This is a genomic window from Rhodanobacter ginsengiterrae, assembly GCF_050026815.1.
In the GTDB taxonomy this organism is placed as follows: Bacteria; Pseudomonadota; Gammaproteobacteria; order Xanthomonadales; family Rhodanobacteraceae; genus Rhodanobacter; species Rhodanobacter ginsengiterrae.
Map to the genome: position 1 here is coordinate 54,320 of NZ_JALBWO010000047.1, position 55,102 is coordinate 109,421.

Sequence of the window (55,102 nt, forward strand, 5' to 3'; positions counted from 1 at the left end):
CGCGTTGTTCGGCTACGGCGCCAAGGGCATGACGCTGTCGATGGTGGAGACCGCCATCGCGATCAGCGATGGCCGCATCAGCGCGGCGGACATTCACCGGATTGTCGAGCTGGGCAAGAGTGTGCTGCAGCATCCGGTGGAACTGCTGCCGGGCATCCGCGAGGCAGTCGAGGCGGTGGCCACGCACTACGAAGTGGTGCTGATCACCAAGGGCGACCTGTTCCACCAGGAAAAGAAGGTGGCGCAGTCCGGCCTGGCCGAGCTGTTTCGCCGCATCGAGATCGTCTCGGAGAAGAATGCCGCCACCTACCATCGCGTGCTGGGCGAGTTCGACCTGCAGCCGGCGCAGTTCGCGATGGTCGGCAACTCGCTGCGTTCGGACATCGAGCCGGTGGTGCGTCTGGGTGGCTGGGGCGTGCACCTGCCGTATCACGTGACCTGGGCGCACGAGCTGGAGCACGGCCTTGGCGCTGACGAACCGCGCGTGGTCACGGTGGATGCGGCCGCCGCGATCCCGGCGGCGGTGGCACGGTTGCATGAACTGGCGGCGGGTTGATCGCTCGCGGGGCGTCATGCCTTGCGTTTGCTCCTCCCCTGCAGGCCGGGGAGGGAGAACGGCCTGATCATTCGTCGTCGAAGCCGGTATAGCCGTCGGGGAAGATCGGCGTGCCGTCGGCTTCCAGTCCGCTCATGTCGGCCAGCGCCTTGGCCGCCGCGGTCTCGGCGAGGGTCTTGTCGCGGAAGCTGCGGTTCTCGCAGATCGCGTAATACGCGGGAAAGCCGTGTCCGCGCGGCGTGATCGCCAGCCACGCCGAGTAGCGCGAACCTTCCAGGGTGGCGCCGGAGCGGGCCAGGTAATTGTCGAACTCGCGCTCGGCCATGGATGTCGCCTTCGGTCGGAAAGCATGAATTGTATAGGGTGATCCGCTTGCCTCGCGTGCCTGGGCGGGCAGCGCAGTGCACTGCCGGCGGCGGACGCGCATCAACGGTTGCGTGCGCTGTCCGCGGCGCGGATCTGGTCGATGCTCAACGCGTCACTCTCGCCCGGCGCTGGCAGGCCGGTCTTCTGGCAGAACGCGATCAGGCGCGGATCGTCGCGCAAGCGCAGCAGCAGCGGGTCGGCCAGCATGAAAAGCAGGTCGTGGGCCGGAGCGCGCTCCAGCCACGCCAGGGTCTTGTCCGCGTCGCCGCGCAACGCGTAGGCCTGCGCGAAGGCGTAGGGGCTGGTTTTCGCCTCGACCTTGTCAGCGAGGATCTTCGCCAGCGCGGCGTCCGCCGCCGCGCGATCCGGGGAAATCTGCATTGCAATCGCCAGGTTCATTTCCCGCCACGGCGAAGGCTGATGCCGGGCGACCTCCTGCGCGGTCTTCAGGTCGCCGCGCGCGATGGCGATAGCCATGCGCTGGTTCCATGGGGCTGATTCCGGCTGCGGCAGGCCTTCGGCGATGCGGAGGTACTTCGTCGCCTTGTCCAGCTGACCGGTCGCCGCCAGCAATTTCGCGTACTGGTAATAGTTGACGGTGTACAGCGGCTCGATCGAAAGGAGTTGCTCGCGCAGCCGGATCGCCTCGCCCAGTTTTCCGATGCCGCCAAGCACGTAGCCGCAGCCATTGAGGACGGTGCCGTCGGCCGGTGCCAGCTGCACGGCCCGGCGGCACTCGGCCAGGGCGCCCCGGTGATCGAAGCTGTAGAACTGCAGGTAGGCGCGGGCGGCGTGCGCCGGGCCCAGCCCGGGCGCCAGTTGCAGGGCCTTGTCCGCAGCGATGCGCGACTGCCGCATGTGTTCGCGGGCCACCGCGGGCGCTTCGTTGGAGAACGCGGCGACGGTACTCCACGCTCCCGACAGGTGCGCCCATGCCACCGCATAGCCCGGGTCGAGTTGCACGGCCTGGCTCATGTGCTCGGCTGCCTTGGGGAAATCCTGGTCGTGCCAGTACCTCAGGCCCTGCAGATAGGCGCTGTAGGCCTCGATGCTGGCGCTGGGTGGCCGGTCGTTCGGCTTCGCGGCTGCCGCGGGCGACAGCAGTTTCACCTGCAAGGCAGCGGCAACGGCCTGGGTGATCTCATCCTGCAGCGCGAACAGGTTCTTGTACGGGCGGTCGTAGTGCTCGGCCCACAGCGTGCGGCCATCGGCGGCCCGGGTCAGTGAGGCGTTGATGCGCACGACATCGCCGGCGTGCTGCACGCTGCCGGTGAGCAGGTGCGACACGCCCAGCTTGCGGCCGATGGTCGCGCTGTCGTCCTTGCTGTCGCGGAACTGGAAGGCCGAGGTGCGACCGATCACCTTCAGTCCCTGGAACCGGGACAACGCGTCGATCAGGTTCTCCGACAGTCCATCGGAGAAGTACAGCTGCTGCGGGTCGTTGCCGGCATTGACCAGGGGCAGCACGGCGATGCTGTGCTCCATCACCGGCGCCAGCGCAGGCGGCGTACGCGGCCACCATGTCCAGCCGGCGAAAGCGAGCAGCGCCAGCAGCGGCAGCAACCACGGCATGCCGCGCGGAAGGGCGCGGCGGTCGCTGGCGCGCCGCCGCATGGCGGGGGCCGGCGCCGGCACCGGTGCCGGTGCCGGTGCCGTCGCTTCCGGGTCGGGTGCCTGGATGGCTTGCCGCGGTGCGCCTGGCGCGGGTTCGGGAAGGTCGAAGCGGTAACCCACGCCGTGCACGGTGTGCAGGTAGCGTGCCGCTTGCGCGTCTTCGCCGAGCGCATGCCGCAGCAGGGTCATCACCCGGTTCAGCACCCCCGGGGTGATGTTGCGGTGACCCCAGACCGCATCGAGGATCTCGTCGCGGGTGAAGACACGGCCGGGCGCGCCGGCGAGCAGCGCCAGCACGGCGAAGGCCTTCGGCTCCAGCGGTTGCTCGATGCCGTCGCGCAGCAGTCGTCGACCCGCGAAGTCGATCGCGGATTCGTCGAAGGCGAGCGGGCCGGGCGTTGACGGGTCCATGGCGTCCTGTGGCGGGCGGCGCACGTGAGTGAACGAAAACCAGCGCTGCGGGGGCGACCCCAATGTTTTCCCAAGGAATCCAAGCAAAGTCCAGTGCTTTCCCAACAGCGGCCTCAAGACCTGCGACGGCGCGTCCCCGAACCTGAGCGTACCGGCATGTGCCGGCATGCCGTCGAGGAGATCGCCATGAACCGCTGCATCCGCTTCGCCGCCGCCCTGTTCGCGGCCTGCACCATACCGGCCTTCGCCCAGAACGGCGCGACCACGCTGCCGTCGATCCGGGCCACCCGGTTCGTTGCCGAGTGCACGTCCCCCCGCTTGCCGACCCAGCGCCAGGTCGGGGAGTGGACCGGCCTGCACAACCTCGGTCAGGTCTATGCCGCACGCGAGCGACTGATGGCCGGGATCGGTCGCGCCTGCCAGCGACACGGCGTCGGTCGCGTGCAGGTCGTGATGCAGCCACTTGCGCCAGGCGAGCTGCGCATCGTCGCCATGGCGCAGCGGGCCCGCTGAGAAGGGGTCTTCTCCGCTGTCATCCATGCCACACCCAAGGAGATACGCATGAACCGCACGTACCAACAATGCGCACTGGCCATCGCCGTCATCCTGTCCGCCAATGTCTGTGCCAGCAACTACGGCGAGAACTACGGCCCGTGGGACAACGCGGTGCCCGCAGCCGGGATCAACACCGCGGCTGCCGAAGGCTGCCCGATCGAGTCGCCGAACGGGCGGAACCTGTACTTCATGTCCACCCGCAATGGTGGCCTGGACATCTGGCGCGCTACCTGGAATGGCCTGATGCGCAGCTGGGACGACGTCACCAACCTCGGTGCGCCGGTGAACTCTCCCACCGCCGCCGACTATTGCCCCACGCCGTTGCCCGGCGGCTGGCTGCTGTTCGTCAGCTCGCGGCAGAACGCCGAGGATTGCATCGGCTGCAAGGCGATGCCGCCACCACCGCCCGGCAGCCCGCCGGCCGGTGACCTGTTCCTGACCAGGGAAAGCCCCGCGCACGGGTGGGCGCCGTGGTGGCGCCGACAGCCTCGTTGGGCGACGCCGGTGAACTTGGGCGGCTATGCGGACGGCGGCCCGAATACCAGCGGTTCGGAATATAGCCCGTCGGTCGTGGAAACCCGCGAAGGTACCTTCCTGTACTTCTCCAGCGATGGCTATCCGGACAGCAAGAGCCATGACATCTATGTCAGTCGCCTGCGTGCCGACGGCAGCTTCGGGCCCGGCGTGCGCGTGGCCGAGTTGAGTACCGACGCCGCCGACCTGATGCCCAACGTGCGTCGGGACGGGCTGGAAATCGTCTTCAGCAGCAACCGTGGCAGCGCCGATCCGCGCAACCAGGACATCTGGTATGCGACGCGCCCGAATACCGCCGCGCCGTGGACGGTGCGCGGTCCGATCGACAACCCCGCCGTCAACACGGCGGACGGAGCGGAAACCCGCGCCACCCTGTCTGCCGACGGCACCCGCCTGTATTTCGGACGCAAGCACTTTGCCCAGGTGCCGGCCGATCCGGGTGACGTCTACGTCAGCAGGCGCGTCAGGTTGCACGGGGGCAGCGGGCGCTGAACCCATGCGGCATGCCCTCGCCAAGGCCGAGAGGTTGAACAGTCACAACCTCTCGGCCTTGGTCGTCGGTCCCGGTGGGGAAGCGTGCCGTGCATCGCGCGGCCCGCTTGCCTCATCATGGCGCGATGACTGTCTGCCCATCGCCACCGCCGCGCATCGTGCTGGACACCAACGTGTGCCTGGACATCTTCCTGTTCCACGATGCGCAATCCGCCGCCTTGCACGTGGCGATGCGCGAGGGCCGGGTGCAGGCGGTGACGCGGGCGGACTGCCGCGCCGAATGGCTGCGCGTGCTGGACTACCCGCAGGTACCGGTGAACGCGGCGGATCGTCCGGGCATCGAGGCCGCCTTCGATGCGCTGGTGCAGTGCCTGCCCGATGCACTGGCCACCCCGGCGCCCGAGGTGCGGCTGCCGCGCTGCGCCGATCCGGATGACCAGATGTTCCTCGAACTGGCGCAGGCCGCGGGCGCGCGCTGGCTGGTCAGCAAGGACAACGAACTGCTGAAGCTGGCGCCGCGCTGCGCCCGCGACGGGCTGTTCTGGATCGGCCTGCCGCAGGCCTGGTCGCCGCGCAAGGGATGAAGGCCGGCTTTTCGTACAGCCGCACTGTGCTGTACTTGGCCACCCACTGGCCGAGGCATCGCCATGCTCACCCCCTGCACCATCGACTGCCCGTATTGCGGCGAAGCCATCGATATCCTGCTCGATGCCTCGATTCCCAGCCAGCAATACATCGAGGACTGCCAGGTCTGCTGCCGCCCGATCACGCTGAGCGTGGAAGTCGACGACGACGGCGAGCCGCAGGTGCGCGCCAGCGGCGAAAACGACGCCTGAGCAGCGTCAGCGTCGTGGTTGGGCGTGGATCAGCGGAAGATCAGCTCGCCTGATTCGACGATGGCGATGCCTGACGCCTGCAGCATCCCGCGCGTGGCCGCGTCGCTGTCGGGTGTGACCGGGCGGGTCAGATCCCACAGCACGCTGGCGCGAAAACCCAGCTCCAGCGCGTCCTGCGCGGTCCACGACACGCATACGTCGCGCGCCAGGCCGCAGACGAACACCTCATCCACGCCGCGCTCGCGCAGCCAGCCGGCCAGTCCGGTGCTGGGCCGTGTACCGCGCGGGCCGTGGTTCTCGCGAAAGCCGCTGTAGGAATCCACCGCGCTGTCGCTGCCCTTGCGGATCAGCGCGTCCAGCGTCGACCAGTCGATGTCCGGATGCAGTTGTGCCCCGGCCGTGCCCTGCACGCAATGATCCGGCCACAGTGTCTGCGGCTGGTCGTACAGCGCGATCTGTTCGAACGCGGCGCGCCCGGGATGGCTGCTGGCGAACGAGATGTGCCCGGCCGGATGCCAGTCCTGGGTTGCCACCACATGCCGGAAACACCGGGCGCGCAGCATGGCGTCGATGCCCGGCACGATCGCGTCGCCCTGATGGCAGGCCAGCGTGCCGCCGGGCATGAAGTCCGGCTGCACGTCGACCAGGATCAGCGCGGCATGGGGAGAGACGTTCGCTTTCATCGGCTGGCGCGTGCGGGTGAGCGATGGTGAATCATCGGGGCAGTCTAATCCCTGCCGCCCGCGCCTTGCCGATGACCCATAATGGCGGAACGCAGCAGGATCAGTCAGGGGCGCGCCGTGCAGTACGACCAGTCGTGGATGGGTTACGGAATCATGGGTGGTGTGCAGGCTGGGCTGCTTTCCGCGGTGGCGGGGTTCGTGCTGTTTCTGCTGTTCCACTGGCTGGGCAAGCGCAACGGCTGGAGCTACGGTCCGCAGATCGGCTGGTCGTTCCTGCTGGCCACCGCGCTCACCGCCAGCGGTGACCTGTGGAACCTGTTCTATTTCAACTACGGCAGGATGCAGTCGCTGCAACTGCTCAAGGTGAAGCTGGCCGAGGTGCACGATCCGGGCAGCATCGGCCTGCGCGCCCTGTGCGAATTGCTCGGCGTGGCCCTGGGCATCTACGTTGCCTGGGCCCTCTGCAGCGGCGACTGGAAACGTCGACTGCGCCGTGGTCCCTGATCAGCGTGTGGGCAGCCGGTGCGCGAACAGCCACGGCCACAATGCATCGGTGGCATGGGCGGCCTGCCAGGAAGCGCGGCTGAGCCGGGCGAAGTCGGTGCAGCGGACGTCGCCGGCGCGTGCCTTGAGGGCCGGCGCATCGACGCACTCCGGGTGCGGGGGAGCTAGAGCAGCGGGTCGAACAAACGTGCCACATGCATGGCGACTTTGCGCAGATAGGGGGCATCGCGATACTCGCGTGTGTCGACTTCGCGGGCATGCTTGAAATCGTCGATCAGCATGGCGGTGACGTCGGCGGCGAAGCCGTGGTCGACGGCCAGCGCGGCGACTTCGAAATTCAGCCGGAACGAGCGGCTGTCCAGGTTCATGCTGCCGATCGCCGCGGCCTCGCGGTCGATCAGCAAGGCCTTCTGATGCAGAAAGCCGGGTTGGTAGCGGAACACCTTGATGCCCGCAGCCACGGCCTGGCAGGCGTGCAGGGTCGAGGCGAGGAACACGGTGTGGTGGTCGGGGCGCGACGGAATCAGGATGCGCACATCCACGCCACGCAATACCGCCAGCTGCAGTGCGGCGCGCACCGCATGGTCGGGGATGAAATAGGGCGTGCTCAGCCATACGCGCTGGCGCGCCGCGTTGATCGCCGCGGTGAAGAACAGCGAGCCGGTTTCCTGCGGATCGGCGGGGCCGCTGGCCACGATCAGCGCGCTGCTGTCGCCCTCGCCGGGGGGCGCCGGCAGCAGCGGCGGCATGCTGCCGGTGATCCATTGCCAGTCTTCGGCAAACAGCTGCTGCAGGTCGGTGACCACCGGTCCGCGCAGCTCCAGCATGGTGTCGCGCCATGGCGCCAGCGGTGGCTTCAGGCCGAGGTACTCGTCACCCACGTTGAGCCCGCCGACGAAACCGAGCGCGCCATCGATGACCACGATCTTGCGGTGGTTGCGGAAGTTCAGCTGGAAGCGGTTGCGCCAGCGGTGCGTGGCAAAGCGGTTGATCTGCACGCCGCCCTCGCGCAGCGTCGCCACGTAGCTGCGCGGCAGGGCGTGGCTGCCGATACCGTCGAACAGCATGCAAACGCGAACGCCGGCTGCCGCCCGCTGCAGCAGCACCTGCTGCAGGCGTCGGCCCAGGCGGTCGTCGTGGATGATGAAGAACTGCACCAGCAGGCAGTGCCGTGCGTCGGCCATCGCTGTCAGCATGGCATCGAAGCCGGCTTCGCCGTCGAGCAGCAGGCGCAGCCGGTTGCCGCCGCGAAAGGGTCGTCCCTGCAAGGTGCTGATCGCCGCAAAGCGGACACAGGCCGGATCGATCACGGAGGCATCCGGCGGGGTGGCCGGCGCATGGCGCAGCCGGGAGGCGTGCTGGCCGATGTGGTAGCCAAGGAAGCGGCTGGAACCCAGGTACGCATAGGGCAGCAGGGTCACGTACGGCAGCAACAGCAGGCCCAGCGCCCAGCCGATGGCGCCTTGCGGCGTGCGCGCGTGCATCACCGCATGCATCGCGGTGAGCATGCCGAGCACATGCAGCAGGATGATGCAGGAAGTGAGCGCGCTGGCCGTCATCGCGAGCGGAGCGCCATGCTCAGCCTGCCAGCAGCTGGTCGGCCAGGTGGCGCGCCTGCTGGCGGATCTCCGGCATCGCGGTGGATTCCCACAAGGTTCCGCGCAACAGGCTGCCGATGGCGAACAGGTTCGGCCAATGCCGCTCTCCGCATTGCAGGTGGCCGTCGCGATCGGCGCCCACGCCGAGGCCCAGCGGGTCGGCGCTGATGTGGGCGTTGGTCAGCAGCTGGCGAATCAGTCGATGGTCGCTGCGGCGCACGTCGGTGTCCAGGCCTACTGTCTGGACCACCAGGTCGGCATCGACGGCGTCGATGGCACCGGCATGGTCCACTTCGAGTCGCAGCGAGGCACCGGCGACATCCACCGCGTGCAGTCGTCCGCGCTGACGATGCAGCCGTCCGCTGCGTTCCAGCGCGGTGATCGCCGTGCCGACGGCCGGCGGCATGCGGTGGCGCGCGCGCTCCCATACCCAGCGCGCGTGCCGCATGAAGCGCGCGCGCTGCTCCAGTGGGAGTTCAGCCCACAGATCGGGCAGGTGCGGGCGCAGGCTGTCCACCACGGCGCGCCACTCCACGCCGGGCTGGCTGGCCGCTTCGCGCAGCAGGCGCATCCAGCGGCCCACCTCCGGCGCATCGCGCATCGCTTCGGCCAGCTCCGTGCCGTCGTCGGCAGGCATCGCGGCGGCGTGCAGGTGCGGCTCGGGAAAGCGACCATGGCGGGATATCCCGGTGAATTCCGCATCCGGCCAGCGGGCGGAGAGCTCCAGCACCACGTCCGCGGCGGTGAGCCCCAGCCCGATCAGCACCACCTTGCGTGGCGGCCGCTGCGATGCGTCCGTGTCGGCCAGCAACTTCCACGGGTCCACCACGTAACGGCCGCTGGCCAGCACCTCGGCACCGACCGCTGCCAGCGGTTGCGGTGGCAACGCGCCGATCGCCAGCACGGCGGCATCGGCGCGATGATTTTCCTCGCCGTGGATCACGGTGACGCCGTCGCCTTCGGGGACCAGCGCGTCCACCGCGAACGGGATCAGGTTGACGTGGTGACCGCGTGCCCGGCCTTGTTCCAGCGCGCGCGCCACCTCCGCTTCGAGATAGTCGCCGTAGCGCCAGCGTGGCAGGAAGTCGGTGCCGGCAATGGCGGGATCGCTGCGCTGGACGAAGTCGAGAAAGCTGCGCGGCTTGCTGGCGAACATGCTCATCGAGGCTGCGCGCACGTTCAGCAGGTGGCGTTCCGAGCGGGTGCCGTAGGCCACCCCACGCGCGGGCTGGCCACCGCCGGTGAACCAGTCCAGCTGCAGCGGTGGCGTCGCGGTTCGCTCCAGCAGTTCGCCGAGCAAGGTGGCGGCCGCAGCACCTCCGCCGATGATGGCAAGGCGTCGAAACATGGCAATCTCGTCGGGTTGGGGGATCAGCCGTGCAGGCGGCCGGCGATGCTGCTGCGTGGTGGCGCGGCCATCCGCTGTCCGGCAGCTTGCCGCGGTTCGTGAGCGGCGTGATCCGCCAGCGCATTGCCGTAGACGTGCAGCGACAAGGCGGCTTCCTGCCGCGAGAGGTTGCGGCAACGACGAAGCAGGTTGGGATCGCCCTCGAACCAGGTGCCGTCGCCCGGGCCCAGCCAATGGCGGTCCGCCAGCACCAGCTCGCCGGATTCGCGATCACGCTGGCCGGACTGCACTTCCAGTGCGCCGACCAGAGCCATCTCCAGCCCCCACGCACCAGCCAGTCCATGCAGGGGCGAAGCATGGTTCGGTGGCCAGGCCATTACCCACACACTGATCGGCGGCTTGCTGCGTCGACCCAGCAGGAAGCGCTCGAAGCCACGCTGTCGCTTGCGCAGGGATTCCAGTCGCGTCGCCATGGTCGACGCGTCCTGGTGCACCACGCGGCCCAGTTCGCGGGCCATCGAGGCGAGGTCGGGGTGGTCGGAACGGGCATGTTCCAGCGCGATGGCGCGCAGGGTTTTGAGAAGGTGTCGTTGCGTGCCCATGCGTGCAACCTGGCCGGGTGATTGGGCGCCAGTGGATCACGCGCATCGTTAACAGGTTGTTGAAAAGCGCCCTGCCGGGAACGGCACCCCGGCCGGCTCGGGAGCCGGCCGGGATGCCGTTCCCGGGGCTGTCCTATTCGCGCAGATCGAAGGTCACCGGCACCCGCGCCCAGGCGCTGGTCGCCTGGCCATCGACCATCGCCGGCTGGAAACGCCAGCCGGCCAGCACCTGCTCGGCGGCGCTGCGATCGAGCAGCAGATAACCGCTGCCGTGCTCGATGCTGACCCGCACCGGCTTGCCGGTCTCGTCGACCAGCACGCGCAGTATCACGGTGCCATGCATGCGTTGCTGCAGGGCGCGGGTGGGGAAGCGCAGCGGGGCTGCACGATAGGCCAGGCTGGCCTCGACCGGCGCGGGGGCCACCGCCGGTCCGGGTGTCGCGCCGGCAGGCAGCAAGGTCGGCGCGGTGACCGGCGGTACGGCCGTGTTTCCCACCGCGCTGGGCGTCACCAGCGGTGGACTGGTCGGCGGTGCCTGGTGGTGAACGGTCGGTGGTGCGACGGGCGGGTGCGGCAATGGCAGCAAATCGACCGGCGGCGGCTGTTTCACCGGTGCTGGAGGCGTGGTGAAGACGATCGTCGGGATCGGACTGAGTCGTTCGATCGCCTGGAACAGCGCCGGGGCGGAGGGCCTCGACGCGATCATGATCACGGCGAGGTTGAGCGCGATGGCGGCGCTGATGGCCGCGATGCGGGCGGGGTCGGGATGGGTACGGTGAGCAACAGCCAGGCTTGCGGGCGACATGGGCAACCTCCTGACATCGGTGGGGATGTTGCGGAAGTCACGCTGCGTGAGCAGGGGGATCGTGCTGCCGCGACCTGAGCCTATGCCTCCAAACCGCACTTGCGCAACAGGACGTCTGGATGGCCAAATGCGGGTTTGATGCGTCGCGCAGCCGTTTCGGGAAATTTTCGGGCCTCGTTACGCCTTGCAGATCGCGCGCCTGGGGCAGCAAGGGTGAAGGCGGGGACCTTGGCGCGGCCTGCGGCGCCTTCATCATCGAATCGTGTGACGGCTTCCCGGTGCGACCATGCGCCACGGATAGGCACGGACGGGTACGCGCAGTTAAGGTAGCCATGCGCGCCCCGTCCCCGGAGAACCCCATGACCACCCTATCCGGCACTGCCATGCCGAGCTACAGCTTCGGCGACGAGCTTGCCAGCAGCATCATCCATGGCCTGGGCATCGTGCTCAGCATCGCCGGGCTGGCGACGCTGGTGGCTTTCGCAGCGCTGCACGGCAATGCCTTGACGGTGGTCGCCTGCGCCGTATTCGGCACCTCGCTGGTGCTGCTCTACACCGCTTCCACGCTGTATCACTCGATTCCGCTGGTCGCCGCGAAGCCGACCTTGCGCGCGCTAGATCACATCGCCATCTATGTGCTGATCGCCGGCACCTATACCCCATTCACCCTGATTGCCCTGCCGGGCGTGTGGGGCTGGAGCCTGTTCGCCGCGGTATGGACGCTGGCGCTGGCCGGCAGTGCGCTGGAGCTTGGCCTGCTCAAGCGCTATCACAAGCTGGCCGTGCTGCTGTACGTGGGCATGGGCTGGATCGGCATGGTGGCGTTCGAGCCGCTCAGCAGGCATCTGCAAACCGGCGGCACCGCGCTGCTGCTGGCTGGCGGCCTGGCCTACACCCTGGGTGTGCCGTTCTACCTGTGGCGACGGCTGCCGTATCACCACGCGTTGTGGCATGTCTTCGTGCTGACGGGCAGCGTGCTGCATTTCCTGGCCGTGCTGCTGTATGTGATTCCCGACGCGCGGGCATGAGCTTGCCCCCGGCACTCGAGGTCATGCGTGGCCAGCTCGAGGACGCTGCCGCGCATCTGGGCAAGCGGCACGACCTGCGCTTCAAGCCGATGTTCGGCGGGCTGATGGGCTGGCTCGACGAAAAGCCCTGTGCGTGGCTGACGCCGGGCGGCCTGGCGTTGAGACTGGCGCCCGCCGATCAGCCGGCGCTGCTGCAACTTGCCGGTGCGTCACGATTGATCGCCAAGCCCGGCGCGGCACCGAGCCGTCACTACATCGTGCTGCCCGCTGCGCTCGGTCGCGATACCGGGCAACTCGCCAGCTGGCTGGCGAAGAGTGCGCAGGATGCGGTGAGCCGACAGTCCGCCGCGGTGCCGCCGCGGCGTCGTCGCTGACATCAAGCGCGACGGCCGCGAGGCCATCGGCGCGTGGGCGATCAGCGCTTCCGGCGGGCCGGCACGAATTGCGTGCGCACCGCCTCGGCAAGTTGTTCCGGTGGCAGCAGTCCCTGGTCGATCACGAAATCGTTGAATGCCATCCGGTCGAACTTCGACCCCAGCGTCAGTTCGGTTTCCAGCCGCAATTGTTGCAGCCGCAGGTAGCCGTAGAAATACGCGGTGGCCTGGCCGGGGGAGTCGAACGTATAGCGATTGATCTCCTGGCGCGCCAATGCCTCAGACAGGCCGACGTCGTGGACAAGGATGTCGTGGGCGCGTTCCGGCGTGATCAGGCCGAGGTTGAGCATCGGGTCGAGAAACGCGCGGGCGGCGCGCATCAGCCGGTGTTGCAGGGCGATGAACTGACCGGCCGGTGGCTCGTACGGCAGCATCTCGGCTTCCGAGTAGAGCGCCCAGCCTTCCACGTTGACGCTGTTGAACGCGAACAGGCTGCGCGCCAGTGACACGCCACGCTCGACCATCGCCGCGAACTGCAGCTCATGGCCGGGTCGGCCTTCGTGCGCGGTGAGCGTCCACGCGGCGGCCTTGAAGGTGAAGTCGTCGTAGGCGTCGGCGTGGCCTGCGGCCTTTCCATCCGCGCTGGCCGAGGGGTTGCCCATGGTCAGTACGAACGTACCCCGCTCGCCGTGGTTGTTGATGAACGGCGGCGGGTCCATGTGCGGCGCCGGGACCTGTGCTGCCTCGGCTTCCGAGGCCAGGCGCATCTGCATCTTTCGCTGCGGCAGGGTAACGATGTGCTCACGCCGGATGATCTCCTCGATCCGGCCGATCACCTCGTGGTACCACGGCACCACTTGATCCTTGCCGAGCTGCTGTTTCTTCAGCGCCTTCAGCACGTCGCGGTAATCGGTGGCGTCGATGCCTTCGGCTTTCGCCACCACCGGGGCCATCATCTGCATCATGCCGCGCAGCTCGACGAATTCCAGCTGCGCCTGCTTCATCAGCTCCTGCGGCGGGATGTCGATGCCGACCTGCTGGAGGTTGTACGCATACAGCGGTTCGGGCAGGCGGAAATCGGTGCGCGCGCGCGGCAGCACGGTGCTGCGTACCCAGTCGTCGTAGGCCTTCAATTGTGCATCGAGCGCGTCAAGCGCGGCCTTGCCATCGGCATTGTCCAGCTGGTACTTGGCGAACAGCTTGCGGATGCCGTCGGCGTAACGCCGGGTGTTCGCCAGCTTCTGCTCCACTTCGCCCCTGTAGGGACCGAGCAGCGCCTTGTCGCCGAGTTTGGCGGTGGTCTGCGCCTTCGCCAGTTCGGTGATCGGCGTGCAGCCGGGGGTCTTGCCGACATAGCACTGCAGCCGCTTCAGCGCGGATGGACGGCGCGTGGCGGCGACGTCGTCCTTCAGCAGTCCGAACTCACCGCTGAAGATCAGTTGGCCGACGTCGTTGTACGGCAGCATGTATTTGTCGTTGAGGTCGATGCCCTCGATCTGTTCGTCGGCGGCCTTGATCAGGATCTGCAGATCCTGCCGCACGTTGACGTCCCTCTCCGTGGTCAGCAGCGCCTGCAACTTCGTTTTCGCCGCGACCAGCGCGGCGCGCGAACGTTCGTCGACGCCGGGCTTGAGGTCGGCGACCTTGTCGTCGTAACCGGCCACGCCGAGCTGCGAGGCCGATTCCGGACTGAAGCGGGCGATCTCGTCGAGCAGGATCTGCGAATCGGCATTGCTGCGTGCGATCCAGGCCGGCGGTGCGGTCTGCGCATGCAGCGAAGCGGTTGAGGTCAAGGTGACGGCGAAGGCAAAGGCAAGGCGTCGGTACATGCGGTTTCTCCCCGGGATGGCCCAGACTAGGTGCGCCTGCCTCGCGCTGCCATGTGCCAAAGGTCGGCCTTAGCCGAACAGCATCGCCAGGCCGAACAGGCCGACCATCAGGAACGACAGCACCAGCTTGAACAGGGTGCCGAGCAGCAGGCCGATCCAGGTGGCCGCGCCCACATGCGCCGAGCGCAGCACGCTGGTACCCGACGCCAGTTCGCCGACCAGGGCGCCGACGAACGGACCGAGCAGCAGGCCGGGGATGCCGAAGAACATGCCGACGAAGGTGCCGATGGTGGCGCCCCACAGCGCGCGCTGGCTGGCGCCGACCCGCTTGGCGCCGAGTGTGCCGGCGACGAAATCGACGATGACGCCGAGCGTGCCCAGCGCGCCGATGATCAGCAGCCACCACAGGCCGAGGTGGCGGTAATCGTCCAGCACCGCGACCAGCCAGATGCCGCCGAACACCATCGGGATGCCCGGCAGGGCCGGCAGTACCGAGCCGGCCAGTCCGCCGATGATCAGCGCGGCGGCGAGGATGTACAGCGCGATCTCGAGCATGGGCGCTCCGACAGGAAGAGAGGCAGCAGCCCACGCCACGGGCCGGGCGGTGCAGTTGCTCCGATGTACCAGCCAAGACTAGAGCAAATGCATCGTCCGCGAGCGGGCTGCTACTTTTCCACGAAGGCGCGTTCGATCACGTAATCGCCCGCGGCGCGCGTGCGCGGCGAGGCCTGGAAGCCACGGCCATCCAGCAACGCGGCGAGGTCGTCCAGCATGGCCGGGCTGCCGCACAGCATCACCCGGTCGGTTGCCGGGTTGAGCGGTGGCAGCCCGGTGGCGTTGCTCATCACGCCGTCGACGATGGCGTCGGTGATGCGGCCGCGGTGGCGGAACGGCTCACGGGTGACGGTGGGGTAGTAGATCAGCTTGTCGCGCACCAGCTCGCCCAGGTATTCGTGCTGCGGCAGCTGGTTCTCCAGGTAGTCGGCGTACGCCAGGTCCTCGATCCGGCGCACGCCATGCGCCAGCGCGATCTTGTCGAAACGCTCGTAGGTATCCGGATCGCGGATGATGCTCATGAACGGCGCCAGGCCGGTGCCGGTGCCGAGCAGGTAGAGGTGCTTGCCGGGCTTGAGGTCGGTCAGTACCAGGGTGCCGGTGGGCTTGCGCGTGACGATCAGCGGGTCGCCCGGCTTGAGGTGTTGCAGGCGCGAGGTGAGCGGGCCGTCGGGCACCTTGATCGAGAAGAACTCCAGGTGTTCCTCCCAACTGGCGCTGGCGATCGAGTAGGCGCGCATCAGCGGGCGACCTTCCGTTTCCAGTCCGATCATCACGAACTGACCGCTGTCGAAGCGGAAGCCCGGGTCCCGCGTGGTGCGGAAAGAGAACAGGTTGTCGTTCCAGTGCCGCACGTCGATCACGTGCTCGGTTGCCATTGCCACCATGTCGATCGTCTCGCGTTGTTGCCATATCGGAAGGAGTTGGCCGCCCCTGCATCCGGCAGACCAGAGTGGGGACTCGCGGGGGAGCGCGGCCGCGGCCGCCATGCCTTGCGAGCGCCGGAATGAACGCGGCGACTGTGCCCCATAGGATACGCGAGTAGGCGCGATCGCGCCTGTCTCCACGGCACCTGCGCGTGGTCCGGGCGTTCATCTGCGGCGTCATGTCGCGCCCTTGGCAATGACCGGAAAGCACGCGGTTTCGCAAGCTCGCTGCATCCGGCATGCCAGCGCAGACATGGCGCGCTGGATTTTGTGACCGGGAGCCCGTCCTGGCATCGCCAAGGCGATGTACTACATCCACAACCACCCGGGAACTACACCGACGCCAGCCAGGGATTACGGCAAGATCATCGTTTGGACGGTAGCGCCAAAACTGCGCATAATCCAACGTCACCGATGATCCGGTGCGCCACGGCCGGATCACAAGGGTACCAGGGGGAGTTCCGCAGCACGCCAGGACTGGCGTGTCAGGTTTCTTGTTGGTTACTCGGGGGGGTGGACATGCCGATCATGCTCGGCCAATCCAGGGCGATCCAGGCAACACGGGCGCAGTTGCGGCGCTATGCCGGTTGCGACGTGCAGGTATTGATCGAGGGCGAGACCGGCACCGGCAAGGAGCTGGCCGCCCGGGAGATCCACTACGACAGCGCTCGTCGCGACCATCCGTTCGTGCCGGTCAACTGCGGTGCGATCCCCGACAGCCTGATCGAGAACGAACTGTTCGGCCATGGCCGTGGCGCCTTCACCGACGCCAAGGCGGCCCAGCCCGGTCTGATCGACCATGCGCGCGGCGGCACGCTGTTCCTCGACGAGGTCGACGCGCTGTCAGACAAGGGTCAGGTCACCCTGCTGCGTTTCCTGCAAGACAGCGAATACCGACCGGTCGGCGGCGGTGCGACGCGAGTCTCGGATGCACGCATCATCGCTGCCACCAATGCCAGCCTGGAACGGCAGGTGGCCGCCGGGCGTTTCCGGCGCGATCTGCACTATCGGCTCAACGCGTTGTACCTGCGGCTGCCGCCTTTGCGTGAGCGCGAAAACGATGTGGCCCTGCTGGCCAGGCATTTCATCCAGGCGGTGGCGCAGCGGCTGCATGGTCCGCCCAAGCACTGGGGCAGCGACGCCATCGAGGCGCTTGCCGCCTACGCCTGGCCCGGCAACGTACGCGAGCTGGACAATATCGTGTTGCGCGCCTATATGGCCAGCGAGGGTACGGAGATCAGCCTCGCCGACCTGATCGCCGCCGAGCCCGCATTTACGGGCACCGCGTCGCTGCCGCGGCGTCGCGCGAATGAGCCCGATCTCGGTTTCAGCGCGGCCAAGTTCAATGCCATCCGGAAGTTCGAGCACGACTACCTCACGCAGCTGATGCGGCAGGCCTGCGGCAATATCAGCGCGGCTGCGCGCCTGTCCGGAACCGAGCGTCGCCAGCTTGGCAAGTTGCTGCTGAAGCACGGCATCGATACGAAACCGTTCCGGCCGCAGTGATTCGTCTTCGCCTGCGCATTCGCTGGCAGATGGCGCATGGGTGTGATTGTCCCCATCGCGCCGCCGAAACGGGTCACGACTGACCCGACCACTCGTCCTCCCTGGACGATGCGCCGCCCCGCCAACCCATCCGTCAGCCTGGCTGCCATTGGCATGGTCGATGCCTCTTCACTCGCATATGCCGAGTGGGTGCCCGAACAAGGCACGAGCTCGGATGCAGTCCGGGTCGCATCGCCATCGCCAGAGGTTCGCCATGAATTCCGAGAAATCCGTTCGCCTGCAAATCAAGGTTCGTTTCAGTGACCACGGCGAGACACCGCCGATCGACGCCTACGCCTTCACCGCGCGCGGCCGGCTGCTCGGCCGCTCAGGTTTGAAGGACGGCGTCGCCACGGTGGAGGTGCCATCCGAATTGGACGGCCAAATCCTTGAAGTGATCCTTGGCCCGTCCACGGAAGCGGACCAGCCGGCGCCGACGGCGGCCTCACTCAAGCGCATCGGCGGCTATGCGCGGTCGCTGCGGCTGCTGCTCGAAAAGCCCGTGCTGGAGTTGAACATTCCGGCGATCATCTTTCCGAAGTGGTGCCGCTGTTTCGTGCGCGGCCGGCTGGTGAAGCGGTTCACCTTGCCGGATGGCAGCCTCAGTGAGCTGCCTGTCTGCCACGCCCGTGTACACATTTGCGAGATCGACCGCATCCGCCTGGTGATCGAGAAGCTTCCCGATCGCGACATCCTGCGTTTGCGTGACGACTTGCTGGACAAACTGCACCTGGTGCCCGGGCCGGTACCGCCAGGCCCGGACCCGGGGCCGCTGGCCGGAACAAAGACGCCATCTATCGGCAATCGCATGGTGCTCTCGGCGACGGTCAGCGCCCCGCCGCAGCTGGCGTCGGCGCTGTCGAGCAAAGATTCCATGGCATTTCGGACCGCAGCGCTGACCACCGCCAATTCAGCCGCGCAGGCTCGTCATCAACTGGCCGAACTGTCCAGCTTGATCGCCATCCATCTATGCGATCTGGCTTACCTGTGGATCTACTTTCGCAAAGATTGCCTCACCACCGTGGACAGCGACTGCGACGGGCGCTTCGGTGCGCTGATCTTCCACGCCTGCGCCGATCAGCCTGACGTCTACTTCTGGGTCGAGCAGTTCCAGGGCGGCGCATGGACCACCGTCTATCGCCCGGGGATCGGTTGCGGCACCTACTGGAACTATGTCTGCGGCACTGAAATCGTGCTCAACCTGCCGCGCGCGGTGGCCTGCGAGGAGCCGCCCTACGACGTTCCCCCGGGTGTCACGCTGTTCGTGCTGCCGTACGCCATTGCGAACGCGCCGATCTGGGGCATTCCGCCAGGGGCGCCGAGCGCGCCCGCCGGCTGGCTACGGCCCGACGGCATGATCGATTACCAGACCGGTTCCTGGCTCGGGTGGCTCTACAACGCACCGTTCGGCGGCACGCTGAACTTCATTCACGACGATTCGTACTTCATTCCCTCCAGCGGCATCAAGTACTACCGCTATGCCTGGCGTCGCCTGAGCGGCACGCCCAACACCGGCGCCGCCGACCCGACCTGGACGCCGATCAGCACGCCGCTGGCGCGCGGCTATCGGATGGAATATTCCGATCGCCTGCCCACCTATGAAAGCTATCCGACCGGTCCTGTGACGCTCGGCACGCACAGCGGCCTGTTCCAGTTCAAGCCGCAGACCCCGCCGGCGCGTGGCACCGACCCGGCCACCGTCCTCGTGCGCGAATGGACCAGCGGCAATCTGAGCGAAGTGGGGGCGAGCTGGAATACCGAGCTGGCGGCACCCGCCTTGTCGGCCGACAACGCCACGGACGACGCCGGTGTTTTTGAAGTCAAGATCGAGGTCTTCGATCCGGCCGGCAATCAGGTCATGCCCGGGGCCGGCAGCTTCCGTTTCCTGGCGCGCAACGCCGACGGCACCACCACGCGCCTGGCCACCGCTGCCGAGGAAGCGGGCGGCGCCTACGTGCTGCGCGTGCACGTGGACAACAACGGCGTGCGCGTCGATCTGCCCCAGCCCAGCATCGGCGGCGTGTCGGCGAGTGACGATTGTGGCTTCCTGCGCTATCAGTCGGGCGATCAGGTGCACGTGCAGTACCTGGCCGCTCATCCCAACCAGCATGCGGTCTTCGCTTTTGGCATCAAGCGCGGATCAAACGGCGTGCCTGCCGTATCCACCCTTGCGCCCTATGTGGAGGTGGCGGCAGCCAGCGCGCCGACCGGCAGCACGCCCTACGTCAAGATCGCCGACTACTACCAGCGTGACTTCAATCCGGCGGAGTTGGTCGGAACCTGCATCAATGCGGCATTCGCCGCGAACCTGGGCGTGTACGGCAAGGCGACCAATGGTTACCAGCGACTGGGGCTGGATGACTCCAGGCTGATCGCGTTTGCCCTGGCCGTGCAACCGCCGACCCCGCATCCGTAAGCGGACCGCAGCCGTCTGCGCCGAGTACCCACCGCGACACCATCGAAGAGCAGTGGACATGGCAACTTCGAAAGCGGCGAATTCCGGGGCATCCACCGGGCAAGGCCAGCGCCGTGCGTCCGCACGCGGTGGCGACCTCGCCGGTTGCCGTGCCGATGAGCTCGGGCATCTGCTGCGCTCGAACTGCCTGTCGTACCGGACCTTCAATCCGATGACCGCATTGGACCTGTTCGACCTGACTTGCCCGCGGGCGCCGCTGGCCCGGGTGCAATCCGTCCCGGTGCGCCGGCAAAGCGGGTCACTCCTGACCCGCTGTTTGTGGCCGGTGCGGTGCCGACACGCGTGGTGGGCTCATTCTGCGGCTTGCGGCAACTGGCACGCTCGTTGCGAGCGTCTGCGTGGGTGCGGAGAGATGCGATGACGAGACGGTTGCGCGCCGGCTGCCTTGCGGGCGGCGAGGGTGAGATCGGGCGTTCGGTGCTTGACTACCTGCACGCTCACCCGCAGGCGGCGGATACCCTCCGCGGCATCGTCAACTGGTGGCTGCCGCGCCAGCGTTATGAAAGTGACAGCCAGCGTATCGAGCATGTCTTGAGCGACCTGGTGGCCGAGGGGCTGCTGCATTGCAATCGGCTCCCTGATGGCGAGGTGCTGTATGCGCTGAACGAGCACAAGAAGCGGCCGCAGCCGCACTGACTGCGCCCCGTGTTTTCACGACGGAGGACCCATCCCATGCCATCTGCGCTCACCTATCCGGGCGTCTACATCGAGGAAATTCCCAGCGGCGTACGCAGCATCACCGGGGTGGCTACCTCGATCGCGGCGTTTGCGGGCTGGGCGCCGAGGGGGCCAACCGATCGTGCCGGCCTGGTGCTCAGCTATGCCGATTTCGCGCGCAAGTACGGCGGCCTCGACAGCCGCAGTGTGCTCGGTTACGCGGTAAGCCAGTTCTTCGCCAACGGCGGCCAGCAGGCCTATGTCGTGCGACTGCTCGACAGCACCGCGAAGGCGGCCAAAGTGACCCTCGACGGCAAGCTGCTGGTCACGGCCAGTAGTGAGGGTCGGTGGGCGAACGACTTCGCCATCGTCATCAGGAAATCGACCTTCGACGCCACCAGGTTTCGCCTGACCGTGGCGAACTGGTCGGTCGACCCGACCGGCGTGGCGGTGGAAGTGTTCGACAACCTGTCGATGAAATCCGACGACGCGCGCTTCGTTACCAGCGTGCTGGCGGATCAGTCCGCCTACGTCACCGCCGCCGTACAGGGCGGCGCCACTGATCCGCCGGCGGATACCGCCAGCGGGAACATTCCCGATGCGGCGAAACTGGTCGGTGGCCTCGACGGCACCGTGCTGGCGCCCAACGATCCCGCATTCGAGACGGCGCTGCAACCGCTGTCCGGCAGCGGCGGGCTGTATCAGCTGGACCGCGTCAACCTGTTCAACCTGCTGTGCGTGCCTGGTGAAACCAGCGTCGGGGTGATCTCCAATCTGCAGAAGTTCTGTCGCGACCGCCGCGCGTTCCTGATCGCCGACAGCGCCGACGGCGCCACGCCGGATGCGCTGCAGAACGGCCCCGGTGGCATCACCGGTGACGACGCGATCAATGCCGCATTCTATTTCCCGTGGATCACTGCCGCCGATCCGCTGCAGCAGAACCGGCCGCGCGTCTTCCCGCCGAGCGGCTTCGTGGCCGGCATCTACGCGCGCACCGATGCCACGCGCGGCGTGTGGAAGGCACCCGCAGGCAGCGAGGCCAGCGTCACCGGTGCGCTCGGCGTCAGCACGATGCTCACCAACGGTGAAAACGGCCTGCTCAATCCGCTGGCGATCAACTGCATCCGCAACTTCCCGGTCTACGGCACCGTGGTCTGGGGCGCGCGCACCCTGCAGGGCAACGACGAGCGCGGTTCGGAATGGAAGTACGTACCGGTGCGGCGCACCGCGCTGTTCATCGAGGAAAGCCTGTATCGCGGCACCCAGTGGGTGGTGTTCGAGCCCAACGACGAGCCGTTGTGGGCACAGATCCGCCTCAACATCGGCGCGTTCATGCAGAACCTGTTCCGCCAGGGCGCATTCCAGGGCAAGACCCCGAACGATGCGTACTTCGTGAAGTGCGACAAGGAAACCACCACGCAGAACGACATCAACCTCGGCATCGTCAACATCGTGGTCGGCTTCGCGCCACTCAAGCCCGCCGAGTTCGTGGTCATCCAGCTGCAGCAGATGGCCGGCCAGATCCAGTCTTGAGGGTATCTCCATGGCTCAGTTCAGCGTCAATGCGCAGCGCTTCGATCCGTACAAGAACTTCAAGTTCCGGGTGAAATGGGACGGTCGCTACGTGGCCGGCGTCAGCAAGGTGTCGGGACTCAAGCGCACCACCGAAGTGGTCAAGCATCGCGAAGGCGGCGACCCCAGCAGCACGCGCAAGTCGCCTGGCCGCACCGAATACGATGCCATCACCATCGAACGCGGGGTCACCCACGACACCGAGTTCGAGAAGTGGGCGAACAAGGTGTGGAACTTCGGCGCCGGTCTGGGCGCGGAAGTCTCGTTGAAGGACTTCCGCAAGGACCTGATCCTCGAGGTCTACAACGAGGCCGGCCAGCTCGCGCTCGCCTACAAGCTGTATCGCTGCTGGGTGTCGGAATTCCAGGCGATGCCCGATCTGGACGCCAACGCGAACGCGGTCGCGATCCAGCACCTGAAGCTCGAGAACGAAGGCTGGGAGCGTGATGTCAGCGTGCCGGAGCCGGCCGAGCCGAGCTTTACCGTACCCGCCGGCTGAGCACCATGCGCACGCCCACGCCCGCGCAATTGCTGCAGGTCTGGGAGCGCGGAAGCGGCCCTTCTGCCGCGGCGTGCGGCCTGCTGCTGCTCGGCAGCAGTTGCGACGAGTATCCGGCCGAGGCGCTGGCGACATTGCCGCTGGGGCGCCGGGATGGATTGCTGCTGCAACTGCGCGCGCGCCTGTTCGGCGAGGAGATCCGCGCGGTGGCGAACTGCCCGCAATGTGCGGCCCCGGTCGAGGCGACATTCCGCTGCGATGATCTGTTGCTGACCTCAGCCAGTAGCGCGGAAACGACGCTCGAGCATGCTTCGCCTGCCCATGGCGTGCATGTGCAGTTCCGTCTGCCCGACAGCAACGACCTGCTGGCGCTGGAGCAATGCAACGGTGCCGAGGATGCACGGCGGTTGTTGATCGAACGCTGCCTGCTGAACGCGTCCGCTGCCGGCGAAGCACGCGACGTGCACAGCCTGCCGCCACTGTTGCAGGGGGAGATCGCACAGGCCATGGCACAGGCCGATCCGCAGGCGGACCTGCAGCTGGCCTTTCGTTGTCCGGACTGCGGCCACGACTGGCAACCGATGTTCGATATCGCACGCTTCCTGTGGCAGGAGCTGCACGCCTGGGCACTGCACATGCTGCGCGATGTGGACACACTGGCGTGCGCGTATCACTGGTCTGAAGAGGACATTCTCAGCTTGAGCCCGCGCCGCCGGCAGGCCTATCTGGAGCTGTGCGCGTCATGAGCGATTTCCTCGACCGACTGGCGGCACGGGCTCTCGGCAGCGAGACGGCGTTGGTGCCGCGCTTGCCGTCGCTGTTCGAGCCGTCGCAACGCACGTCGATCATGCCGCCATCCGACGATGGCGAGGCGGTGCCTCGGCATCGCGAAACAGGCTCAGCCGCCACGGTGGCGCCTACCACCGTACCGACACGCTTGCCGCAGGCGCCGGTGGTGGCGATGGCTGATGGATCGCACGTCGCGCCGTCGGCGGTCGAGCCGGTGGCTGCGCCGCCGCGCGCCGTCGCCGACTTGCCGCGCGCCGCGGTGCAGCCGGCGCCGATCGGCGCTGCCGCGCCAACGCCGTCGCCGGTCATCGGGCGCCCTGTCGCGTCGTCCACGGTGCTGCGCCCGGCCGAGGTATCCGCGCCGCTGCCAGTGCGGTCGCGGCAGACGCGCATCGCGGCTGAGCCAACGGAGACGGTGGTGCCGTCGCCGCAGTCGCCGCCGTCGAGCGGCGCCTTGCTGCCCGCGCCCACGCCGGTATTCGGCGCAGCGGCCGCGCCAGCTCGATCCAGCCGCTCGGCTGCATCCCGCTCACCCGCCGGGCCGGCCGGCGCGGGCAGCTCATCAGGCGAGCCGGTGGTGCACGTCAGCATCGGTCGGCTCGAAGTGCGCGCGGCGCCGGCTGCCGCCACGCCACCCCGTCGCCGCGACGGCCCGCAGCCGAGCAGCCTCGACGACTATCTGCGCCAGCGCGGCAAGGCGTCGCCATGAGCAATGTCCTGGCAATCGCCGCGACCACCCGCACGCTGCGCAATCTGCTGCTGGCGCAGATGCCGGCGCTGGATGCGGAGCTGGGCGACCTGGAAGTGACCCTGCAGTCGCCGGATGTGGCACGCAAGGGCATCAGCAAGGCGCAGCTCAACCTGTACCTGTATCAGGTGGTCGCCAATGCGGCATGGCGAAATCTCGACATGCCCGGTCAGGTACGCCCCGGTGAAACGGCGCCGCCGCCGCTGGCGCTGAACCTGCACTACGTGATCACTGCGTGGGGCCGTGGCGAAAACGACAGCGACGCGCTCAGCCATCGCGTACTGGCCGCCGCGATGAGCACCTTGCATGACCGCAGCGTGCTTGACGGCAACGACATCCGCAATGCGCTGCCGGACAACGACCTGGCCAATCAGATCGAGCGCGTGCGCGTCACGCCACTGCCGCAAAGTGTCGATGAGCTGTCCCGGCTGTGGACGGCATTCCAGACCAACTACCGTATCTCCGCCGCGTACGAGGCGGCCGTGCTGCTGATCGACAGCCAGGCGGCGATCCGCGCGCCGCTGCCGGTGCTGCGGCGCGGCCCGCAGGATCGTGGCGTGATCGCCACCGCATCCGCCGCCGCGGCGCTGGATACGCTGACCTATCCGCGCACGCAAGCAGCTGTACGGCTCGGCGAGGACATCGTGCTGGGCGGTCGTCAGCTCACCACCGACCACGCGCTGGCACGCTTCAGCAGCCTGCGTCTCGACGCACCGATCGACATTGCACCGCTGGCCGGAGAGGCAACCGGCACGTTGCGCGTGCACCTTGCCGATACCTCCGGCGATGCGGATGCCGCGTCGCGCTGGGCGCCGGGCATCTACACCGTGGCCTTGCTGGTGCAACCGCCGGGCCTGCCGCCGCTGCTCAGCAACGAACTGCCGCTGGTACTGGCACCGATCATCACGCTCAGCCCGCTCGGCGCCGCGGCTGGCGACCTCGCCTTGAAGCTCACCTGCATGCCACGCCTGCGTGCCGGCCAGCGGGTGTTCCTGCTGTTCGGCGATCGCCTGCTGACGCCGGAAAGCATCAGCAACCCGGCCGACATGCATCAGCCCAGCGTGCTGGTGTTCCAGGTGCCGGGTGTGGCGGCTGGCACCTATACCGTGCGCCTTCGCGTCGATGGCGCCGACAGCATTCCGGTCGATTTCGGCGGCAGGGTGCCGGCATTCGCCAGCAGCCAGCAAGTGATCGTGACATGACCGACTACGCTCCATGGCTGCAAGCGAACGACCAGTATCTCGCTACGGCGCTGGCGGATCTGCGTGCGCGATTGCAGCGGGCCGTACAATCGCATGCCGCGCCCGCCACGCCGTCAGCCCCCGCTGCGGCGGCCACCGCGCTGATGGAATCCGCGCCAGCGGTGAATGCACCTGGGGGACAGAAGCATTCGTGGTTCGCACGGATGTTCAGCAGTCAGCCGGCACGCATGCCGCTGTCGAACGCGCAAATGCAGGTCGTCGACACGCCGCCAGCGGCACAACCGTTCGTCGTCGACGTGCCGGATGCCGGCGCCACAGCAACCGATGCGGCGGCATCGCCGGCCAGCAGCGTCACCGACGACAGCCGACACACGCCGGCTTTGAGCGTGCTCGCGAATCGGCTTGGTCTGTCTGCGTTCGAGCGCGACCTGCTGCTGCTGTGCATCGGCATGGAACTGGATACGCGTTTCCCCGCGTTGTGCGCGCAGGCGCAACACGATGCCGCCAAGCCGTATCCGACTTTCGCGCTGGCCTTCGCCGTACTCGACGATCCGAGCTGGGATGCGTTGTCGCCGGAGCGACCGCTGCGCTACTGGCGCCTGCTCGACATCCACCAGCCCGGTGCGCAGCCACTGATCGGCGCAGCGCTCAGCGCCGACGAGCGCGTGGTCAATTTCGTCAAGGGCATGAACTACCTGGATGACCGGCTGACCCCGCTGCTCACCGCGCTGCCGCCGGCGACACTGCCGCCGTCGCAGCGCGCGATTGCCGACCAGCTGCTGGATAGCCTGCATCACGTGCCGGTGGGTGACACGCTGCCGGTGGTGCAACTGCTCGGCAGTGACAGCACCAGCAAGCAGGCGATCGCGCAGACGATCGCCGCCGACTTCGGCGCGCAGGCGTACCGGCTATCGGCCGAGTTGCTGCCGAGTGCGACGGCCGAGCAGGAAACCCTGCTGCGGCTGTGGCAGCGCGAAAGCCAGCTGTTGCCGCTGGCGCTGTACCTCGATGCGGCCGAGGTCGATCACGGCGATGCCGCCGCGATCCTGGTCAAACGCTTCCTTGCCCGTGCCGGCGGACTCAGCTTCGTCGATGCGCGCGAGCCGTGGGCGAGTGCGACGACGCACGCGCTCAGCGTCGACGTAGCCAAACCCACCGCGGTCGAGCAGCGCACGCTGTGGCAGCGACTGCTCGGCGATGCCGCCGGTGCACAGCCGCAACACCTGGCCGGCCATTTCGATTTCAACCTCGGCCGGATCGAGCAGATCGCGCATGCCGCGCTGGCGGCAGTCGAGCAGAAACCCGAAGCGCTGGCGCAGACGCTGTGGCAGGGCGCGCTGGCGCAGACGCGGCCGGCGCTGGACCGGCTCGCCCAGCGGATCGAGCCCAAGGCCGGCTGGGACGATCTGAAACTGCCCGACAGCGAAAAGACCGTGCTGCGCCAGATCGCCGACCAGGTCGGCCAGCGCAGCACGGTCTACGACGACTGGGGCTTCCGCCAGCGGATGAACCGCGGCCTGTCGATCAGCGCGTTGTTCACCGGCGAGAGCGGCACCGGCAAGACCATGGCGGCGGAAGTGCTGGCGAAGGAACTGGGCCTGTCGCTGTACCGCATCGACCTGTCGGCGGTGGTCAGCAAGTACATCGGCGAGACCGAGAAAAACCTGCGCAAGCTGTTCGACGCGGCCGAGGACGGCGGCGCGATCCTGTTCTTCGACGAGGCCGACGCCCTGTTCGGCAAGCGCAGCGAAGTGAAGGACAGCCACGACCGCTACGCCAACATTGAAGTGAACTACCTGCTGCAACGGCTGGAGTCGTTCCGCGGACTGGCGATCCTGGCGACCAACATGAAGGGCGCGCTCGATACGGCCTTCCTGCGCCGGCTGCGCTTCGTCATCAACTTTCCGTTCCCCGGCGTGGCCGAACGCCGCGCGATCTGGGCCTCGGTGTTTCCCGCGCAGGCGGCGATGGGTGCGCTGGACCTGGACCGGCTGGCACGACTCGCACTCACTGGCGGCAGCATCCAGGGCATCGCGCTCAACGCCGCGTTCATGGCGGCCAAGGCCGGTGTGTCCATCGGCATGCCGCTGCTGCTCGATGCCGCCCGCAGCGAATACCGCAAGCTCGACAAGCCGGTCAACGAAGCGGACTTCCGCTGGCTGGAAAGTGCGGGAGGCAAGCCATGAGCATCGTGCTGCACATCGAGCGGCTGGTGATCGACGAAGCCCTCCTCCGCGGCGAGCGGCCCGCGGCAGTGGGCATCGCGATGACGCGTGAACTGCAGCGACTGCTGGCACACCCGACTGCGCTCGACATGCTTGCAGGCGTCGGCGCAGTGGCGTCGTTGTCGCCGGGCACGCTGCCGCCTTCCGCCGCTGCGGCAGATCCACTCGGACCGCGTCTCGCCAGGGCCGTACATCAGGTCCTCGGTGCAGCTCCCCCGACAGCACCGTCACGCGGAGCATCACGATGAACGATCGCGCAGTCAGCCATGCCCAACGATCTCTTGCGGGGATGAGTCCCGCAGTGTCCTCGATGCGTCGTCGCTGCGCCTGCGGTACCCATACGCCCGGTGGTGGTCAGTGTCCGGCCTGCAAGAAACATCGACTGGCCGGCAGTCGGCAGGATGACGCCGTTGACGCGGCTGTGGCGCAGCTTCCGTCAGCGTCGTCTGGCCCTGTATCCGGCGCCGATGCGCGCAGCGCCCTCGGTCGGGATTTCGCGCGCATGCCATTGCATGCTGGTGGAACTTCGGGGCTTGCGGATTCCACCCCACGATCGGGCGAGCTCGCGTCGCTCCGCCATGCACGCAATCCCAAGGGCACTCAACCGCCTCCAAAAACCAAGCCGGCTGACGACAAGACAGCCAAGGGCGCGGCGCCCGACTACAGATCGCGCGTCAAGAACGTCAAGCTCACTCTTGGCGCTGCACCCAAGGTGGCGTTGAGCCATGACGAGAAGCTCATCAAGCTGACGCTGGACGACTACCTGGTGGGCGCTGGCGAGGCGGACGTCGAAGGTAAGGGCGACTGCGACAAGTTCCAGTTCGGCTTCATCCAGCTGTGCCGACCTTTCGACATGGAGCGGATCGTGTACGGGCTCAGGGATACGCCCAACACCTTCATCGCTTCGGACAGCAGTACGGAGATCAGGGCGGCCGAGCCGGCACTGGATGTTTTCAACGTGGGCGATGTTTTCAGTTACCAGGCGACGCCGGCATGCAAGGGCGGCGGCAAGACCTTCCACGCCAAGGTGGATTACTCGGACAAGCCCGGCACCGGCATGGTGATGGCGACGCCGAAGACCTACGCGCAGGGCATCGCCTGGCAGGACTTCTTCTTCACCACGTTTTCGGTGATCTATCCGGACGGTACCGTCGAGCATCTCAAGTCGTTCTACTGGGAGATCAAGTTCTGCCTGCAGATCGACCCGCCGACAGCGTCTGACCCGGATGGCAAGGTCAAGTCGAAGACGTCCGACGTCAAGGTCGGAAACCCGATCGACGGCGTGCCCGCCGAGCCCGGGCTGGCCCTGATGGGCAGGCCGGCAACGAAAACCTGCAATGCAGTGGTCAAGGGCGCCACGCCGAAGGTCGATGTCACCAAAGCCCCGGTGTCCTGTTAGGAGTCACCATGACCGAGCGCATCGCCCAGGCAGCAGCGAAACCGGTTTCTGACCGATCGACGGGTGGTGCCCTGCAGCGGAAGTGCTCGTGTGGCACGCATACGCCCAATGGTGGCGCATGCGCCGAATGCGGCAAGAGAACACGCGCGGATGTGCAGGCCAAGTTCCAGGTGAATGAGGTTGCGGATATCTACGAGCAGGAAGCGGAGCGGATCGCGGATCAGGTGATGGCCGCGGATCATCAGCTACCGGTCCAGGCGCCACTGCGTATCCGGCCTCTTTCACGACAACCGAATGGGCAGGCCGAGGCAGCGCCCGTCAGCGTGGATCATGCATTGGCGAGTACCGGCAGTCCTATGGAGCCTGCACTGCGAAAGGACATGGAGGGGCGCTTCGGTCACGATTTCTCGCGAGTCCGGGTGCATGCTGATGCCAGCGCGGCGCAATCGGCGTCGGAGTTGGGCGCCCAGGCCTACGCCGCGGGATCCGACGTGGTTTTCGCGGCCGGCCGGTTTGCTCCCGGAACGCATGAGGGTCGTCGACTCATCGCCCATGAATTGACCCATGTCGTACAGCAGGCACCGGTGACCGGCAGCCATCCTGTCGCGACATCTCTGCAGCGCCGCCCTGGCGGCACAGCGCCGCCACCAGTCAAGACGGCGCCGCCTTCCGACGAAGCGATACGCGCGCTCGTGGATGCACTCGACGCGTTTCTCACCCGGTGGAACCATGCATTGAAAGGAGTCAGCACCGACGTCAGGGGGTACATCTCAAGGTACGACGGGGCTTACAAGGCCGTCACCCAGCGACTTTCCGAGGCACAGGAGAAAGAAGCCGAGAACGAGAAATGGAAGACGGCGCTGGAATTTGTGGTGGTCGTCGGTATTGGGCTGGCCGGTGGAGAGTTGCTGGAAGGAAGCTACCTGCTGGGAAAAACAGTCTCGAAGATCATTCACAACGTTGCGAAGGTGGCCGAGAAGAGTGAAGTCGTCATCGAGCTTGCCAAGAAAGAGGCCGAGATCGTCACCGTCGAGGCGCTGACGCCGGCTGAAGACAAGACCGTTTTCGAACTACCGGCAGAGGTGAGCGACAACCTGATTGCGCGCAAATACATGGATCAGTTGGCGCAGGCTTGGCAGGGTATGTCCCTGGCGGGGTTGGCGGTCTCGCATTTCGACAGGTTGATGCTTGACGTGATATTGGCTCCGGCCTCTGCTGCCGGGCACGATCCGCGTCCGAAGCCATCGACAAGTGGTCGACTGTCTGCATCGAGCCCAGTTACAAGCGAAGATCTGAGCAACCTGCGTCAGGTTGTGAAACAGGTCGAAAGCGAACTTCAATTGTTCCTTGGAACCGTCGATACGCCAGTGCTGAAAAGAACGCAGGAAGCGATAGAGATTGACCTATGGATCCACTGGATGAGCAAGTCCGAGGCAAATGCAAAGACCGCATTGACCGACGAGGAGATCGCCGAGCACCTGCGCGAGATTGGTCTCTACAAAGTATTGGGTGACTTCTCCGTCACAAGCAGCGACTCCTCGGATCTGGTTCACGAATCGAAACTTCAAGTGGATCGCCTGAGCCAGGTCGGGCTTGTCGGTGTCGTCGCACTGGCACCGTTCTGGTCGCTCAACCGATCTCATCCGCTGCCCGGGGCTGTTCACGTGCGCGAAGACGCTTACAGAGCGGTGGGGCGTCGGGAACCGGCTCAAGCCGACGCGCGCCCCTACGTGGCGATTGAGTGGCAGGACGGATCCGATCTTCGTGCCGGAGACGTCGTCCTTCTCGAAGACACCTCACCGGATCGTTCGCGACTGCCCTATGGCCATCAGGACACTTATCGGGCTGGTGGCCTCTTGCCCAAGCGTCTTGGTCCCGTCCTCGGAGTCAAGGCGAACGAGCATTCGGACGCGCTCGCATTTCTGGGGGCGAATGCAGCGAGCTATCCCCATTTCGGAAGCACCGTGATTGGAGAGAGCACCGACATTGCCATGTCGCCCGACCGTGCTCGCCCCTTCGTTGCCGATGTACGGGCTGCGGTAGAGAGCATCGCTGCGAAGCCACCGCTTGTCATGAGTGAAAGCGACGAGGGCATCTTGGTCAGCGAAGCCGACGGAACCCGTCTCGTGCTTTTCACGACCTACACCTCGTGGGGCGAGGCCAGGGAGACATTGCTGCGTCTGGGAGTTCCCCGCGTAGTCGCTGTTGTCCTGAAGCCCGGCAACACCTTCGAGGATTTTTCGGATCAAGGCGTAGTGGTGATACGGCAGCCCAATTATTTCGGGCAGATCAGCACCGTGCGAGCCGCGTTGGGGCGCGGTCCAAAGGTCACAGTCCAATGACGAGCACGAAATTGCCATTGAAAGCATCCGCAAAGGCTGCGTCGACACTTTTCATTCCAGTGAGCAAGTCATGAGCATCCTCGACAGCATCTTCGACGGTCTGCCGGGCTACGAGAAGCTGATGCTGATCTGCGGCTTCATCCTGTTCGTGTTCGCGCTGGCGGCGATCACGGTGATGATCGTGCAGCGGCGTGATCTCAAGATGGTGATGGTGGATAGCCTGCGCGCACAGCCAACGGCGCCAACCGATCCGCAGCAGCAATCGGCGCAGAAGCTCAACCCGGACATCAAGATCAATGCCGCGGTGCTGCACGTGGCCAGGATGGGCGGCACCGCGCGGCCAACGGAGCGATGACGATGGAAACCTTGCGCAAGGGCGATCAGGGCACGCAGGTGCGGCAGTTGCAGCAGCTGCTGGTGCAGCGTGGTTACGCGGCCGACATCAACGGCATGTTCGACACCAGGACCTGGCAGGCGACGCGCGCGTTCCAGACGCAGAATCTCGATCAGCACGGTCAGCCGCTGGTCGTCGATGGCGTGGCCGGCCCGCTGACATGGTGGAGCCTGCAGAACCCGAAGCCATTCATCAGGACGCCCACGGCAGTTGACTACACCACATTGCCGACGAGTGGCGGCAGCAAACGCGGTCGTGCCGCACTCGCCGCTGCGATCGGCGAACTGAAGGCGAACGCGCGCGAGATTGGCGGCAACAATCGCGGCCCATTCGTGCGCAAGTACCTCGCACCGACCGGTCTAGACGAAGGCAACTCGTGGTGCGCCGGTTTCGTCAGCTGGTGTTTCATGCAGGCGAGCGGTGGCGACAAGGCGGCGATGCCGTTCGCCTATGTCGCCAGCGCGCGCAGCCTGCTGGCCGAGTTCAAGCAGCAGGACTGGTCCAACGCACCGGGCAGCGGCTATGTGCCGGTGCCCGGCGATGTCGTGGTGTGGTGGCGGGTGAGCCTGGCCGGCTGGCTCGGTCACACCGGCCTGGTGCATTCGGTGCAGGACGGCATGCTGTACACGATCGAGGGCAACCACAGCCCGCGTGTGCAGGGCTTCTCCTATGTGCTGAGCCGGATGGACAAGCTGCTCGGTTTCGGCCACGTGCCATGAGCGCCTTTCCCGGCTCACCGCGGATCCTCAAGGGCGGCATCGTGCTGATCGATGCCGGCACCTCGGCGGTGCTGCGGGTGATCGCGCTGCAGTACAACCCCGATTCGCTCACGCGCTCGCTGCAGGTGCAGGCGGTCAGTGCGGACGGCGGTGATCGCTCCGAGGTGCTGCGCCTGAAGGGGCCGCCGGTGGAGACGCTGAAGCTGGAGGCGGAGATCGACGCCACCGACCAGCTGGAGTTTCCTGAGCAGAACAGCGTCATCACGCAGTCCGGCATCTTCGCGCAGCTGGCGGCGCTGGAGACGATGGTCTATCCGACCAGCGGGCAGCTGCGCGCGAACGATGTGCTGGCGCAGATCGGCACGCTGGAGATCGTGCCGATGGAGACGCCGCTGGCGCTGTTCGTGTGGAGCAAGTCGCGCATCCTGCCGGTGCGCGTCACCGAATTCAGCATCACCGAGGAGGCGTTCGATACCGCGCTGAATCCGATCCGCGCCAAGGTCAGTCTCGGCCTGCGCGTGCTGTCGGTGAACGACGTGCCGTCCGGGCACAAGGCCGCCAGCCTGTTCATGAGCTACCTGCAGCAGAAGGAGCGCCTGGCCGGCGGTGCCGGCGGCCAGCTTTCCGCGCTCGGCTTGAGTGGAGTGCCATGATGAATGTGATCTTTCCTCCCACCAGCCGCTACGCGCTGACACCCACCGGAACCTTCGTGCGCGCCGACGGCACGCCGGTGACGCACCTCAAGCGCCGCTTCGTGCCGGCGCCGGAAAACCTCGCCCTGCTGCAGTGGCACCAGGTAGCGCAGAACGAGCGGCTGGACAACATCACGGCGCGCTACCTGGGCGATCCCGAACAGTTCTGGCGGCTATGCGATGCGAACCGCGCACTGCGTCCGGAAGAGTTGACCGACACGGTCGGAAAACAACTGCGCATCACCCTGCCCGAAGGCATCCCGGGGGTGCCGCATGCTTGAGGGAATCCACCTGACACTTCTGGTCGGCCCGGTGGTGCCGGTGCCGGTGCCGCAGATCGTGCTGGATGCGCTGACCCAGATCGAGGTGAATGCACCGGACGAAGCGGCCGGCGCGTTCACCCTGCAGTTCACGCTGAGCGTGCAGTCGCCGCTGCACACGCTGTTCCTGCTCAGCGGCGGCGGGGTGGTGCCGCTGCTGCGGGTGATCGTGGTGGTCACGCTCAACGGCATGCCGCAGGTGTTGATCGACGGCGTGGTGACCCGCACCGAAGTGCTGCCCGGCGCGGACCAGCGCCACACCACGCTGCAGGTCACCGGCGACGACCTCACCGCGGTGATGAGCAAGCTGGAATTCTCCGGCCTGCCGGGCCTGCCGTATCCGGCGATGCCGGCCGAGGCGATCGTGGCGCTGCTGCTGGCCAAGTACGCGTTCCTCGGCATCGTGCCGCTGGTGATCCCGAGCATCGCGATCGACGTGCCGATCCCGACCAACCGCGTGCCGACCCAGCAGGGCAGCGACCTGGAATACATCCGCACGCTGGCCGAGCGCGTCGGCTACGTGTTCTACCTCGATCCCGGCCCGGCGCCAGGCATGAGCACGGCGTACTGGGGGCCGAAGGTGAAGGTCGGCGTGCCGCAGCCGGCGTTGAACGCGGACATGGATGCGGCGAGCAATGTCGAGAGCCTCAGCTTCAGCTACGACGGCAACGCGCGCAGCCTGCCGATCGTCTACATCCAGAACGAGCAGACCAAGGTGCCGCTGCCGATTCCGATCCCGGACATCGGCCCGCTCAATCCGCCGCTGGGTTTGCTCGATCCGCCGCCGCAGCGGTTTCGCCCGCTGGATGAAACGGCCAAGTATTCGCCGATGCGCGCGATGCTGCTGGGCATGGCCGAGGCGGCGAAATCCGCCGACACCGTCACCGGCAAGGGCAGCCTCGACGTGACCCGCTACGGCCGCGTGCTGAAGCCGCGCCAGCTGGTCGGCGTGCGCGGTGTCGGCCCCGCGTTCGACGGGCTGCACTACGTCAGCCAGGTGCGCCACACGATCAAGCGCGGCGAGTACAAGCAGGGCTTCGAGCTGTCTCGCAAGGGGCTGCTCTCCACCGTGCCGCTGGTGCTGGCATGAACCGCTATTACGGCAAGTACCGCGGTACGGTGATCCAGAACGTGGATCCCGAACAGCGCGGGCGTATCCAGGCGATGGTGCCGGACGTATCCGGGCTGGCTCCGTCGAGCTGGGCGTTGCCGTGCGTGCCGATCGCCGGCAAGCAGAGTGGCATCTACGTGGTGCCGCAGATCGGCGCCGGCGTGTGGATCGAGTTCGAGCAGGGCGATCCGGATTATCCGGTCTGGGTCGGCGGCTTCTGGGGCAGCGCTGCGGAAGTGCCGGCGCTGGCCCTGGCCGGCAATCCGGCCAGCCCCAGCGTGGTGCTGCAGTCGGGCCTGCAGAACGCGATCTCGATCAGCGACGTGCCGGGGCCGGCCGGCGGCATCCTGCTGAAGAGCGTCACCGGCGCGATGATCATGGTCAACGAGGTCGGCATCACGATCTCCAACGGCCAGGGCGCCACCATCGTGCTGGCCGGGCCGACGGTGACGGTCAACAACGGCGCACTGGTCGTGACCTAGGGAGATGCACGATGCCGGGCTTCCTCATCCATGTCGGCGCCAGCGTGCTCTGTTCGCACGGCGGGCAGGCGCAGGCCACCGCGCCGAATCCGCGCGTCACCGTGAGCGGCCAGCCCAGCGTGACGATCGCCGCGCCGTGGCTGGTCGCCGGCTGCGCGCTGCCGCCGCCACCGGGGGCGAACGGGCCATGCGTCACCGCGCAGTTCGTCACCGCCGCGACCCGGGTGACTTCCAACGGACAACCGCTGCTGCTCATCGACAGCCAGGCAATCTGCGCGCCGACGGGCACGCCACTGCTGATCGTCGCCAGCCAGACGCGCGCCACCGCGATGTGAGGACGAGGCCATGAACATCGCCAGAAATATCGACCACCCGTTCCACTTCGACAATCGCGGCCGCAGTGCGGAAACCGATGACGACGACCATGTGCGCGACATGATCGAGCAACTGCTGTTCACCAGCCCCGGTGAGCGCGTGAACCGGCCGGACTTCGGCAGCGGCCTGTTGCAGCTGGTGTTCGCGCCGAACAGCCCGGAGCTCGCCGCCGCCTTGCAGTTCACCCTGCAGGCGGCGTTGCAGCGCTGGCTCGGCGACGTGATCGACGTGGGCGCACTGGCAGTGAGCAGCGAGGACGCCACCCTGCGCGTCGACCTCAGCTACACCGTGCGCGCCAGCGGCGACACGCGCAGCGACAGCTTCACGCGGAGCCTGCCATGAGCACCGCGAGCCGCAGCCCAAGCCTGGGCGTGATCGGCTGTGCCGCATCACCGACGTGCAGCATGCCGGCGCGGCGCGAGAAGCTGCGCCTGTCCGGCACGCTCAACGGCATCGACTACGTCGAGGTCGGCGACGACGGCACGAGCCTGTGTGTGCACCTGTTCGGCGAGATTCCGCAGGGGCTCGGCGTGGCGAACATGCGCATCAGCGGCGGCGATCGCATCACCGGCCTGCGCGTGCTCAGCGTGAACCCCGAGCTGGAGCCGGACATGCACGACGACGCCTGCCTGCGCGTGGTGCTCGACCGCGAAGGCGACCACACGGCGTACTGCCTGTGCCTGGTGGACGCAGCTTCGGGCAGCGATCCCGCCGGCTGGCTGGCGTACCCGGGCTTCGATCCGCGCTATGCCTGCGTGGCGCTGCATTTTCGTCTGGACTGCGCGAATACGTTCGATTGCGCGGATGCGACCACGTGCGTGCCGACGCCGTTGCCGCTGCCGGAAATCAACTACCTGGCGAAGGACTATGCCAGCTTCCGGCAGCTGTTCCTGGATCGCATCGCGCTGGACATGCCGGCGTGGCAGGAGCGGCATGCGCCGGACATCGGCATCGCGCTGGTCGAGACGCTGGCGTATACCGCCGACCACCTCAGCTACTACCAGGACGCGGTCGCCACCGAGGCCTATCTGGCTACCGCGCGTCGGCGCATCTCGGTGCGCCGGCATGCGCGGCTGGTCGACTACCGCATGCACGAGGGTTGCAACGCGCGCGCGCTGGTAACGCTGGCCAGCAGCAACGATCTGAGCCTCGAACTGGCCAGCCTGCTGCTGCTGGTGCCGCCGCCGGGGCAGGGCCATCCGCAACCCGGCGTGATCGACGCGGCTCAGCTCGACGCGGCGCGCGCACAGGGTGCGCTGATCTACGAGCCGATGCCGCTGGACGGCATGACCACGTTCGACGTGGTCGCCGCGCACAGCGCGATCCGGCTGCATAGCTGGGGCGACGAGCTGTGCTGCTTGCCGCGCGGCAGCACACGGGCCACCCTGGTCGACACGCCGCCACCCACGCCGGAAGCGCCGCCCGTCGTGCTGCTGGCGACAACGGACACCGCAAGCGCGCCGACGCGCGCGCTGAAGCTGGCCGTCGGCGACCTGCTGATCTTCGAGGAAGTGCGGGGACCGCAGACCGGCAACCCGGCCGATGCCGACCCGGCGCATCGGCACGCGGTGCGCCTCACGGACGTCCGGACGTCCATCGATCCGCTCGACGGCACGCTGCTGCTGGAGGTGGCATGGGATCCTTGCGACGCACTGCCGTTCGACCTGTGCCTGTCGGTGCGCAGGCCGGCGCCGGAATGCGCATGGCTGCACGACGTCAGCCTGGCGCGCGGCAATGTGCTGCTGGTCGACCACGGCGAGCACGTGCGCGGGCAGTGCACGTCCGCCGCGATCTGCATGCCCGACGGCAGCGACGGCGACTATCCCGGGCTGACCGCCGCGCTCGCTGCGATGCCGGATGCCTGCACGCGCTGCGGCACGCTGGCCGAGGACTGCTGGCTGGTGCCCGGCAGCACGCAATACGGCTGCTGTCATTGCGACGGCGCCGTACCGGACGTGCGCCGTCCGCCGTCCGACACCCGCCACGTGCTGCCGGACACGCCGCTGACCTGGGCCGAGCCGTTGCCGCCGCATGCGCCGGTGTGTCAACTGCTGGCGCGCGATCCACGCCAGGCGCTGCCGCAGCTCACCGTCCACGGCGGCGCGCTCGGCGACGTATTGGTCGCCGGCACGCCGGATCCGCGCTGGCAGTGGCAACCGTGCCGGGACCTGCTGGCCAGCGGCCCTGACGACCGCCACTTCGTGGTCGAGATCGACGACGACGGCGCCGCGCACCTGCGCTTCGGCGACGGCATGCTGGGCGCGCAGCCGCAGGCCGGTGACTTCCTCCGCGCCGCCTCGCGCGTCGGCAACGGCCCGGCCGGCAACGCGGGCCGCGACAGCATCGTGTGGCTGGCGTTGAAGTCGGGCGCGCTGTCCGCCGAGCTGCAGCCGCGCAACCCGCTGCCGGCCAGTGGCGGCACCGCGCCGGAGAGCCTGGCCGAGGTGAAGCTGTACGCGCCGGGCGCGTTCCGTGCGAGAGCGCTGCGCGCGATCGTCGCCGACGACTACGCGAGCTTCGCCGCGCAGGCGCCGCAACTGCAGGGTGCCGCCGCTGCGCTGGCGTGGAGCGGCAGCTGGTACGCCGCCGACGTGGTGGTCGACCCGCTGGGCCGCGATAGCCTGCCGGCGGAACTGGCGCGGCAGCTCAGGGCGCAACTGGAGCGCTACCGCCGCATCGGCCACGACGTCGAGGTGCGTGCGGCTCGCTACGTGCCGCTGCGCATCGCGCTGTTCGTCTGCGTGCTGCCGGACTTCCTTGTCGCCCACGTCGAGGCCGAGCTGCGCGGCTGCTTCAGTTCGGGCCTGCGCCGCGACGGCAGGCCCGGCTTCTTCCATCCGGACCGGCTGAAACTGGGCGCGCCGGTGTTCGCCAGCGCCCTGCTGGCCGAGGCGCAGGCGATCACCGGCGTGGCCCACGTCGAGGTGACCGCGCTGGCCCGTGCCGAAGGCGACGACGACGGCGTGCCCGAGGATGGCGTGCTGCATCTCGCCGCGCACGAAATCGCCCAGGTCGACAACGATCCGGATCATCCCGACCACGGAAGCATCGCGTTCACGCTGGGAGGTGGCCGATGAGCTGCTGCAGCGCCTGTGGCAAGCATGCCTGCGCCTGCGGTTGCGGCGCGGTCGCCGGCACGCCGTTGCCGCTGACCAACCGGCCGGGGCTGGACAGCCTCGCGTATCGCGTCGGCACCTACGCCGACTTCCGCGCCACCATGCAACGCGACTTGAGCGCTGCCGCACTGCCGGCGCTGGCCGCGCTGCGCACGCGCGAGCAGGACGATCCGGCGATGGCGCTGCTCGACGCGTGGGCGGTCGGTGCCGACGTGCTCACGTTCTACCAGGAGCGCATCGCCAACGAAGGCTACCTGCGCACCGCCACCGAACGTCGCTCGGTGCTGGAGCTGGCGCGGCTGGTCGACTACCGCTTGCGCCCCGGCGTCGCCGCCAGCGTCTACCTCGCCTATACCGTCGAGAAGGATTCGCCGCCGGTGACCATCCCCGCCGGTGCGCGCGCGCAATCGGTTCCGGCCCCCGGCGAACAGATGCAGACCTTCGAGACGGCCGAGCCACTGGATGCGCGCTTCGAATGGAATGCATTGCAGCCGCGGCTGACCCGGCCGCAGAACATTACGCTCGACAACGTCGCCGGCCTCGGCGAGCTGTGGATCGCCGGCACCGCCAGCAACCTCAAGCCGAACGATCGCCTGCTGTTCCTGTTCGGCGACCTCGCCAGCGGCGTGCAGGCGATCCGCCTGGTGCAGTCGGTCGAGGTGCAGCAGCAGAGCGGGCGCAGCAGGGTGCTGTTGCAGCCGGTCGATGCGGCGACGGTGGCGATCGTGGCGGCGGCGAGCAAGGCGATCGCCGCGTTGAACGCATCGGCCGCCGGGCCCCATGGCGAAAGATGGCTGGAAGGCATCGAGTCCGCGCGCAGGGATCTGCTGCTGGGCGGCGACAACGGCGGCAGCTTCGACGTGCTGATGAGTCGCCGGCTGGATGGCATTCCCGCCGGGCCGCCGGCCGTCGACGATTTCAAGAGCGCGGTGGACGCGGCGTTCGGCACGGTTCCGGCGCCCGCCGGTCCGCCGGCCGGCTTCGGCGCGCTGTTCGGCGCGCTGACGCTCACGCCGACCTTGCAGCCGGCCAGCCGTTTCCGCCTGCAGCGCAACGTCGCCAGCGCACTGGGCAAGGCCAGCGACGTGCGACCGCAGCTGCTGCTGAATTTCGAGGCGCGGCTGGCCGACAACTTCTACCGCGCCTGGACCAGCGTGCCGCAGGGCGAGCCTTCGCCGGCACTGAGCGGCGTCCACGCGCTGCACGTGTCCGCGCCGCTGTTCGGCTATAACGCACCGCACATCATGGGGCTGGGCCTGAATACGGACGCCGACACCAAGGCGACGGTGCCATATGTGTCCAGGCCCGACGGCGACTGGACGGCGGCCGAGGATGACGACCGCGTGCAACTGGACAACGCCTACGACGGCGTGCTTGCCGGCAGCTATCTGCTGATCCAGCCGAGCAGTGATGACGTGCCCGCGGTGGCGAAGGTGAAGAGCGTGCGGATTCATCCGCGCAGCGACTACGGCATCAGCGGCAAGACCACCGACATCGTGCTGGACGATCCGTTGACGGGTGGTGGCTCGCCCGTGTGGCGGGCACCGGACATGGCGATGCTGCGCGGCACGCAGGTGCATGCGCAGAGCGAACCGTTGCCGCTGGCCGAACTGGCGATCGCCGATACGGTCGGCCGGGTCGCCGATAACGGCACGCCGCGTACGACCGGGGACAGCGCCACCCGCCTCACCCTCGCCACCGCCGTCGACGGGCTCAAGGCCGGTCGCTGGGTGATCGTCGAGGGCCAGCGCAGCGACGTGCCGGGCACCGACGCGGTGACGGCCGCCGAGCTGGTGATGCTGTCCGCGGTGGAGCAGGGCACGAATGCGAACCTGCCGGGCGACACCGTGCACAGCACCCTGGTGTTCGCCAACCAGGGCCTGGCATACAGCTACGTGCGCGACAGCGTGCAGGTGCAGGCGAACGTAGTGCGCGCCACCCACGGCGAGAGCCGCCGCGAGGTACTGGGCAGCGGCAGCGGCGCGGCGTCGATGCGGGCCTTCGTGCTGAAGCAGCCACCGCTGACCCATGTTTCCGCCGCCACCGTCGACGGCGTGCAGAGCACGCTCACGCTGCGCGTCAACGACATGCGGTGGCACGAGACGCGCAACCTCGCCTTCGTCGGCGCGGCCGAGCGCAGCTTCGTCACCGCCATCGACGACGGCGGCAAGACCACGGTGCAGTTCGGTGACGGCACGCATGGCGCACGTCCACCGACCGGCATCGAAAACATCGTCGCCACCTACCGCAACGGCATCGGCACGCCGGGCAATGTGCGCGCACGGCAGGTCAGCCTGCTGGCGACCCGGCCGCTCGGCGTGAAGGACGTGATCAACCCGCTGCGCGCCTCCGGCGGCGCCGACGCGGAGACGCGCGACCAGGCGCGCCGCAACGTGCCGCTGGCGGTGCTGGCGCTGGACCGGTTGGTTTCGGTGGCGGACTACGCGGACTTCGCGCGCACGTTCGGTGGCGTCGGCAAGGCGGCGGCGAGCAAGCTCGGCAATCTGGTGCAGGTGACCATCGCCGGTGCCGATGACGCGCCGATCGACACTACCTCCGATCTCTATCGCAACCTGCTGCAGGCGCTGCAGCAGTCCGGCGATCCGTCGTTGCCGTTGCGCCTGGACGTGCGCGAACTGCTGGCGTTGACCCTCAGCGCGAAGGTGGGGCTGGCGCCGGACCACGCGTGGGAAGTCGTCGAGCCGCAGCTGCGCGCGGCGCTGCTCGATGCGTTCGGCTTCGAGCGGCGGGCACTGGCGCAGAACGTCTACCTCAGCGAGATCGTCGCCTGCATGCAGGCGGTGCGCGGTGTGGCCTGGGTCGACGTGGATGCGCTCGGCAGCCTTGACGAGGCGACCCTGCTGGCCGGTTTCGGCGATGCGGGTGACAACGGCAAAGGTGGTGACGGCGCTTCGTTGATGACGCATGCGGCAGCGCTTGCAACGACGCCCGCCACGCCACTGCCGCGCGTGCAGGTGCTGCCCGCGCGCTACAACGGCGACGGCAGGTTGCTGCCGGCGCAGCTCGCCTATCTGCCGCCGAACATCCCCGACACCTTGCTGCTGCAGGAGGCCACGTCATGACGGCGCGCCCGGACCGGCTGTACGACCTGCTGCCCGCGATCCATCGCATGCGCGACGCGGAGCAGGGTTATCCGCTGCGCGACCTGCTGCGCGTGCTGGCGACCCAGGCCAACGTGCTGGAACAGGACATCGCGCGGCTGTACGACAACTGGTTCATCGAGACCTGCGACGACTGGGTGGTGCCGTACATCGGCGACCTGCTCGGCTACACCCTGCTGCCGGAAGTCGCCACGCTGGATGCGACAGGTAATGCGTGCACGGCGGGTCTCGGTCGCGTGCTGGCGCCGCGCGCCGATGTGGCCAACACGATCGACGCGCGCCGGCGCAAGGGCACGCTGTCGCTGCTGGAAGACCTGTCCCGCGACGCGGCCGGCTGGCCGGGGCGCGCGGTCGAGTTCTACCGTCGGCTCGGCTGGATGCAGCATCTCGACCACCAGCATCCGCATCGCGGTGGCACGGCCGACCTGCGCGATCCGGGGCGGCTGCAGCGTATCGGCTGGGCGAGCGGCGCGTTCGACCCGTTCGCGCACAGCGTCGACCTGCGACGCATGGGCAGCCGGCGTCGGCGTGGTCGCTACAACATCCCGGACGTCGGCGTGTTCGCCTGCCGCCTGCGCAGCTATCCGGTGACCAGCACGTCGGCGTACTGCGTGGAGGAACGCGGCCCGCACTGTTTCAGCTTCAGCGTGCTCGGCAACGACACGCCGCTGTTCCAGCGCCCGGTCGAGGAAACCGAGCCCACCCATATCGCCGACGAGCGCAATCTGCCGCTGCCATTGCGGCGCTATCGCTTTGCCGAGCGCGGCCCGCAGGCCGAGTACGCGAGTGTGTCGGCTGAACTCTACGGCGATGGCAACAGCGTGCAGATCTGGGCGCCGGATTGGCCGGCCAAAGGGCAGGGCATGCCGGTGCCGCGCGAGACCTTGATCCCGGCTGATCTGTCGCACTGGCATTACCAGGTACCGCGCGGTCGCGTGGCCATCGATCCCGAGCGGGGCCGGCTGCTGTTTCCCGCCAACCAGCGGCTGAAGCGGGGCGTGTGGGTGTCGTACCTGTACGGTTTCGCCGCCGATCTTGGTGGTGGTGAGTACGGCCGGGTGACACCGGAGCTGGAAGGCGCCGCGCGCTACATCGTGCACACCGCGTTGCCGAATCGCGATCCGAACACCAGTTGGCCGCCGGGCCACTACGGCAGCATTGCCGCGGCACTGGCCGCATGGGCGCAGGCAAAGTCTGCCGCGCCGGCGCAACAGCCGCTGCATGCGTTGATCATCGAGCTGGCCGAGAGCGGCGTGTACGAAGGCAGCATCGACCTGCAACTCGATGCCGGTGAAGCGATCCAGTTGCGCGCGGCCGAGCACACGCGACCGGTGCTGCGCCTGCTCGACGTGCGCGCCAGCCAGCCGGATGCGCTCAACATCCGCGGCGGTGCCGGCAGCCGCGTGCTGCTCGACGGCCTGATGATCGTGGGTCGTGGCATCGAGGTGCAGGGCCCGGCGGAAGAGAGTCCCGCGACAGACGACCTGTGCGAACTGGTGATTCGCCATTGCACCCTGGTGCCGGGCTGGGCGCTGCACTGCGATTGCGATCCCAAGCGTCCGGGCGAGCCCAGCGTGACGCTGGACGGGACGCGCGCCGCGCTGCGTGTCAGTCACAGCATTCTCGGCGCGATCGCGGTGATCAGTCCGGCTCGACGTGGCGAGCCGCCACTGCTGGACATCTGCGACAGCATCGTCGACGCCACCGGCGTCGAGCGGGTGGCACTGGGCGCGCCGGACGAAGCGGTGGCGTATGTCGAGGCGAGCTTCCGCCGCTGCACGGTGATCGGCGAGGTGCAGGCGCACGGCGTCGCGCTGGCCGAGGACTCGATCTTCGCCAGCCCGCTGCGCGTGCTGCGCCGGCAGCAGGGTTGCGTGCGCTTCTGCTACGTATCGGGCGGTTCGCGCACGCCGCGGCGCTTTCACTGCCAACCCGACCTGGCGCTGGCCGCGGTGACAGCCGAGCAGCGCGTGCGCGAACGGCTGCGCGTGCTGCCGCAGTTCCGCAGCCGGCGGTACGCCACGCCGCACTACCTGCGCCTGGCCGACGGTTGTTGTGCGGAGATCAGCCAGGGCGCGTCCGACCGCTCGGCGATGGGCGTCTACCACGACCTGTACGAACCGCAACGCGAGGCGAACCTCGCGGCGCGGCTGGCCGAATACGTTCCGGCGGGCACGGACGCCGGCATCCTCTTTGCGAGCTAGGAGATCGACATGAAAGGCGACTTCGCACGCGTCAGCTTCGATCCGTCGCGGCACTACAGCCAGGTGTTCCAGCAACAGGGTCGCGTGCTGCTGGAGGCGGACTGGAATGAGCAGGCGCAGATCCAGCTGCACTTGCTGCGCACGCTGGTGCGCGACCTGGTCGGCCCGTGCTGGGCGGCTGGCGGCGGCTTCGCCATCACCAGCAGCAGCCCTCCCAACGCGGACGGCAGCAGCAAGCCGCTGCCACTGACCGACTGGCAACTGGCGCCGGGGCACTTCTACGTCGACGGCATCCTGTGCGTGAACGAGGCCATCTGCACGCTGGCGCAGCAACCGTATGCGCCGACCCCCGACTATGGCGTTGCCGACGGCAAGAGCGGTTTCGAGAATCCGCCGGCGGGTTTTGCGTTGTGGCTGGATGTGTGGGAACGGCACCTGTGCGCGGTGGAGGCGCCTGGCATCGCTGACGTGGCACTGGACGGCGTCGATACCGCTTCACGCGCGCAGGTCGTATGGCAATTGCGCCTGCTCGACCGGATGCGGGCGCAGCGGCAACTGGATGACGTCACCGCGGCGCTGAAGGCGCGCCAGGCGGTCGCCAGCAGCCCGGGCGACGTGGCTGCGATCAAGCAGCAGCTCGCCGAGGTCGCGCAATTGCGCAAGGGCCTCGACGGCGGCGATCAGGGTAACGCCTCGCCCTGCACACTGCTGCGTCAACTGCTCGGCGCACGCGCGACATACGCGCTGCCAAGACTGCGCGCGGAACTGGCGCCGCAGGAGTCCGACAACGATCCCTGCGTGATCGCCGCTGATGCGCGCTACCGCGGTTGCGAGAACCAGCTGTACCGGGTCGAGATCCACCAGCCTGGCCCGGCCGGCACGGCGAGCTTCAAGTGGTCGCGCGAGAACGGTTCGGTGGTGTTCCCGGTCACGCGCCATGCGCTTGGTGCAACGGCGGAAGACGGCAGCGCGTCGCTGACGGTGACGCTGGGCCGGCTCGGTCGCGATGCGCGGCTCGGGCTGGCGGCGAACGACTGGGTCGAACTGGTCGACGACCACTATACGCTGGGACAACGCGCCTACCCGCTGCTGCAGGTCATCGCCGTCGATCTGGCCGGCTGCAGCGCTATCCTGAATGTGCCGAAAAACATCACGCCATGGCCGCTGGACGACGACCCGCGTCAGCACCCGCTGCTGCGTCGCTGGGATCAGCACGATGCGGTGGGTGCGCAAGGCGTGCTGGCCGTGGTCGAGGGCGCGCCGATCGCGCTGGAGGACGGCATCCAGGTCACCTTCGAGCCTGGGGGCGTCTACGCCACTGGCGAGTACTGGCTGATCCCCGCGCGCGTGGCCGGCAACGGCCTGCTCGATTGGCCATCGACCGGCACCGCGCCCGCCGCCTTGCCGCCGCGCGGATGGCATCACCATGCGGTACTGGGCGTCACCGGCGACGCTGGCAACTACGACGAATGCTGCTGTCGCTTCGATTCGCTGTGCCAGTTGCTGCAGGCAGGTAATGGCCAGCAGGCCGGGAAAGCGGCCGCAACCTCGCTGCCGTCGGTGGCAGGCGCCGCCGCGGCAGTGCCGGTAGCGGCGAAGAAGTCCCGCGCCCGGCCGGCGAAGAAGGCGGCGAAGGTGGACAAGCCTGCCTAGCGAAGGGCGCGGGAATAGGAGCAGACGTCGGGGTGACGTAGCATTCACCCCGCAAGCCTTCCCGAGATGTTCCGAAATGACCGAAAACCACCACCTCGCCACGGGTGGCATACCCGCACTCGCGGGCCGCCTCGCCTCGCCGTGGCAGCTTTCGGTGGCCCCGATGATGGACTGGACCGACCGCCACTGCCGCTATTTCCATCGGCTGCTGTCGCCGCGGTCGCGGCTGTATACCGAAATGGTGACCAGTGCGGCGCTGGTGCGCGGCAAGCAGCTGCGCTTGCTCGAGCACAGCCAGCAGGAGCATCCGCTGGCCTTGCAACTGGGTGGCAGCGATCCGCGGGAGCTGGCGCAGGCAGCGCGGTTCGGCGCCGAGGCCGGTTACGACGAGATCAATCTCAACGTCGGGTGTCCGTCGGACCGGGTGCAGTCCGGCCGGTTCGGCGCCTGCCTGATGCTGGAGCCGGCCCTGGTGGGTGAGTGCGTGCAGGCAATGCGCGATGCGGTCAGCATCCCCGTCACGGTGAAATGCCGCATCGGCGTGGACGACCAGGACGAATACGCCGGGCTGCAGCACTTCACCGAAACCATGCTGGAGGCGGGCGTCGGGGTGCTGGTGGTGCATGCGCGCAAGGCCTGGCTGAAGGGGTTGTCGCCCAAGGAGAATCGCGAGATCCCGCCGCTCGACCACGAGCGCGTGTACCGGCTCAAGCGGGAATTCCCGCAACTGGTGGTAGTGATCAATGGCGGCATCACCACGGTCGAACAGGTGCGCACGCACCTGGCGCAGCTGGACGGCGTGATGCTGGGTCGCGCCGCCTACCACGACCCCTACCTGTTGGCGCGGATCGAGCACGATCTGCATGGCGAACCGCTGCCCACCCGCGAAAGCGTGTTGCAGCACCTGCGTCCCTACGTGGAGGCGGAGCTGGCACGCGGCACCGCGCTGAAGCACATCAGCCGGCATCTGCTCGGCTTGTATCAGGGCGAGCCGGGTGCGCGGGCGTTCCGGCGCACGATCAGCGAGGGTGCGCATTTGCCAGGTGCGGGCTGGGATCTGCTGGAGCGGGCGGCGCTGCCATGTGCGGCGGCGTGACAGGCGCCGGCCATCCGGTCAGTATTCAGGCCTGATTGCCTAGTCTGGGTGTTTGGACAGCTGCCAGGCGGAAACCTCACGCATGACAACGCACAAAAACTTCATCACCACTCTGCTGATATCGCTATCCGTGGGCGTGGCCGGCGCGGCCATGGCGCAATCGGCGGCGGCAGTGACGCTGGATCAGGCGGTGCTGAAGGTGCAGCAGGACACCGGCGGCAAGATCCTGTCGGCCGAACAGCGCGGCGTCGGGCGTCGGCAGGAGTACCGGATCAAGGTGCTCACGCCGCAGGGGCACGTCAAGGTGGTGGTGGTCTCGTCCGAATCGGGCAAGAATTCGCCATCGACCCAGTCAATCAAGAATCCGCCCGTCAAGAACGCGGGCCGCAAGGAGAAACGCTGATGCGCATCCTGTTGGTGGAGGACGAGGCGCCGTTGCGCGAGACGCTGGCGGCACGCCTGAAACGGGACGGTTTTGCCGTCGACGCGGCGCAGGATGGCGAGGAGGGCATCTACCTCGGCCGCGAAGTGCCGTTCGACCTGGCGATCATCGACCTGGGCCTGCCCAAGATGTCCGGCATGGAACTGGTCAAGGCGCTGCGCGAACACGGCCAGCGTTACCCGATCCTGATCCTGACCGCGCGTGGCAGCTGGCAGGACAAGGTCGAGGGGCTGAAGCATGGCGCCGACGATTACCTGGTCAAGCCGTTCCATGTCGAGGAGCTGCTGGCGCGCATCAACGCGCTGGTGCGTCGTGCCAGCGGCTGGTCCAAGCCGATCCTGGCTTGCGGCATGATCAAGCTCGATACCACCGCGCAGACGGTGACGGTGGAAGGCAAGCTGGTCGACCTGACCAGCTACGAGTACAAGGTGCTGGAATACCTGATGCTGCACGCCGGCGAGCTGGTTTCCAAGGCCGACCTCACCGAGCACATCTACCAGCAGGATTTCGACCGCGACTCCAACGTGCTCGAAGTGTTCATCGGCCGGTTGCGGCGCAAGCTCGATCCGGAAGGCACCCTCAAACCCATCGAGACGGTACGTGGACGCGGATACCGCTTTGCCATCCCGCGCACCGACGGCGACGACGAGTGAGCGAAGGTCGTCGCACGGCCCGCTGTCTCTGGCAGCGCGTGCGGCGATCGCCACCAGTTTCGTGCTGGCCGGCTTTCTCGGCCTGGTCGGGCTGACCCTGACCCAGACCACCAAGGCGCGCGCGCTGCGCGGCCTGCAGGATCGGCTCGAGAATTTCGCGATTGCCTACATCACCAATACCGACGTCAACCGGTACGGCAAGTTGCTGCCGCCGGAAACGGCGCCCAACCCGAATTTCTCGCGTCCCGGTTCGGGTCTGTACGCGGTGGCACTGGGTGACAACGGCTACCACTGGGAATCCTCCTCGGCAATCGGGCGGGATTTCACTTTCCTGAAGCCACTGGAGCCGGGCCGGAGCATGTTCGTCGGCCCGATCGATACGCGGATGGGGCGGCTGTACTACTACAGCTACGGCGTGGCGTTCGACACGCTGGACCAGAAATCCGTGCGGCTGACCGTGATGGTGGCGCAGACCGAAGACCAGCTGGAGGGCGAGAACGCGGTGTTCCGCCATACCCTGGTGATCTGGCTGTCGATCCTCGGCGTGATGCTGATCGTGCTGCAGCTGCTGTTGTTGCGCTGGAGCCTCACCCCGCTGCGCAAGGTGGCCAGCGACATGAGCCGGGTCGAACGCGGCGACAGCGAGCAACTGGACAGCCAGTATCCGCTGGAGTTGACCGGCCTGACCGAGCGCATCAACGCCTTCATCACCACCGAGCGCGAACAGCGCACGCGTTATCGACATACTCTCGCCGATCTCGCGCACAGCCTGAAAACGCCGCTGGCGGTGATCCGCTCGCAGCTGGAGTCGGCCACCGGCGAGGATGACGCGGCGCGGCGCAACAGCGTGCTCGATCAGGTGCGGCGGATGAACGAACTGGTCGCCTATCAGCTGTCACGCGCGGCCACCTCGGGCCGGCAGACCTTCGCCAGTGCGGTGCCGATCGCCGGCCACGCGGAGGACCTGGTGCAGGGCCTGGAGAAGGTCTACGCCGCCAAGAACGTGTTGTGCGAATTCGATATCGAGGACGGCGCGGTGTTCTACGGCGAGCAGGGCGATCTGCTGGAGCTGATGGGCAACCTGCTGGAGAACGCGTTCAAGTGGGCCGGTCATCGCGTGTTGCTGGTGGTGCGGATGCGCCATGAAGCCGGCCGGCAACGCTCGGGCCTGCTGCTCAGCGTGGAAGACGACGGCCCCGGTATCGCCGAGGACAAGATCGAGAAGGTGCTGCAACGTGGCGTGCGCGGCGACGAGCGGGTGCAAGGCCACGGCATCGGTCTGTCGATCGTGCAGGACATCATCCATGCCTATCAGGGCGAGCTGGTGGTCGATCGCTCGCCGGAATTCGGCGGTGCGCGCTTCAGCGTGAGCCTGGCGGCGACCTGAGCGGTGCCTCAGCGCGGGCCGCAGAATCCGGGTGATTCGCTGCCTTCCGCCGGCGAGCGGCCGTAGTAGGCCTGCAGCAGGTCGGCAATGGCCGGTTCGGCCTCGCGCAACAAAGCCGGCCGCGAGTAGTGCAGCTCGCTGACCACCGCAAAGTATTCGGCGGCGCTTTCGGTGGCGTAGTGATCGATCGGAATGTCGCAACGGTCTTCGGGTGTCGCCGACAGGCGTTCGTAGGCCAGCTGGAATTGCTGGATCCAGCGTCGCCGGGGAATTTCCACCAGCGGCGGCACGCCGTCGGGCGGTCCGTCCAGCATGTCCAGCTTGTGCGCCATTTCATGCACGACCACGTTGTAGCCGTCCCAGGGCTGCTCCAGATCCAGTTGCACGTCGGCCAGCGACAACACCAGCGGGCCATGCTCCCAGGCCTCACCGATATGGGCGTCCTCGCCTTCGGTGGCCGCGCCACTGCGCTCGGCGTGGTGACTGCGACGCACCTTGAACTCGCCCGGGTAGATCAGCACCTCGCGCCAACCGCGCAAGCTGGCCGTGCCCTGTTGCAGGGCCGGCAGGCAGGCCTGCATGGCAATCAGCAGGCGCCAGTAGTCGTCTAGCACCGCGCCTGCGAGTGCGTGAAAACGCTTGCGTGCAAGGAACAGCGCCGACAGTCGGCGCAGCCGTTGCTGCCGTTCGGGATCGAGTCGACGTGCCAGCGCGCAGGCACCCAGCGCGCGTCGCCACAGCGGATCGGCAATCGGCGCAGGTTCGAAGCGCGCCCGCAGCGACTGCAGCCAATGTCCCGGCATGACGCCGAGGCTTACTGGATTGATCCAGGCAGCAGCGATTGCCAGCCCAGATGCGGCCGGCGGGATGGCGCCGGTGCAGTCGAGGATCCGCCGCCGGAATGAGCATTGCCGGGATTGGAGCCGCTGTTGTCGGTGCTGCTCGCTGGCGGACAGTCGTGGCCGAGGCCGGTCGCATCACCGCCGCTGCTGGTGTTGCCGTCGTGCGCAGAGCTGCTGTCGAGCAGGGTGCGCGGGGAATTGTCGAGATCCTGGGAATCCACGCTCGCCGCACTGGCACCGCCGATCCCGGCAATGCACAAGGCGCAACCCACCAACCAATGAACGGCACGCATGGCGATCAAACTCCCTGACCCACAGCGAAGACTCCAGATCGTCTCAGAAACGTCACGAGCATGCCAGTGCTGCGGGTCGGCCGGCGGGCAGAAACGGCGGGCGGGTCCCGCCAGGGCGGTCGGCCGGGCTAGAATCCGCCGATGCCAAACCTGTCCTGCCTTCCTTTTCGCCGTGCCTGCCCGGATTGCAGGGCCGCCACGGCCGGGTTTCACTGATGCAACCGGCGCAGCTGCTGGCCTTGCTGGCAACCGGGGAGCCGTTGTCTGGCGAAGCGCTGGCCGGGCGCTCGGCGGTGACCAGGGCGGCGATCTGGAAGCAGGTCGAGGCGCTGCGCCGTCGTGGCGTGCCGGTCGAATCGCGAGGCGTGGCCGGATACTGTCTGCCCTGGTCATTGCAGATGCTGGACGCGGCGCGGATCCGCGCTGCGCTGCCAGCGACCGTGGCTGCCGCGCTGGCTGCACTGGAAGTGCACTGGGAGATCGATTCCACCTCCAGCGAATTGCAGCGCCGCGGCGCGACGGCCAAGGATTTCAGTGTGGTGCTGGCCGAAACCCAGCAGGCCGGGCGTGGTCGCCGTGGCCGTGAATGGCTCTCCCCACCGGGCATGAACATCTATTTGTCCTGTCTCAAGCGTTTCGAGGCGGGTTTTGCCGCGCTCACCGGACTGTCGCTTGCCGTCGGCGTGATCGCCCTGCGCGCGCTGGAAAAACTCGGTATCGACGGCGCGGGCCTGAAGTGGCCGAACGATCTGCTGGCAGCTGGCGGCGAGCGGGGCGAAGCGCGGCCCGCTGGCAAGCTGGGCGGCATCCTGGTCGAGCTGAGTGGTGAGTACCAGGGGCCTTGTGCGGCGATCATCGGGATCGGCCTCAATCTGCGACTGACCCCGGCACTGCGTCGGCAGGCCGGTCAGCCCGTGGCCGATCTGGCCGAGCTGGCGGGCGGAACACCGCCGGATCGCAACCTGATGGCAGCGACGCTGATTGCGGCGCTGGTCGAGGGGCTGCGGGAATTCGAGCGTGACGGCTTTGCCGCTTTCAGCGCGGACTATGCGCGACACGATCTGTTGCGCGGCCAGCCATTGCAACTCAGTGGCGCGCTGGAGACGTTCAGCGGCGTGGGTGCCGGCGTCGACAGCCGTGGGGCGCTGCAAGTGCGCCTCGAAGACGGCAGTACGCGCCGTGTCGACAGCGCCGACGTCACGGTGCGCCGCGCATGAGGTTGCTGCTGGATCTGGGCAATACCCGCGTGAAATGGGCATGGCAGGCGCGGTCGGCGGACTGGTTGGCAGCGGGCGCGGTGGATTGGCGTGAGGATGTTGGCCGGGCGCTGGAAGCGGCATGGGCCGACATGCCCGGACCGATCCGGGTGATCGGAGCATCGGTCGTCGATGCTTCCCGCGAAGAGCAGGTGGCTGCGCTGGTCAGGCGCCTGTCGGGCCTTGCCATACGCTGGTTGCGCACACCGGCGCAGGCCTGCGGCGTGCGCAATGCGTATGCCGAACCGCAACGACTCGGGGTGGATCGTTTCCTGGTGATGGTGGCGGCGCATGCCGCTGGCTTCGCGCCGTGCGTGCTGGCCGGGGTCGGCACCGCCTTGACGCTGGATGCACTCGCTGCCGATGGGCAGCATCTGGGTGGTCTGATCGCGCCGGGTCCGCAACTGATGCAGCAGTCGCTGCTTGACGCGACGGCGCGGGTCAGGCCGGAGCATCCTGGGGCGATCGTGGAGCTGGCCGACAACACGGCCGATGCGGTGGCCTCCGGCTGCTGGCAGGCTGCTGCCGCGCTGGTGGAACGTTTCGCTTCGCGCACGGCCAGTCGACTTGGTACCGTACCCGAACTCATCCTGGGCGGCGGCGATGCACCGGCCCTGCTGCCGTTGCTGTCGCTGCCAGCCCGACTCAGCCAGGATGCCGTACTGCGCGGCCTGGCGATCTGGGCAGATACGCAATGATGGAGCCTGGGGATTCTCGCGAAGGTGGCTGGTGATGGAGGCTGGATGTTCCTGCGTCTGCTGTTCGTACTGCTGACCGCACTCAACATCGCGGTAGGCGCGTGGTTGCTGCTGGGGCAACCGTATGCCCGTGGCGGGCTGCCGACCGAGCCCGGCGTGACCGAGTTGCGCCTGTTGTCGGAAATGCCGGTTACCACGTCAGAGGCGCCCCCGCCGACAGTTCCCTCCGCTGCCACGCCGGCGCCTCGCAATCTCAGTTACAGCTGCGTGGCGCTGGGCCCGTTCGCGACCCCGCAGGATTTGCGCAATGCGCGCCAGGCGCTGGCCGGGCAGGCCACGCGTATGCGCTCGCGCCAGGAGCAGGCCAGCCAGACCAGTGGCTGGTGGGTCTATCTGCCGGCTGCCGGCAGTCGCGCCCAGGCATTGGAGGTGGCGCGACGGCTGTCCGCGCGGAACATCAACGACTATTTCGTGGTCAGCTCGGGCGATCAGCTCAATACCGTCTCGTTGGGCCTGTTCAAGGACCCGGCGAACGCACGCAAGCGCCGCGATGAAGTCGCGGCAGCCGGCTTTTCCCCGCGCATGACCGAGCGCAGCGAAAGCGCGCCGGAATACTGGCTGGACCTGGTGGTCGCCGACGGTGGCACCTTCGACTGGCGCAGCCGGGTCACCGCCAGTGGCGTCGCCTCGCACAGCACAGGCTGTTTCTGAGCGCGCGGTTCGGTGCGGCCTGCTAGAATTCCCCGCCTTGCCGGCATAGCTCAGTTGGTAGAGCAACTGATTTGTAATCAGTAGGTCGCGGGTTCGACTCCTGCTGCCGGCACCATCGACACCCAAGACTCAGGGCCGCCCCTTTCGGGGGCGGCCCTGAGCGTTTCGGCGATCTTGCGCGAACACCGTCCTCTGGCCGCGTTCGTCAGCTGCGGACAGTCGACGAATTGGCTCGCGCGGGCCTGTCGCGATGGCAAGCGGAGAAATTCCCTTGCTGAATCGTTCACAGCGGGCTGACACGATCATCGCGAATCCTCCACAAGGGGCTGTCCACGCTGCCGACTCCCCGGAAGTACGTGAGGACAAATCATGGGAAAGCTCTATGTGGTGCAGGCGTACCACGAGGTGAGTGGCCGGATGATTGCCGACAAACCGATTCTCCATGGCCTGGAGCAATTGGCGATGACGCGTGGCGAGCAGTTGGCTTCCGAGCGCGAAGGCGTGCTGGTCTATGCACAATGTGCCGACGCCGACAAGGATGAGTATTCCCAGCCGGTGATTCTTGCCAGCTACGGTCGTGTGCCGCATCCCGAACAGGAAAGCCTTCGCGAGATCGGTTGAATGATTGCGAAGTTGTTGGTTGCCGATCCCGACCTTGGGGTCATGGCGCGCCCATGGCGGACAACCCTCGTAGGTGCGCGCCGACATCTTCCCGTTGGCTGTCTGCGCAGACTGGATGCCTGCCGGACGTAAGTTGCATTGGCCAAGGGGGGGGGCAATGACAGCACGGGCCGGTTCCCTGAACGAGGGCGAGGCCATGCAGATTGTACTGACCATCAAGGAAGCCAGTCATGGCTTGTGGCGCATTTGCAGCGCCGAGACCGTACTCTACGACAGGCTGCGCTTCGCGCATGCCATCAGGTTGGCGCGGGGGCTGGCACGGGAAAAGTTCGCCAATTCGGGACATGCGGTGAGCGTGGAGATGGACTGCACCGGGTTCACCATCGCCCTGGTGCACTACGGTTGCGCGGCGCCGGCCCAGAAAGCTGCAGCCTGATCCCGCGTATCTTGCTCCAGGCCTACTTTCCCAGGCGATCCGCAGGCTCCCGCCCGCTGTAGTGAATTATCCAGCACATTCCATGCCACGCACGGGCTTCGGCGGGCGCCCGGTGAAATGTGCGCCAGATGCAAAACCTTGCTAGGATTTGGCCCGAGGCTGCACAGGGGCAGTTCGGGGTAATCAAATGCAAACGCTAATTGCACATTCCGCCTTCTGGCGTGGAGTGTCGCTGTTTGCAGGGATGCTGATGGGGAAATTCTTGCACGACTCCCGCCACCGAAGTTCGGTGCCGCGCGAGGGTGCCGATCTGGTGAGTTGGTGTTCGTCCGGGCGATCGCGTCGCGAAGACGAGTTGGCGCGTGATCGTCAGGCGGGCATGCGCTGAACCGGCCAGTGCCGGATGAGTTCGAGGGCTCGATGGGTTCACGGCTCGGTTGGTCTCGGGCCTGACTGGTTTCATGTGGCCAGTCGAGGCCGTGGCGGCGGCATGGGTCGTGCGCCTCCGCCAGGCTATGGGCTGTGCATGCCGGTGAAATCAGTTGCCAGTCGTCAAGGTCGGCCCGATGGCTTGCCGCCGTCGTGCCTCAATTCTTCCCAAATCAGCCGGAGCGTACCCATGTCCACCTTCTCGATGCTGCGGATGAGCGCTCTTTGCGCATTCGGGATGCTTGCCACGACGGCCGCGGCGCAGTCCGACTCCGGCAACATGATGACGATGACGATCACCATGAAGATGCAGATGGCGGGACTGGGCGACATGCCGGCTCGCACCGTGACCCAGAACGTCTGCACCTCGAAAGATCACGACATGCGTGCCATGCTGCAGCAGAAAAAGGACTGCGTGGTCAGCAACTATCGGCAGAACGGCAACGTCATCAGCTATCACGTGGTTTGCGGCGGCAACCCGCCGAGCATGACCGGTGACGCGCAGTTCGAACTGCAACCCGACGGCGACATCAACGGCAGCCTGCACGCCGACAGCAACATGCGCGGCCATGACGTGGTCATGGACATGACCTATGCCGGTCAGCGCACTGGCAGCTGTGATTACACCATGAGTCGGCAGAAGCATTGAGCCAGCGGCTTTCGGCGCAGCAGGCGACGTTGCCCGCAACCTCACGAAAGCTTCGGCAATTTGGCTTGTGGAATTCATGTTTCCTGGTTCGCCAGCAGTCTGGCGGCGACGTCCGTGCTGTCATTCCGTTAGACTTCGGCGGATCGGCAGGCCCGTTCCGCGGCGAAAACCCATCCCGCAAAGATGGCGACGATCCCTGTCGTGATGGCGGCTTCCCGCCCCGCGCACAGCCCGCCTCACCGACCTCAACGGCACGCGCCCGCGCAACGGCGCAGTCGCCCCAACGCATGCAGGAACAAGCGAACCATGGACCAGCAGACCCTTTCATTGA

General features: G+C 67.3%; 56 protein-coding genes and 1 tRNA gene (2 of these 57 cut by a window edge). 44 read left to right on the forward strand and 13 right to left on the reverse strand.

Annotation, left to right across the window (positions count from 1 at the left end; translation table 11 throughout):
- Positions 1-556, forward strand: partial view of an HAD family hydrolase gene (locus tag ACQGNJ_RS05330; RefSeq protein WP_426688200.1) — the 3' portion only. The gene continues 161 nt to the left of window position 1, outside the view; the window shows 556 of its 717 coding nt (coding positions 162-717); the start codon falls outside the window, past its left edge; its stop codon occupies positions 554-556.
- Between the two features lie 67 nt (positions 557-623).
- Here ACQGNJ_RS05330 and ACQGNJ_RS05335 read toward each other — a convergent pair whose 3' ends face one another.
- Together ACQGNJ_RS05335 and ACQGNJ_RS05340 are read right to left on the reverse strand one after the other, a co-directional pair.
- Positions 624-881 (reverse strand): hypothetical protein, encoded by a 258-nt coding sequence (locus ACQGNJ_RS05335; protein ID WP_426688201.1) that lies wholly within the window; start codon positions 879-881, stop codon positions 624-626.
- Positions 882-982: 101 nt separating this feature from the next.
- A complete protein-coding gene (locus tag ACQGNJ_RS05340) occupies positions 983-2,947 on the reverse strand; it encodes a winged helix-turn-helix domain-containing tetratricopeptide repeat protein (protein WP_426688202.1) in 1,965 nt (654 codons plus the stop codon).
- Between the two features lie 186 nt (positions 2,948-3,133).
- Between ACQGNJ_RS05340 and ACQGNJ_RS05345 the strand changes: the two genes are divergently transcribed.
- From ACQGNJ_RS05345 to ACQGNJ_RS05360, 4 genes are all read left to right on the forward strand, one after another.
- Positions 3,134-3,460 (forward strand): hypothetical protein, encoded by a 327-nt coding sequence (locus tag ACQGNJ_RS05345; protein WP_426688203.1) that lies wholly within the window; start codon positions 3,134-3,136, stop codon positions 3,458-3,460.
- 48 nt (positions 3,461-3,508) lie between these two features.
- On the forward strand, positions 3,509-4,528 hold the full coding sequence (locus tag ACQGNJ_RS05350; RefSeq protein ID WP_426688204.1) for a hypothetical protein: 1,020 nt from the start codon (positions 3,509-3,511) through the stop codon (positions 4,526-4,528).
- Positions 4,529-4,653: 125 nt separating this feature from the next.
- Positions 4,654-5,112, forward strand: coding sequence for a putative toxin-antitoxin system toxin component, PIN family (locus ACQGNJ_RS05355; protein WP_426688205.1), 459 nt, complete (start codon positions 4,654-4,656; stop codon positions 5,110-5,112).
- 63 nt (positions 5,113-5,175) lie between these two features.
- Positions 5,176-5,364 (forward strand): CPXCG motif-containing cysteine-rich protein, encoded by a 189-nt coding sequence (locus ACQGNJ_RS05360; RefSeq protein ID WP_426688206.1) that lies wholly within the window; start codon positions 5,176-5,178, stop codon positions 5,362-5,364.
- A 29-nt stretch (positions 5,365-5,393) separates the two neighbouring features.
- On the opposite strand, the gene pncA is transcribed toward ACQGNJ_RS05360, so the two are convergent.
- Positions 5,394-6,047 carry a bifunctional nicotinamidase/pyrazinamidase gene (pncA, locus tag ACQGNJ_RS05365; protein ID WP_426688207.1) on the reverse strand — a complete coding sequence of 218 codons (654 nt, stop codon included), beginning with the start codon at positions 6,045-6,047 and terminating at the stop codon, positions 5,394-5,396.
- A gap of 81 nt (positions 6,048-6,128) precedes the next feature.
- Here pncA and ACQGNJ_RS05370 point away from each other — a divergent pair, with 81 nt between their 5' ends.
- On the forward strand, positions 6,129-6,551 hold the full coding sequence (locus ACQGNJ_RS05370; RefSeq protein WP_426688208.1) for a hypothetical protein: 423 nt from the start codon (positions 6,129-6,131) through the stop codon (positions 6,549-6,551).
- 164 nt (positions 6,552-6,715) lie between these two features.
- On the opposite strand, the gene cls is transcribed toward ACQGNJ_RS05370, so the two are convergent.
- The 4 genes from cls to ACQGNJ_RS05390 form a co-directional block, all read right to left on the reverse strand.
- Positions 6,716-8,110 (reverse strand): cardiolipin synthase, encoded by a 1,395-nt coding sequence (gene cls / locus ACQGNJ_RS05375; RefSeq protein ID WP_426688209.1) that lies wholly within the window; start codon positions 8,108-8,110, stop codon positions 6,716-6,718.
- Between the two features lie 19 nt (positions 8,111-8,129).
- A complete protein-coding gene (locus ACQGNJ_RS05380) occupies positions 8,130-9,497 on the reverse strand; it encodes an FAD/NAD(P)-binding protein (protein ID WP_426688210.1) in 1,368 nt (455 codons plus the stop codon).
- A gap of 23 nt (positions 9,498-9,520) precedes the next feature.
- Positions 9,521-10,099, reverse strand: a complete 579-nt coding sequence (locus ACQGNJ_RS05385) for a cupin domain-containing protein (RefSeq protein WP_426688211.1) — start codon at positions 10,097-10,099, stop codon at positions 9,521-9,523.
- Positions 10,100-10,232: 133 nt separating this feature from the next.
- Positions 10,233-10,904: an energy transducer TonB gene (locus tag ACQGNJ_RS05390; RefSeq protein ID WP_426688212.1), complete on the reverse strand. Its 672-nt coding sequence runs from the start codon at positions 10,902-10,904 to the stop codon at positions 10,233-10,235.
- A 359-nt stretch (positions 10,905-11,263) separates the two neighbouring features.
- Here ACQGNJ_RS05390 and trhA point away from each other — a divergent pair, with 359 nt between their 5' ends.
- Entirely contained in the window at positions 11,264-11,932 is a 669-nt protein-coding gene (trhA, locus tag ACQGNJ_RS05395; RefSeq protein WP_426688213.1) for a PAQR family membrane homeostasis protein TrhA, read from the forward strand.
- A complete protein-coding gene (locus ACQGNJ_RS05400) occupies positions 11,929-12,306 on the forward strand; it encodes a TfoX/Sxy family protein (protein WP_426688214.1) in 378 nt (125 codons plus the stop codon). The genes trhA and ACQGNJ_RS05400 overlap by 4 nt, the downstream gene beginning before the upstream one ends.
- A 41-nt stretch (positions 12,307-12,347) precedes the next feature.
- On the opposite strand, the gene ACQGNJ_RS05405 is transcribed toward ACQGNJ_RS05400, so the two are convergent.
- The 3 genes from ACQGNJ_RS05405 to ACQGNJ_RS05415 form a co-directional block, all read right to left on the reverse strand.
- Complete coding sequence (locus ACQGNJ_RS05405) at positions 12,348-14,135, reverse strand: DUF885 domain-containing protein (RefSeq protein WP_426688215.1); 1,788 nt, start codon at positions 14,133-14,135, stop codon at positions 12,348-12,350.
- A gap of 69 nt (positions 14,136-14,204) precedes the next feature.
- The gene (locus ACQGNJ_RS05410) at positions 14,205-14,690 is read right to left on the reverse strand and encodes a DUF456 domain-containing protein (protein ID WP_426688216.1); all 486 of its coding nucleotides are present in this window, start codon (positions 14,688-14,690) and stop codon (positions 14,205-14,207) included.
- A gap of 110 nt (positions 14,691-14,800) precedes the next feature.
- Positions 14,801-15,577 (reverse strand): ferredoxin--NADP reductase, encoded by a 777-nt coding sequence (locus ACQGNJ_RS05415; protein WP_426688217.1) that lies wholly within the window; start codon positions 15,575-15,577, stop codon positions 14,801-14,803.
- A gap of 558 nt (positions 15,578-16,135) precedes the next feature.
- Here ACQGNJ_RS05415 and ACQGNJ_RS05420 point away from each other — a divergent pair.
- The 28 genes from ACQGNJ_RS05420 (at position 16,136) to ACQGNJ_RS05555 (ending at position 48,836) form a co-directional block, all read left to right on the forward strand.
- Positions 16,136-17,122, forward strand: a complete 987-nt coding sequence (locus tag ACQGNJ_RS05420) for a sigma 54-interacting transcriptional regulator (RefSeq protein WP_426688218.1) — start codon at positions 16,136-16,138, stop codon at positions 17,120-17,122.
- A 253-nt stretch (positions 17,123-17,375) separates the two neighbouring features.
- On the forward strand, positions 17,376-19,577 hold the full coding sequence (locus tag ACQGNJ_RS05425) for a hypothetical protein (protein ID WP_426688219.1): 2,202 nt from the start codon (positions 17,376-17,378) through the stop codon (positions 19,575-19,577).
- 417 nt (positions 19,578-19,994) lie between these two features.
- On the forward strand, positions 19,995-20,273 hold the full coding sequence (locus ACQGNJ_RS05430; protein WP_426688220.1) for a hypothetical protein: 279 nt from the start codon (positions 19,995-19,997) through the stop codon (positions 20,271-20,273).
- A gap of 36 nt (positions 20,274-20,309) precedes the next feature.
- Positions 20,310-21,827, forward strand: a complete 1,518-nt coding sequence (locus ACQGNJ_RS05435; RefSeq protein WP_426688221.1) for a phage tail sheath family protein — start codon at positions 20,310-20,312, stop codon at positions 21,825-21,827.
- 10 nt (positions 21,828-21,837) lie between these two features.
- Positions 21,838-22,365, forward strand: a complete 528-nt coding sequence (locus ACQGNJ_RS05440) for a phage tail protein (protein ID WP_426688222.1) — start codon at positions 21,838-21,840, stop codon at positions 22,363-22,365.
- A gap of 5 nt (positions 22,366-22,370) precedes the next feature.
- Positions 22,371-23,111, forward strand: coding sequence for a T4 family baseplate hub assembly chaperone (locus ACQGNJ_RS05445; protein WP_426688223.1), 741 nt, complete (start codon positions 22,371-22,373; stop codon positions 23,109-23,111).
- Positions 23,108-23,863 carry a hypothetical protein gene (locus ACQGNJ_RS05450; RefSeq protein ID WP_426688224.1) on the forward strand — a complete coding sequence of 252 codons (756 nt, stop codon included), beginning with the start codon at positions 23,108-23,110 and terminating at the stop codon, positions 23,861-23,863. The genes ACQGNJ_RS05445 and ACQGNJ_RS05450 overlap by 4 nt, the downstream gene beginning before the upstream one ends.
- On the forward strand, positions 23,860-25,104 hold the full coding sequence (locus ACQGNJ_RS05455; protein ID WP_426688225.1) for a Pvc16 family protein: 1,245 nt from the start codon (positions 23,860-23,862) through the stop codon (positions 25,102-25,104). Before ACQGNJ_RS05450 ends, ACQGNJ_RS05455 begins: the two co-directional genes overlap by 4 nt.
- On the forward strand, positions 25,101-27,290 hold the full coding sequence (locus tag ACQGNJ_RS05460) for an ATP-binding protein (protein ID WP_426688226.1): 2,190 nt from the start codon (positions 25,101-25,103) through the stop codon (positions 27,288-27,290). Before ACQGNJ_RS05455 ends, ACQGNJ_RS05460 begins: the two co-directional genes overlap by 4 nt.
- Positions 27,287-27,577 carry a hypothetical protein gene (locus ACQGNJ_RS05465; RefSeq protein WP_426688227.1) on the forward strand — a complete coding sequence of 97 codons (291 nt, stop codon included), beginning with the start codon at positions 27,287-27,289 and terminating at the stop codon, positions 27,575-27,577. Before ACQGNJ_RS05460 ends, ACQGNJ_RS05465 begins: the two co-directional genes overlap by 4 nt.
- Positions 27,574-28,728, forward strand: a complete 1,155-nt coding sequence (locus ACQGNJ_RS05470) for a hypothetical protein (protein WP_426688228.1) — start codon at positions 27,574-27,576, stop codon at positions 28,726-28,728. Before ACQGNJ_RS05465 ends, ACQGNJ_RS05470 begins: the two co-directional genes overlap by 4 nt.
- Positions 28,729-28,736: 8 nt before the next feature.
- A complete protein-coding gene (locus ACQGNJ_RS05475; protein ID WP_426688229.1) occupies positions 28,737-31,070 on the forward strand; it encodes an eCIS core domain-containing protein in 2,334 nt (777 codons plus the stop codon).
- 70 nt (positions 31,071-31,140) lie between these two features.
- Positions 31,141-31,425, forward strand: coding sequence for a hypothetical protein (locus ACQGNJ_RS05480; RefSeq protein ID WP_426688230.1), 285 nt, complete (start codon positions 31,141-31,143; stop codon positions 31,423-31,425).
- Positions 31,426-31,427: 2 nt separating this feature from the next.
- The gene (locus ACQGNJ_RS05485; RefSeq protein ID WP_426688231.1) at positions 31,428-32,183 is read left to right on the forward strand and encodes a CHAP domain-containing protein; all 756 of its coding nucleotides are present in this window, start codon (positions 31,428-31,430) and stop codon (positions 32,181-32,183) included.
- Entirely contained in the window at positions 32,180-32,836 is a 657-nt protein-coding gene (locus ACQGNJ_RS05490) for a hypothetical protein (RefSeq protein ID WP_426688232.1), read from the forward strand. Before ACQGNJ_RS05485 ends, ACQGNJ_RS05490 begins: the two co-directional genes overlap by 4 nt.
- On the forward strand, positions 32,833-33,156 hold the full coding sequence (locus ACQGNJ_RS05495; protein ID WP_426688233.1) for a LysM domain-containing protein: 324 nt from the start codon (positions 32,833-32,835) through the stop codon (positions 33,154-33,156). Before ACQGNJ_RS05490 ends, ACQGNJ_RS05495 begins: the two co-directional genes overlap by 4 nt.
- Positions 33,149-34,285: a hypothetical protein gene (locus ACQGNJ_RS05500; RefSeq protein WP_426688234.1), complete on the forward strand. Its 1,137-nt coding sequence runs from the start codon at positions 33,149-33,151 to the stop codon at positions 34,283-34,285. The genes ACQGNJ_RS05495 and ACQGNJ_RS05500 overlap by 8 nt, the downstream gene beginning before the upstream one ends.
- Positions 34,282-34,788, forward strand: coding sequence for a phage baseplate assembly protein V (locus ACQGNJ_RS05505; RefSeq protein WP_426688235.1), 507 nt, complete (start codon positions 34,282-34,284; stop codon positions 34,786-34,788). Before ACQGNJ_RS05500 ends, ACQGNJ_RS05505 begins: the two co-directional genes overlap by 4 nt.
- Positions 34,789-34,799: 11 nt before the next feature.
- Positions 34,800-35,123, forward strand: a complete 324-nt coding sequence (locus ACQGNJ_RS05510; protein WP_426688236.1) for a hypothetical protein — start codon at positions 34,800-34,802, stop codon at positions 35,121-35,123.
- Positions 35,124-35,133: 10 nt separating this feature from the next.
- Positions 35,134-35,505 (forward strand): GPW/gp25 family protein, encoded by a 372-nt coding sequence (locus ACQGNJ_RS05515; protein ID WP_426688237.1) that lies wholly within the window; start codon positions 35,134-35,136, stop codon positions 35,503-35,505.
- Positions 35,502-38,240 (forward strand): putative baseplate assembly protein, encoded by a 2,739-nt coding sequence (locus ACQGNJ_RS05520; RefSeq protein ID WP_426688238.1) that lies wholly within the window; start codon positions 35,502-35,504, stop codon positions 38,238-38,240. The genes ACQGNJ_RS05515 and ACQGNJ_RS05520 overlap by 4 nt, the downstream gene beginning before the upstream one ends.
- Positions 38,237-41,362 carry a putative baseplate assembly protein gene (locus ACQGNJ_RS05525; RefSeq protein ID WP_426688239.1) on the forward strand — a complete coding sequence of 1,042 codons (3,126 nt, stop codon included), beginning with the start codon at positions 38,237-38,239 and terminating at the stop codon, positions 41,360-41,362. The genes ACQGNJ_RS05520 and ACQGNJ_RS05525 overlap by 4 nt, the downstream gene beginning before the upstream one ends.
- Positions 41,359-43,605, forward strand: coding sequence for a hypothetical protein (locus ACQGNJ_RS05530; RefSeq protein WP_426688240.1), 2,247 nt, complete (start codon positions 41,359-41,361; stop codon positions 43,603-43,605). Before ACQGNJ_RS05525 ends, ACQGNJ_RS05530 begins: the two co-directional genes overlap by 4 nt.
- A 9-nt stretch (positions 43,606-43,614) precedes the next feature.
- A complete protein-coding gene (locus tag ACQGNJ_RS05535) occupies positions 43,615-45,258 on the forward strand; it encodes a DUF6519 domain-containing protein (protein WP_426688241.1) in 1,644 nt (547 codons plus the stop codon).
- A gap of 76 nt (positions 45,259-45,334) precedes the next feature.
- Positions 45,335-46,354, forward strand: a complete 1,020-nt coding sequence (gene dusA / locus ACQGNJ_RS05540; protein WP_426688242.1) for a tRNA dihydrouridine(20/20a) synthase DusA — start codon at positions 45,335-45,337, stop codon at positions 46,352-46,354.
- 82 nt (positions 46,355-46,436) lie between these two features.
- On the forward strand, positions 46,437-46,757 hold the full coding sequence (locus ACQGNJ_RS05545; RefSeq protein ID WP_426688243.1) for a PepSY domain-containing protein: 321 nt from the start codon (positions 46,437-46,439) through the stop codon (positions 46,755-46,757).
- Positions 46,757-47,449, forward strand: a complete 693-nt coding sequence (locus ACQGNJ_RS05550) for a response regulator transcription factor (RefSeq protein ID WP_068095854.1) — start codon at positions 46,757-46,759, stop codon at positions 47,447-47,449. The genes ACQGNJ_RS05545 and ACQGNJ_RS05550 overlap by 1 nt, the downstream gene beginning before the upstream one ends.
- Complete coding sequence (locus tag ACQGNJ_RS05555) at positions 47,415-48,836, forward strand: ATP-binding protein (RefSeq protein WP_426688244.1); 1,422 nt, start codon at positions 47,415-47,417, stop codon at positions 48,834-48,836. Before ACQGNJ_RS05550 ends, ACQGNJ_RS05555 begins: the two co-directional genes overlap by 35 nt.
- Before the next feature lie 8 nt (positions 48,837-48,844).
- Here ACQGNJ_RS05555 and ACQGNJ_RS05560 read toward each other — a convergent pair whose 3' ends face one another.
- Positions 48,845-49,639, reverse strand: a complete 795-nt coding sequence (locus tag ACQGNJ_RS05560; RefSeq protein ID WP_426688245.1) for a M90 family metallopeptidase — start codon at positions 49,637-49,639, stop codon at positions 48,845-48,847.
- Positions 49,640-49,650: 11 nt separating this feature from the next.
- On the reverse strand, positions 49,651-49,971 hold the full coding sequence (locus tag ACQGNJ_RS05565; protein ID WP_426688246.1) for a hypothetical protein: 321 nt from the start codon (positions 49,969-49,971) through the stop codon (positions 49,651-49,653).
- A 215-nt stretch (positions 49,972-50,186) separates the two neighbouring features.
- Here ACQGNJ_RS05565 and ACQGNJ_RS05570 point away from each other — a divergent pair, with 215 nt between their 5' ends.
- The 6 genes from ACQGNJ_RS05570 (at position 50,187) to ACQGNJ_RS05595 (ending at position 53,693) form a co-directional block, all read left to right on the forward strand.
- A complete protein-coding gene (locus ACQGNJ_RS05570; RefSeq protein WP_426688247.1) occupies positions 50,187-51,188 on the forward strand; it encodes a biotin--[acetyl-CoA-carboxylase] ligase in 1,002 nt (333 codons plus the stop codon).
- Positions 51,185-51,925 carry a type III pantothenate kinase gene (locus ACQGNJ_RS05575; protein WP_426688248.1) on the forward strand — a complete coding sequence of 247 codons (741 nt, stop codon included), beginning with the start codon at positions 51,185-51,187 and terminating at the stop codon, positions 51,923-51,925. The genes ACQGNJ_RS05570 and ACQGNJ_RS05575 overlap by 4 nt, the downstream gene beginning before the upstream one ends.
- A gap of 45 nt (positions 51,926-51,970) precedes the next feature.
- Positions 51,971-52,636 (forward strand): SPOR domain-containing protein, encoded by a 666-nt coding sequence (locus ACQGNJ_RS05580; protein ID WP_426688249.1) that lies wholly within the window; start codon positions 51,971-51,973, stop codon positions 52,634-52,636.
- 39 nt (positions 52,637-52,675) lie between these two features.
- Positions 52,676-52,751: transfer RNA gene (locus tag ACQGNJ_RS05585), tRNA-Thr, on the forward strand.
- 254 nt (positions 52,752-53,005) lie between these two features.
- Entirely contained in the window at positions 53,006-53,257 is a 252-nt protein-coding gene (locus tag ACQGNJ_RS05590; RefSeq protein WP_426688250.1) for a hypothetical protein, read from the forward strand.
- Between the two features lie 196 nt (positions 53,258-53,453).
- Positions 53,454-53,693: a hypothetical protein gene (locus tag ACQGNJ_RS05595; RefSeq protein ID WP_426688251.1), complete on the forward strand. Its 240-nt coding sequence runs from the start codon at positions 53,454-53,456 to the stop codon at positions 53,691-53,693.
- 552 nt (positions 53,694-54,245) lie between these two features.
- Here ACQGNJ_RS05595 and ACQGNJ_RS05600 read toward each other — a convergent pair.
- Positions 54,246-54,425 (reverse strand): hypothetical protein, encoded by a 180-nt coding sequence (locus ACQGNJ_RS05600; protein WP_426688252.1) that lies wholly within the window; start codon positions 54,423-54,425, stop codon positions 54,246-54,248.
- On the opposite strand from ACQGNJ_RS05600, the gene ACQGNJ_RS05605 reads away from it, so the two are divergent.
- Together ACQGNJ_RS05605 and rocF are read left to right on the forward strand one after the other, a co-directional pair.
- Positions 54,424-54,771, forward strand: a complete 348-nt coding sequence (locus ACQGNJ_RS05605; protein WP_426688253.1) for a DUF3617 domain-containing protein — start codon at positions 54,424-54,426, stop codon at positions 54,769-54,771. The two genes, ACQGNJ_RS05600 and ACQGNJ_RS05605, sit on opposite strands and share 2 nt — an antisense overlap.
- Before the next feature lie 306 nt (positions 54,772-55,077).
- Positions 55,078-55,102 carry the 5' portion of an arginase gene (gene rocF, locus ACQGNJ_RS05610; protein WP_426688254.1) on the forward strand. The gene runs 890 nt beyond the window's last position, so the window shows 25 of its 915 coding nt (coding positions 1-25); the start codon lies at positions 55,078-55,080; the stop codon falls past the right edge of the window.

Bases quoted from the DNA above. Each gene is read 5' to 3' on its own strand.
- ACQGNJ_RS05580 (WP_426688249.1), top strand. From the start codon at position 51,971: ATGTTCCTGCGTCTGCTGTTCGTACTGCTGACCGCACTCAACATCGCG.
- ACQGNJ_RS05435 (WP_426688221.1), top strand. From the start codon at position 20,310: ATGCCATCTGCGCTCACCTATCCGGGCGTCTACATCGAGGAAATTCCC.
- ACQGNJ_RS05425 (WP_426688219.1), top strand. From the start codon at position 17,376: ATGAATTCCGAGAAATCCGTTCGCCTGCAAATCAAGGTTCGTTTCAGT.
- ACQGNJ_RS05485 (WP_426688231.1), top strand. From the start codon at position 31,428: ATGGAAACCTTGCGCAAGGGCGATCAGGGCACGCAGGTGCGGCAGTTG.
- ACQGNJ_RS05340 (WP_426688202.1), bottom strand. From the start codon at position 2,947: ATGGACCCGTCAACGCCCGGCCCGCTCGCCTTCGACGAATCCGCGATC.
- ACQGNJ_RS05595 (WP_426688251.1), top strand. From the start codon at position 53,454: ATGCAGATTGTACTGACCATCAAGGAAGCCAGTCATGGCTTGTGGCGC.
- ACQGNJ_RS05550 (WP_068095854.1), top strand. From the start codon at position 46,757: ATGCGCATCCTGTTGGTGGAGGACGAGGCGCCGTTGCGCGAGACGCTG.
- ACQGNJ_RS05480 (WP_426688230.1), top strand. From the start codon at position 31,141: ATGAGCATCCTCGACAGCATCTTCGACGGTCTGCCGGGCTACGAGAAG.
- trhA (WP_426688213.1), top strand. From the start codon at position 11,264: ATGACCACCCTATCCGGCACTGCCATGCCGAGCTACAGCTTCGGCGAC.
- cls (WP_426688209.1), bottom strand. From the start codon at position 8,110: ATGACGGCCAGCGCGCTCACTTCCTGCATCATCCTGCTGCATGTGCTC.
- ACQGNJ_RS05560 (WP_426688245.1), bottom strand. From the start codon at position 49,639: ATGCCGGGACATTGGCTGCAGTCGCTGCGGGCGCGCTTCGAACCTGCG.
- ACQGNJ_RS05430 (WP_426688220.1), top strand. From the start codon at position 19,995: ATGACGAGACGGTTGCGCGCCGGCTGCCTTGCGGGCGGCGAGGGTGAG.
- ACQGNJ_RS05390 (WP_426688212.1), bottom strand. From the start codon at position 10,904: ATGTCGCCCGCAAGCCTGGCTGTTGCTCACCGTACCCATCCCGACCCC.
- ACQGNJ_RS05370 (WP_426688208.1), top strand. From the start codon at position 6,129: ATGGCGGAACGCAGCAGGATCAGTCAGGGGCGCGCCGTGCAGTACGAC.
- ACQGNJ_RS05500 (WP_426688234.1), top strand. From the start codon at position 33,149: ATGCTTGAGGGAATCCACCTGACACTTCTGGTCGGCCCGGTGGTGCCG.
- ACQGNJ_RS05530 (WP_426688240.1), top strand. From the start codon at position 41,359: ATGACGGCGCGCCCGGACCGGCTGTACGACCTGCTGCCCGCGATCCAT.
- ACQGNJ_RS05520 (WP_426688238.1), top strand. From the start codon at position 35,502: ATGAGCACCGCGAGCCGCAGCCCAAGCCTGGGCGTGATCGGCTGTGCC.
- ACQGNJ_RS05450 (WP_426688224.1), top strand. From the start codon at position 23,108: ATGAGCGATTTCCTCGACCGACTGGCGGCACGGGCTCTCGGCAGCGAG.
- ACQGNJ_RS05335 (WP_426688201.1), bottom strand. From the start codon at position 881: ATGGCCGAGCGCGAGTTCGACAATTACCTGGCCCGCTCCGGCGCCACC.
- ACQGNJ_RS05350 (WP_426688204.1), top strand. From the start codon at position 3,509: ATGAACCGCACGTACCAACAATGCGCACTGGCCATCGCCGTCATCCTG.
- ACQGNJ_RS05570 (WP_426688247.1), top strand. From the start codon at position 50,187: ATGCAACCGGCGCAGCTGCTGGCCTTGCTGGCAACCGGGGAGCCGTTG.
- ACQGNJ_RS05565 (WP_426688246.1), bottom strand. From the start codon at position 49,971: ATGCGTGCCGTTCATTGGTTGGTGGGTTGCGCCTTGTGCATTGCCGGG.
- ACQGNJ_RS05420 (WP_426688218.1), top strand. From the start codon at position 16,136: ATGCCGATCATGCTCGGCCAATCCAGGGCGATCCAGGCAACACGGGCG.
- dusA (WP_426688242.1), top strand. From the start codon at position 45,335: ATGACCGAAAACCACCACCTCGCCACGGGTGGCATACCCGCACTCGCG.
- ACQGNJ_RS05545 (WP_426688243.1), top strand. From the start codon at position 46,437: ATGACAACGCACAAAAACTTCATCACCACTCTGCTGATATCGCTATCC.
- ACQGNJ_RS05490 (WP_426688232.1), top strand. From the start codon at position 32,180: ATGAGCGCCTTTCCCGGCTCACCGCGGATCCTCAAGGGCGGCATCGTG.
- ACQGNJ_RS05405 (WP_426688215.1), bottom strand. From the start codon at position 14,135: ATGTACCGACGCCTTGCCTTTGCCTTCGCCGTCACCTTGACCTCAACC.
- ACQGNJ_RS05600 (WP_426688252.1), bottom strand. From the start codon at position 54,425: ATGGTGATCGTCATCGTCATCATGTTGCCGGAGTCGGACTGCGCCGCG.
- pncA (WP_426688207.1), bottom strand. From the start codon at position 6,047: ATGAAAGCGAACGTCTCTCCCCATGCCGCGCTGATCCTGGTCGACGTG.
- ACQGNJ_RS05470 (WP_426688228.1), top strand. From the start codon at position 27,574: ATGAACGATCGCGCAGTCAGCCATGCCCAACGATCTCTTGCGGGGATG.
- ACQGNJ_RS05460 (WP_426688226.1), top strand. From the start codon at position 25,101: ATGACCGACTACGCTCCATGGCTGCAAGCGAACGACCAGTATCTCGCT.
- ACQGNJ_RS05475 (WP_426688229.1), top strand. From the start codon at position 28,737: ATGACCGAGCGCATCGCCCAGGCAGCAGCGAAACCGGTTTCTGACCGA.
- ACQGNJ_RS05575 (WP_426688248.1), top strand. From the start codon at position 51,185: ATGAGGTTGCTGCTGGATCTGGGCAATACCCGCGTGAAATGGGCATGG.
- ACQGNJ_RS05605 (WP_426688253.1), top strand. From the start codon at position 54,424: ATGAAGATGCAGATGGCGGGACTGGGCGACATGCCGGCTCGCACCGTG.
- ACQGNJ_RS05455 (WP_426688225.1), top strand. From the start codon at position 23,860: ATGAGCAATGTCCTGGCAATCGCCGCGACCACCCGCACGCTGCGCAAT.
- ACQGNJ_RS05465 (WP_426688227.1), top strand. From the start codon at position 27,287: ATGAGCATCGTGCTGCACATCGAGCGGCTGGTGATCGACGAAGCCCTC.
- ACQGNJ_RS05385 (WP_426688211.1), bottom strand. From the start codon at position 10,099: ATGGGCACGCAACGACACCTTCTCAAAACCCTGCGCGCCATCGCGCTG.
- ACQGNJ_RS05505 (WP_426688235.1), top strand. From the start codon at position 34,282: ATGAACCGCTATTACGGCAAGTACCGCGGTACGGTGATCCAGAACGTG.
- ACQGNJ_RS05440 (WP_426688222.1), top strand. From the start codon at position 21,838: ATGGCTCAGTTCAGCGTCAATGCGCAGCGCTTCGATCCGTACAAGAAC.
- ACQGNJ_RS05345 (WP_426688203.1), top strand. From the start codon at position 3,134: ATGAACCGCTGCATCCGCTTCGCCGCCGCCCTGTTCGCGGCCTGCACC.
- ACQGNJ_RS05380 (WP_426688210.1), bottom strand. From the start codon at position 9,497: ATGTTTCGACGCCTTGCCATCATCGGCGGAGGTGCTGCGGCCGCCACC.
- ACQGNJ_RS05525 (WP_426688239.1), top strand. From the start codon at position 38,237: ATGAGCTGCTGCAGCGCCTGTGGCAAGCATGCCTGCGCCTGCGGTTGC.
- ACQGNJ_RS05410 (WP_426688216.1), bottom strand. From the start codon at position 14,690: ATGCTCGAGATCGCGCTGTACATCCTCGCCGCCGCGCTGATCATCGGC.
- ACQGNJ_RS05510 (WP_426688236.1), top strand. From the start codon at position 34,800: ATGCCGGGCTTCCTCATCCATGTCGGCGCCAGCGTGCTCTGTTCGCAC.
- ACQGNJ_RS05400 (WP_426688214.1), top strand. From the start codon at position 11,929: ATGAGCTTGCCCCCGGCACTCGAGGTCATGCGTGGCCAGCTCGAGGAC.
- ACQGNJ_RS05360 (WP_426688206.1), top strand. From the start codon at position 5,176: ATGCTCACCCCCTGCACCATCGACTGCCCGTATTGCGGCGAAGCCATC.
- ACQGNJ_RS05355 (WP_426688205.1), top strand. From the start codon at position 4,654: ATGACTGTCTGCCCATCGCCACCGCCGCGCATCGTGCTGGACACCAAC.
- ACQGNJ_RS05590 (WP_426688250.1), top strand. From the start codon at position 53,006: ATGGGAAAGCTCTATGTGGTGCAGGCGTACCACGAGGTGAGTGGCCGG.
- ACQGNJ_RS05535 (WP_426688241.1), top strand. From the start codon at position 43,615: ATGAAAGGCGACTTCGCACGCGTCAGCTTCGATCCGTCGCGGCACTAC.
- ACQGNJ_RS05495 (WP_426688233.1), top strand. From the start codon at position 32,833: ATGATGAATGTGATCTTTCCTCCCACCAGCCGCTACGCGCTGACACCC.
- ACQGNJ_RS05445 (WP_426688223.1), top strand. From the start codon at position 22,371: ATGCGCACGCCCACGCCCGCGCAATTGCTGCAGGTCTGGGAGCGCGGA.
- ACQGNJ_RS05415 (WP_426688217.1), bottom strand. From the start codon at position 15,577: ATGGTGGCAATGGCAACCGAGCACGTGATCGACGTGCGGCACTGGAAC.
- ACQGNJ_RS05515 (WP_426688237.1), top strand. From the start codon at position 35,134: ATGAACATCGCCAGAAATATCGACCACCCGTTCCACTTCGACAATCGC.